This window comes from Nocardia sp. NPDC051981 (assembly GCF_040680715.1).
Lineage (GTDB): Bacteria > Actinomycetota > Actinomycetes > Mycobacteriales > Mycobacteriaceae > Nocardia.
Genome location: NZ_JBFAXK010000018.1, coordinates 1 through 56452 on the forward strand (window position 1 = coordinate 1; position 56452 = coordinate 56452).

A 56452-nucleotide genomic window follows, 5' to 3' on the forward strand; every position below is an offset into this window, starting at 1 on the left:
CGTCGCTGCATCAGGCTTGCGCCCATTGTGCAATATTCCCCACTGCTGCCTCCCGTAGGAGTCTGGGCCGTGTCTCAGTCCCAGTGTGGCCGGTCACCCTCTCAGGTCGGCTACCCGTCGTCGCCTTGGTGAGCCGTTACCTCACCAACAAGCTGATAGGCCGCGGGCCCATCTCGCACCAGTAAACCTTTCCAACCCAGACCATGCAGTCCAGGCTCATATCCGGTATTAGACCCAGTTTCCCAGGCTTATCCCAGAGTGCAAGGCAGATCACCCACGTGTTACTCACCCGTTCGCCGCTCGTGTACCCCGAAGGGCCTTACCGCTCGACTTGCATGTGTTAAGCACGCCGCTAGCGTTCGTCCTGAGCCAGGATCAAACTCTCCGTTGAAGACTCTCGATCAACCCCGAAGGGCGAATCAGAAGAATGTTCGCAGAGTCCGAAAACCTAGCGATAAAAACGCCAGCCGGAAATTAGCTGACTTAAATGTCCGACCCCAGCACACGGGGGGTGTGAGGCCGGAACCAAATTAAATATTTGGCACTGACATTCATCGACACACTATTGAGTTCTCAAAGAACACACGCACAAGCAATCGATCCAAAGTTGATTGGATGTCCTGCGAGGCAACTTTTCCAGCCTAGCCGCGAGCCTCCGCAGAGTCAAGGGCCAATATTTTGGCTGGTGTGTTCGTGTCCGGCGCTCCTCGTCCAACCTCGTATCCGCTTCCGATGATTTCCAGCCTCTGAGCTGGGCGTTTCGGTCCCGGTCGGTGTCCGTGTCGCTCTGACCTGGACTAAGTTACGCGGCGGATAACGCGAGGTCAAATCCGCTGGTCGCGGAGTCGTTTGCGCAGGTAAACGGGCCGCTGACCGGGGCGATCGGCGACCTGGGCCACTGGTTTGTGACCCAGGTCATTTCGATCTTGTTTCGGTATCGGCGAACCGGTCAGTCGGCCACGCGGCGTACGCCGGCGAAGTTCTTCTTGCCGCGACGCAGCACCAGCCAGCGTCCGTGCAGGTAGTCGGCGTCGGACGGGGCCCACTCCGGATCGGACACCTTCTCGTTGTTCACCGCGGCGCCGCCCTCGTTGACCGCGCGACGGGCCGCACTGCGGCCTTCGCACAGACCCGAGTCGACCAGCAGATCCACGATGGTGGAGGTTCCGGTCGCCTCGGCGACCTTGCCGTCGACCGCGGATTCGGCCAGGGCCGCCGACAGCGTCGACTCGTCGAGCTCGCGCAGATCGCCCCGGCCGAAGAGGGCCTGGCTGGCCAGCTGCACCGCATGGGTGTTCGCCTCGCCGTGCACGAGCGTGGTCATCTCGGCGGCCAGTCGCTTCTGGGCCTCACGGGCGAAGGGGCGCTCGGCGGTCGCCTTCTCGAGCTCGTCGAGTTCCTCGCGGGAGAGGAAGGTGAACCAGCGCAGGTAGCGGACCACGTCGGCGTCAGCGGTGTTCACGAAGTACTGGTACCAGGCGTAGGGGCTGGTCATCTCCGGGTCCAGCCAGAGGCTGCCGCCGCCGGTGGACTTGCCGAACTTCTTGCCGTCGGCCGAGGTCACCAGCGGGACGGTGAGGGCGTGCACGTGCTCGCCGTCGACCCGGCGGTTGAGCTCCACGCCCGCGATGATGTTGCCCCACTGGTCGGAACCGCCGACCTGCAGCGTGCAGCCGTATTCGCGGCGCAGCTGCAGGAAGTCGTTGGCCTGCAACAGCATGTAGCTGAACTCGGTGTAGGACATGCCGTCCGACTCCAGCCGGCGCTTGACGGTGTCGCGGGCCAGCATGACGTTCACCGAGAAGTGCTTACCGATGTCCCGCAGGAACGAGACCGCGCTCAGCGACCCGGTCCAGTCCATATTGTTGGCGATGATCGCCGCGTTCGGGCCGTCCAGATCCACGAAGCGCTCGAGCTGGGAGCGGATGCGGCCGGCCCATTCGGCGACGGTGTCGGTGGAGTTCATGGTGCGCTCGCCGACGTCGCGGGGGTCACCGATGAGGCCGGTCGCGCCACCGGCCAGCACGATCGGGCGGTGGCCGGCGCGCTGGAAGCGCTTGAGTGCCAGCAGGGGAACCAGGTGTCCGGCGTGCAGACTGGCCGCGGTCGGATCGAACCCGGCATAGAGGGTGATCGGGCCCTTGGCCGCGGCCGCACGCATGGCGTCCAGGTCGGTGGACTGCGCGATCAGCCCGCGCCAGGTCAGTTCATCGATGATGTCGCCGCTCACGCTCTCCATCTTTCCGCACGTCGATATCGAGGTTGCAGAGGGTTGAGCGTCGGGGCGGATCGGCACAAGCCCGGGCCGATCCGCTGATCAGCGAGTCGAACCGCCGGAGACGCCCGTAGGCCCGTCGCCGAGTGTGATCGGCGACGGGCTGCGGGTCGAGCGATTATCCGGGGTCACTTCACCAGGTTGGTGAAGGTGGAGAAGGAGGCGCGGCGCTCGTAGGCGATCCAGGCGAAGACGCCGACCAGGATGAGCGGGAAGACCGCCAGGGCCGGGGAGCCGAGGACGAAGGCCTGGGTGGCGGCGGCGCACACCATGGTGATGGACAGGCCCGCGGCGGCGGGGCCGTTCAGGCGGGCGACCAGCAGACCGATGCCGCCGGACACCTCGACCAGGCCGGTGAAGTAGCGGAACCAGTCGCCCCAGCCGATCTGGTGGAAGACGCGGACGGCGTCGGCCTGGCCCGCGAACTTCGGCAGGCCGGAGGCGACGATGAAGAACAGGCCGAGCACGATCTGCAGGGTCCACAGCACGCGGTTGCGGAGCTTGCCCGGGGTGGCGGTGATGGCGACGGTCGGGGTGGTGGCGATGGCGGTCATGTCGAATGTCCTTCCGGGGCTTGTCGGTTCGGTGTCGAACTCGCTTGCTCACTAGGACGGGGGCTGTCGCGGAAACTCATCGCCGCTCGGGAGAATTTTTTTCTCTATGACTCGAAGGCGGCTTTGAGCGCCGTCAGGTGGACGCGGCTGGCGGTCGCGGCGGCCTCGGCATCGCGGGCGCGGATGGCGTCGTAGAGGTGCTCGTGCGCGTCGTGGTCGGTGGCCGGATCGCGCATGGGACGGATGCGGAGCATGTCGATCATGGCGTGGCGCGAACGCGGGACGAAGGCATTGAAGAGCTCGAGCAGGATGTCGTTGTGGGCGGCGGCCACGACCGTGCGGTGGAAGGCGGTGTCGGCGTCGACCAATCCCTGGACGGAATCGCCGCTTTCGGCGCGGGCGGCCAGGGCGCGGAGCATGGCGCGCAGGTCGGCGGGGGTGCGGCGGCGGGCGGCCAGGGCGGCGCCCTCGGCCTCGATGGCGATGCGGGCCTCGATGACGGTGACGATGTCCGAGCGGCGCAGCACCGTGTCCCAGTCCTCGGCGATATCCAGGGCGGTGACGAAAACTCCAGCGCCCTGGCGGCTTTCGAGCACGCCCTTACCCGCGAGTTCGCGAATGGCCTCGCGGAGCGTCGAGCGGCCGACGCCGAGCTGGGCGGCGAGCGTGGTCTCGCCGGGGAGGCGATGGCCCAGCTGCCACTCCTCCGCACGAATTCGCGAGAGCAGGACCTCGGCGGCCTGGGCGGCGAGCGGATGCCTCTGTACCTGCGCCACTATTGCTCGGCCTCTCTACTTGTCTGAGGAGTGAACGCCCTCTAGTCTAGTCCACATGCTTCTGGGTGCCCTGCTTCTCCTTCACCGCCGCGGCGGGGTCTGACCGACCGGCACCCCGCTAGCGGGCTCGCTGTGCTGCGCCGGTCACCTCCTCCGACGCGAAAGCGAATCTCCCGTGAGCACTCCCCCGAGCTGGAATCGTCAGCAGCCGTCCGTCATGCCCTCGCATCGGTATCGCGATGTGTACCAACGGGTTTCGGTGCCACTGACCGAACGTTCCTGGCCCGCCAACCGGATCACGACCGCACCGCTGTGGGTGCCGGTGGATCTGCGCGATGGCAATCAGGCCCTGGCCGAGCCGATGGATCCCGACCGCAAGCGGCGGTTCTTCGAACTGCTGGTGGCCATGGGCTACAAGGAGATCGAGGTCGGCTATCCCAGCGCCTCGCAGACCGACTTCGATTTCGTGCGATTGATCGGGGCCGAGCGGCTGGCTCCCGAGGACGTCACCATCGTCGTCTTCACCCCCGCGCGCCGGGATCTGATCGAGCGGACCGTGGAATCGGTGCACGGCATTCCCAACGATGTAGTCATCCACATGTACACCGCCACCGCGCCGACCTGGCGGAATGTGGTGCTGGGCAAGACCCGTGACGAGCTGGCCGAGCTGATCACGGCCGGCGGGCGCGAGGTGCTGGAACTGGCCGGGGACATGCCGAATGTCCGGTTCCAGTTCTCGCCCGAGGTGTTCATGCTGACCGAACCGGATTTCGTGCTGGAGGTCTGCGACCGCATGACGACCCTGTGGGACGCCACGCCCGAGCGGCCGGTGACGCTGAACCTGCCCGCGACGGTCGAGGTGGCGACGCCGAATGTGTACGCCGATCAGATCGAGTACATGCACCGGAACCTGGCGCGCCGCGACAGCGTGATCCTGTCGGTGCATCCGCACAATGACCGCGGCACCGGGATCGCATGCGCGGAGTTGGCGGTGCTGGCCGGGGCGCAGCGGGTCGAGGGGTGCGTGTTCGGCAACGGGGAGCGCACGGGCAATGTGGATCTGGCGACGCTGGCGTTGAATCTGCATGCGCAGGGCGTGGATCCGATGATCGACTTCTCCGATATCGACCAGGTGCGGCGGACCGTCGAGTACTGCACGCGGCTGCCGGTGCACGAACGCCATCCCTACGCCGGTGATCTGGTGTACACGGCCTATTCGGGGACGCATCAGGACGCGATCAAGAAGGGGTTCACCGAGCATCGCGAGCGGGCGGCCCGGCTGGGGCAGCCCGAACGTGAAATCGCCTGGGAGGTACCGTATCTGCCCATCGATCCGGCCGACGTCGGCCGGTCCTACGACGCGGTGATCCGGGTCAATTCGCAGTCCGGCAAGGGCGGGATCGCGTACCTGCTGGAGACCGAATACGGCCTGGAGTTGCCGCGCCGCCTGCAGATCGACTTCGCCCGCCACGTGCAGCGCCACACCGACCGGACCGGGACCGAGGTGTCGGCGCGGACGTTGTGGGAGCTGTTCACCGCGACCTACGCGGGGAGCCCGGCCGATTCGGGCATCCCCGCCGACGCGACGGCCGAGGACGCCATCGGTCTGCTGGGCCGGCGTGGGTTCTCGGTCGAGGTGTTGTCGGTGGCGCATCAGAGCGTGGACCGCGCCGGAGTCGATCCGGCCGTCGCCTACCTGGAGTACCGGACGGACGGCAGCGTGGCCTGGGCCTTCGGCACCGGTGAAACCTCCGCCCGCGCCACGGTTTCCGCAGTGCTGGCGGCCGGGGAGCGAGCCGCCCGGGCGGTGCCGCTGAACGTGTAGCGCGAGCTACCCGATGATGTCGCCGAGGACGGTCCCAGTGCCGGGACCGTCCAGGCGACGCTCGAGTTCGGCCACTCGGTGTTCGAGTTCGGTGATGCGCTGGCGGAGTGCGGCTTCGGCCGAGGGCACGCCGGTCGGGCCGGGGCTCGCGGCCATGCGAGCGTCGATCCGGTCACGGAGGTCGTCGGTCGTGGCGCCCTCGCTGATGAGGACCTGCGAGGCCACGCCGGAGCCCTCGGCGACCAGGGCCAGCAGCAGGTGTTCGGGGCCGATGTAGTTGTGCTGCAGGCGCATTGCCTCGCGCAGCGACATCTCCAGCACCTTCTTCGAGCGGGGTGTGAAGGGAATGTGCCCGGCGGGGACACCGTTCTCCTGCACGCCGACCGCCTGGTTCACCCGTTCGCGGAGGCCGGAGAGGTCCAGGCCCACGTCCGCGAGGGCCTGCCCCGCGATCGGATCGCCGCCGTGCAGGAGGCCGAGCAGCAGGTGTTCGGTTCCTATCCAGTCGTGCCCGAGCAGACGGGCCTCCTCCTGGGCCAGCACGATGGCGCGGCGGGCAGTGTCGGTGAACCGTTCGAACATGGGCTATTCCACCTAGGGTGAGCGGTCGATTCATCCACCGTAGTCCTCCGGTCCGCCCGCCGATACGGACTCCGGTGCGCCGCGTACCGCCCGGCGCGCGGACCGATCCGGACTAGGCGGAACGATCCAGCTTGGGAGCGCGCGGGCTGCGGCGGTAGGTCGACACCGCCGGGGAATCCGGCAGCCACAGGCGCCACGGACGGTCGGCGGCCAGGCTCACTCCGACCCGGGGACCGGCGGATACGGCAGCGGGATCGGTGATCTCGGGGCCGAGCTCCAAGCGAATCGGCGCGTCCGGGTCGAAGAGGTGAGTTCCGTAGTCGTCCAGGCGAATTCCGAGGGCGCTGCCGACATTGCCGGGGCCACGGGCCAGGTCGGCGTCGGATTTGGCAGCGACGCGGCGGGTGCGGGCGAGATCGTGGCCCGCGATGATCTCCCCGGCCCGGACGAGGACCGCGCTGGCGACGCCGTCGGGACCGCTGGTGACGTTCACGCAGGTGTGCATGCCGTAGCTGAAGTAGACGTACAGCACACCGGGCGGGCCGAACATGACCGCGTTGCGCGGGGTGCGGCCGCGGCCGGAGTGGGCGGCCGGGTCGGGCCAGGGGCCGGCGGGGTCGCTCCCATAGGCCTCGGCCTCGACGATGCGCAGGCCCACCGGACCGGACCAGAGCGTGCTGCCGAGCAGGCGCCGCGCGGCGCACAGTGGTTCGACGGCAAGCTCTTCGGCACTCACGCCGACCTATTGTTCCGCACGGCCGTCCCGCCCGGAGTGCCGGGACGGCCGTGCGGGGCCGGTTACCGCGTGGCCGGAGCCGAAGCGGTGATCAGAGCCAGGTTGCGACGCCACCGTGGTGCGAGCAGGTGCCGCTGCGGTGCTGGCTGAAGCTGTAGGTGCCGTCCTTGCAGCGGGCGGTAGCCCCGTCCGGGACGGTGGGAGACTGCTCCGGGCGCGGCACGCAGGCGCCGCTCACGTTCTCGTATTCGCTGGCAGCGCAGGCGGTGTGGAGCACCGGCGCGGCGACCGCGGGACCGGCGAGCGCGCTGCTCGCACCGATGAAGACCGCGGTGGCCCAGGGCAGAATGTGTCGCGCCGCATGGCGCTTGGTATAGCCGATCACTACGAAACCCCTTGCAGAATGGCGGTGTCGAAACGGGAGCGGATGCCCCCGACGAGCGCCGAATCGTACGGGACCGCTATCGCCGCGCCACCGGATTCCTGTCGACCGACCGATTCGGCGACCTATTCACTGCCACCCTGTTGCTGAATACCGGCCAGTTTGTCCGGATTCACCTGGAAGCGAATGTTTTCGATGTGACCATCGCGAATGTCGTAGGTCAGAGCACCCACACGGTAGTCACCGATCATGGCCAGCACGCCGAGTTCGCCATTGATGTAGGCGGATTCGAGGCGGATGCCCGCGCTGATCGGTTTGGCCATGGCGCCGAGCATCCAGCGAGCCACATGGTCGGGACCGTAGAGCGGGCGGCGGGCGGCGGTGACCTTGCCGCCACCGTCGTTCCACAGCGTCACGTCGGGGGCCAGTAGTTCCATGAGCGCGTTGACATCTCCGCCCTGGGCCGCGGCCATGAACTTCTCGGTGATCTCCGAGCGGATCGAGACATCGGTGTCGAAGCGCGGGCGGCGCGAGTGCACATGGGAGCGGGCTCGGTGCGAGATCTGGCGGACGGTGGCCTCGGGGCGGTCCAGGAAACCGGCGATCTCGGCATGCGAATAGCCGAAGACCTCGCGCAGCACGAAGACCGCGCGCTCGACCGGGCTCAGGGTTTCGAGGACGACCAGCATGGCGGTCGACACGGTGTCGGCCATCTCGGTCTCCTCTGCGGCGTCGGCCGTGCTGGTGAGCAGGGGTTCGGGCAGCCACGGCCCGACATAGGTCTCGCGGGTGGCGCGCGCCGAGGTGAGGCGGTTGAGCGCCAGATTGGTGACCGTGCGGACCAGATAGGACTTGGGGTGGGTGACCGTGTCCCGGTCCACCTCGTGCCATTTGATCCAGGCGTCCTGCAGGACGTCCTCGGCGTCGGTGACAGTGCCGAGCATCTGGTACGCGGTGCCGAACAGCAGCCGGCGGTGTGCCACGAAGGGATCGATCGAATCGTCCTGCCGGGCAGCGGGTACGGGCTGGTCGGGCGTGTGATCCTGCATGGGACTCATACCTACCGGGTCTTGCGAAATGAATCCATCGGCGGGCCGGGATATCGCATCGATATCCCGGCTACCTGGGCTGACGCGAACCGGAGAGACATTCGGGTCGTTTCGATGATCTCAGCATGCGATCGCGCGGGTGGCGCGGCCGCCGTTGGCGAACTGCACCTGCATGTTCATGTGCTTGCTCATCTTGTACACCGGCACCGGGCTACCGCTGACCTGCTCCTTGTAGGCGACGGCGGCGCGGCCCTTCAGGTACCAGCGGCGCGGGGTGTCGTCGGCCTCGGTGAACTGGATGACCGCGTCCTTGCGGCCCAGGCTCACCGGCTGGTGGATGTAGCCGAAACGGAAGGGCTTCACGGTCTTTCCGCGCAGTCGGCGGGCCAGGCTGTCGGCGGCGTATGCGGCGGTGGGCATGCCGCTCTGGCAGGTGCCGTGCAGGACGCCGAAGGGCATGCGCACCGCGGCGGCGTCGCCGATGGGCAGGATCTCCGGGTGCGAGACCGAGCGCAGGGTGGTGTCGGTGACGATCAATCCGCGCTCGTCCACGGCGATTCCGGCCTGGGCGGCCAGCGGCGACACCTTCACGCCCGCGGTCCACAGGGTCAGGTCCGAGGCGATCAGGTCGCCGGTGGTCAGGCGCACGGCATCGGGCAGCACCTTGGCGACCTGTACACCGACCTTGCGGACGATACCGAGCCGGTCCAGGGCGCGGTTGAGGTGCGCGCGGGCCTTGTCGCCCATCATGTGTCCGGGTTGCTGAGCGCTGATCAGAGTGACGGTCAGGCCCGGGTGCGATTCGGCGATCTCGGTGGCCGCCTCGATACCGGTCAGCCCGCCGCCGACCACGGTGACAGTGCCTGCGGCAGCGGCGATTTCGGTGAGCCGGTGCGAGAAGCGCCGGGCCTGGCGCGGATCGTTGAGGGTCCAGGCGTGGTGGTCGGCTCCGGGCACGGTCGAGGTGTCGGTGGTACTGCCGAGGGCGTAGATCAGGGTGTCGTAGGGCAGGTCGGTGGCGTCGTCGAGGGTGACGACGCGGGCGTCGGCGTCGATGGCGACGGCGGCCGCGCGGTGGAAGACCACGCCCGAACCGGCCAGCAGCTCGGGGATGCGGTGGTCGGCCAGTTCCTGCCCGGCGGCGATCTGGTGCATGCGCAGCCGCTCGGTGAAGCGCTCCGAGGGGTTCACCAGTGTGATGTGGGCATCCAGCTTGCGGGTGCGGCGGGCCAGGCGGATGGCGGCCAGCATGCCGGTGTAGCCGGCGCCGAGGACGACGATTCGGTGAGTGTTGGTGGTGGCGTTCATGGTCGGCTCCGTGGGGCTCGTTCCTGCTGGGTCGGGCATGAGACAGGACAGCCCCGCGGAACGTGACAATCCGCCATTGTGAGCTGGGTCACAGCGGAACATTCGGGCCCGGCCGCCGGTTGGCAGAGGGGTGGCCGGACCCTCCGGCCTGCGGAAACAGCGTCGGAGTGTGAGGTGTGATGGCCGTACAGGTCGAGATCTGGACCGATATCAACTGCCCGTTCTGTTATCTGGGCAAGCGGCGTTTCGAGGAGGCGCTGGAGGCGTTCCCGCATCGGGATGCCGTGTCGGTGGTGCACCGGTCCTTCGAGCTGGACCCGACGCTGCCCCGGGATCACAGCGACGCGGTGGTGCCGCACATCGCGGAGAAGTACGGCATCAGCGAGGCGCAGGCCGCCGCCAATGAGCGCGGCATCGGGGCGCAGGCCGAGGCGGTCGGGCTGCCCTATCTGACCTCGGGACGGGACTTCGGGAACAGCTTCGACATGCATCGGCTGCTGCACTTCGCGCTCGAGCAGGGCAAGCAGGAGCAGTTGCTGGATGCCTTGTACGCGGCCAACTTCGCCGAGGAGGAGCCGCTTTTCGGAGATAGCGAACGACTGGTTCGGGTCGCGGTGTCGGCCGGATTCGACGAGGCCGCCGTCCGCGAGGTGCTCGCGGACCCCGAGGCCTACGCCGACGCGGTGCGTGCAGACGAGGCCGAGGCCGCCCGGCTGGGCGCGCGTGGCGTGCCGTTCTTCGTGCTCGACCGCAAGTACGGGGTGTCGGGCGCGCAGCCGTCGGAGGTGTTCGCGCAGGCACTGGAACGGGCCTGGAGCGATCACGCGCCGGAGGTCGAGATCGTCGCGGACGGCGAGGCCTGCGGTCCCGACGGTTGCGCGCTGCCGCAACGGGATTGAGCGCGGCTAGCGATCGCCGTCGCGAATGATCCGGTGCCCGAAGCCTGAGATGTCCTGCAGGTACGCGCTGCGCTCCCCGGATCGGACTCGGAGCAGGTCGTCGGCGATCACGAAGCCGTAGGCGACCAGCATCAGGACCACGAGCTGTCCCCAGGCCACCCAGGCGATGCCGATCGGCGCGGTGGCCAGGACGGCGATCGCGGCGATGAATCGCAGACCCGGGCGGGGAATGCCCAGAGCCAGCCGGAACAGGCACTGGCCCAGCAGGAACAGGGCCACGCCGCCCGAAAGCGCCAGTGCCGCGGCCTTACTCGCGGGCTGATTGCCGTGCCCGATGGTCATGGAGATGCCGGCCGCGGTCAGGATGATGCCGAGCACCAGCACGAACAGTGAATAGCCGTAGGCGAGTACCGCGGTGCGGATCTGCGCCGGGCCCCGCAGTGCCCGCAGCCGGTGCTCGCCGCGCTCGTCGTCGAAGCCGAAATAGGCCCACCACAGCACATATCCGAGGGTGAGGCCGAGGCCGGCGGTCGCGACCAGGCCGACGGTGAGGTCCATACCGGTCAGGTTCGCGCCGATGGCCACCACCGATTCGCCCAGCGCGATGATCACGACCAGACCGTGGCGTTCGCAGAAATGGCTGGGGCGGATGACGAATCCCTCGGTGCGGGCCAGGTACGGCGAGACCACCTGCACCGCGACCGCGATCATCCACAGCACCGCGCGCACCCAGCCCTCGGCGATGCCGCCCGCCAGCACCAGCACCGCGGACACGGCATTGAGCGGCGCGAGACGCAGGATCGCGGAGCTCGCCCCCCGGCTGCCCGACCTCGCGAACATGACGCTGTGCACCGTGTTGATCGCGAAGTACCCGAGTCCGAAGGCCAGCCCGGAACCCTGGAACGCACTCGGAATCGCGAGGGCGATGACGAAGAAGCCGAACATGCCGATGAGCAGGAATGTGCGGCGCGACGAATTGCTCGGGGCGACCTCATTGGTGAGGAAGACGTACCCGCTGTACATCCACCAGATGATTGCGAACATGAGCGCCACGTGTCCCAGCTCGGACCAGCCGGGATGGTGGGTGAAGGCGTGGGTGAGCTGGGTGATGGTGAAGACGAAGACGAGGTCGAAGAACAGTTCCAGGGTCGAGGCCCGGACCTGTCCGCCTTCCGCTTCGACCTCGCCGGCCGGGCCGGACATGTCGCTGGTCACGTCCAGAGCGTAGAGCCGCCCGGCGCTCCCGCGCTCGGTGCGCTCAGCACCGCGCGGGCCAGGCGATCGGCCGCCCCGATACCGTGACCGCGGCGACCACGTGGAGCTCGGCGGGTGCGGGGTCCATGGTTCGACGGTAGGTCCGCAGGGTCGTTGGAGCCGGTCACCGGTGGTGACGAAACTGTGACGGCGACTTCGGAAATGGCTCGGACCAGGTGATTCGCGGTTCGACGCCGCCTAGGGTGGGGAGATGCGGATTCTGGTGGCGGATGACGATCCCGTGGTGCGCGAGGTGGTGCGGCGGTATCTGGAGCGGGACGGGCTCGAGGTGGTCGAGACCGCGGACGGGGCTGCGACCGCAGCCGTGCTGGCCCGGAACGAGATCGATCTGGCGGTGCTGGATGTGATGATGCCGCCGCCGGACGGGATCGATCTGACGCGGGCCGTGCGGGCGGGGGCGCATCCGGAGACGCCGATCATTCTGCTGACCGCGCTCGGCGAGGAGGACGATCGGGTGGTCGGGTTGCAGGCGGGGGCGGACGACTACGTGACCAAGCCGTTCAGTCCGCGCGAGCTGGCGCTACGGGTGGCCTCGGTGCTGCGGCGGACGCATCCACAGCCGGTGGCCGACGAGGTGCTGCGCGGGGACGGGGTGGAGTTGAACCGGGCGGCGCGGACCGTGGTGGCCGGTGGAACGCCGGTCGAATTGACCGCGCGCGAATTCGATCTGCTGGCCTTCCTGCTGGCGCATCAACGACGCGTTTTCAGCCGGCAGGAGTTGCTCGCCGAGGTGTGGGGCTGGAACTTCGGCGACCTGTCCACGGTCACCGTGCACGTGAAGCGGTTGCGCGCCAAACTGGGCGCCGCACATCGGATCGAGACGGTGTGGGGTCGCGGATATGCCTGGGGCCGTGCCGATCTCGGTACCGATCCCGGAACCGAGGAGGGGCCCGGTGCCGACTGATACACCCGGGCTGATCGGGTACGCGCTGGCGGGAACGCTGCCTGTGGTGGTGATCGGCGCACTGCTGCTGCGCTACACCCGCAATCGCGCGATGACCACGAGCATGGCCGTGCTGGTGCTGATTCCGACGCTGGCCACGCTGTGCGGGGTGGTGGCGGTGAGCGGGCTCATGTTCGGGGCCGAATTCGAGCGCACGGCAGTGGTATTGGCCGTCGTCACCGCTGTCACGGTGCCCGCGGCGATTCTGCTCGGCCGCGAGCAGGCCCGCGCCACGGTGTGGGAGCGCGAGATGCTGGAGCAGGAGCGCGCGGCGGAACGGTCGCGGCGCGAGCTGGTGGCCTGGGTCAGCCACGATCTGCGCACCCCGCTGGCGGGGATTCGCGCCATGGGCGAGGCGCTGCAGGACGGGGTGGTGTCGCGTCCCGAGGATGTGCAGCGGTACGCGGACCAGATCGTGCGCGAGACGAATCGGCTCTCCGCGATGGTGGACGACCTGTTCGAGATGTCGAAGATCAATTCGGGGGCGCTGCGGCTGCGGATGGAGCCGGTCGATCTGCGCGAGCTCATCGACGAGGTGCTGGCGGCCAACCGGCCGACGGCCGAACGCGCCCGGATCACCCTGGCCGCAACGCAACCCGAGGACAAGATCGTGGTGGCGGGCAGCGATCGGGCGCTGGGCCGGGTGCTGACCAACCTGGTCGCCAATGCCATCGCGCACACCCCGCCCGGCGGGCGCATCGACATCTCGGCGGGCGCCGACGCCGGGCACGCTTGGACCCGGGTCGACGATACCGGGCCCGGCATCTCCGAGGCCGATCTGCCGCGCATCTTCGAGGTCGCGTACCGCGGCAGCTCCGCCCGCTCCCCCGGGGCGGCCGAACTCGGCAGCAGCAGCGGCATGGGATTGGCGATTGCCGCCGGGCTGGTGGCGGCGCACCACGGAGATATCACCGCGCAGAATCGTTCCGACGGTGCGCGATTCGAGGTCCGGCTGCCACTGCTGACCACCGCCGGGCGGTGAACAGCAGGTAGGCGGCCACCCCCGCCCAGACCACGGCGAGCGCGACCAGCAGGCCGACCGTGTAGTCACGGTCGAGGATGGTGGCGTTGCCGGGGACCGCGCCCTCACGGCCGAACATCGGGACGGCGATGAGGATCAGGGCCAGGCTGATGAACGCGCCCACGGCGTAGGCGGGCCACCAGCGGGCGGGGAGCACGAGGCGGCCGAGCGCGCCCGCGAGGGCCGCGGCCGGGCCGAAGACCAGGTTCTCGGCGAGGATGACGCCGATGAACCAGGTCGCGACCGAGCGCAGGTCCGGGGTGCTCATCTTCAACAGCAGTTCGACGCCGTACGCGGCCAGGCCGATGCCCAGGGCGCCCAGCAGGATTCGGGTGGTCGTCATGACAGTTCCTCGATCGACTTCAGCCATTTGGTCTGCAGGACACCCGGGCGGCTGGGTGCGATGAGGCGGCAGGGGTAGCCGTGGTCGAGGGCCAGGTCTTCGCCATTGAGGCGCAGGGCGATCAGCGTGGCGGCATCCACCACGTGCGTGCGGGGCAGGACGGACGAACCGTAGATGCCGGTCGTCTCCAGGGACACGAAACGTACGTCGCCGCCCCCGTATTCGCCCACCCGGGCCAGCAGGTCGCGCAGGCGGACCCCGGACCAGTGGCCCTGCGCGCTCCAGCCCTCGACGCAGGCGATGGGCAGCGCGCTGTCGGTCTGCGGCAGGGCCTCCAGGTCGGCGCGGGAGAAATCGTGTTCGCAGCCACCGACTTTCACCGTCAGTTCGTACTGGGGTGAGCGGGCAGTCTCGGTGACTCCAGCGGCCGTGGCGGTCCGGTTGATCGGAACACCCTGCGGGCCTGCGCCACTGCGTGGCGCGAGCAGGGAGACCCAGCGCAGGAACGGGATCGACTGCCCCACCACCGCCAGGCCCGCCACGACCGTGCCGAGCCCGGCCGCGGCGAGTACCGCGCGCCGCGAAACACCGGGCTGCGCGCGTTCCGCTTCCCCGGTCTGGTCGGCATCCGGGACAGGATTGTCGATCGGCCGCGAAAGCGCCTGCCGCACAACTGGAAGCTTGACCGCCAGATGCACCAGGACCGCACCGAAGGCCACGTACGCCATGGCGTGATGTGTGGTGGTGAAGAAGAATTTCCACGGGTAGAACTGCGCGGTATTGAACAGCCCGGTCACGATCTCGAACAGCACCGCGCCGATCAGCACTGCCACCGACAGCCGCTCCAGCGCGTCCGGAAGTCCCCGGCGCAGCGACGGTTTGATGAAGAACCGCGGATACACCGACCAGAACTTGACCAGCAGCAGGGGGATCATCATGACCCCGACCGTCACATGCGCGCCCTGCGTGAGCCGGTACAGCCACACCGGATGCGCGGGCCACCAGAACCAGTCCGGCGGATGCTGGATCAGGTGGCTGATCAGGCCGGTCACGAACAGGATGGTGATGCCGACGCCGAGGGCCATGCCCGTCCGCGCGGCCACGGCCGTGGAGCGGGCAGGACTCAGCCGATCGGAAAGCGCGACCGGCAGCAACAGTTGGAGCGGCCCGGCCTCCTCGACCCGGCCGACCCCCTCGACCGGGTCACGATGAGCTGCCCCACCGGACTGGGCCGTACCACCGGGTTGAGCTGCCCCACCGGACTGGGCTGCCCTACCGGACTGAGCTGCCCCACCAGACTGGGCCGTCCCACCAGGTTGAGCTGCCCCACCGGACTGAGCTGCCCCGCCAAACTGGCCTACCCCGGCGGGTTGAGCTGTCCCGCCGGGCTGAGCTCTCCCGCTCGACTGGACTTTTCCGCCGGGTTGGATTGGCCCGCCGGGCGGTGCGGGAATATCGGGTGGTGCGGTGGGTTCTGACATGGCGTCCGCGGCGGGGCCGGTTCGGGCGGCCGCCGCGGGCTCCTTTCCAAGCTCGAATCTCAGAGTGGGGCGGGGGTTTTCGATGTCACCAGGTCGGCAACGGCGCATTTGAAGCGGCCGCGGGACACGGCCGCTACGGAGACGGCATCGGCGTAGGTGTCCACATCGGTGAGGGTGGGGAGGGAGTGCACCCGGAATCCGCTGTGGCGCAGGGCTGTTGCGGTCAGCTCGCCGGTGCGGGGGGTCGACATGGGGACGTCGGTGAGCAGGTGCGCCGGGCGCGGCTCGGGGAGACCGAGGGCCCACCAGCCGCCGTCCGCCGCGGGGCCGAGGACCGTGTCGCCGGTGGCCACCAGGCGCGCGGCCGAGCGGTGCAGCAGGTCGGCGTCGACCTGCGGGGTGTCCATGCCGATCTGCAGCACCGGGACACCGAACTCGGCGGCATCGACGTGGGCGTTGGCGAGGCGTTCGCCGAAGCTGTCGCCGCGCTGCGGCACCACGGTCACCTCGCGCAGGGCGGCGGCCAGTTCGACCGAACGCTCGGCGCGGTCGAGGTCGCCGGTCCAGGCGACGACGCTGTGCCGGATGCCGCTCTCGCGCACCGCGTCCAGCGTGTCGAGCAGGGCGCAGGCCGCCAGGTAGGCGGCGTCGACCGGCGAGAACGGCGGTGTGAGGCGGGTTTTGGCGAATCCGGGGATGGGCGATTTGGCCACCACGAGCATGGTGGCGGGGACATCGGTCGGGTTCATCGCACGCTCCAGAAGTCTCGGGCGGCACGCACGGTGCCGAGCCAGGAACCGGAGACCTTGGACTCGCCGTGAGTCCGCGGCCGATAGGTGATGTCGCGCTCCAGCACCAGCCAGCCCGCGCGGGCCGCACCGGTGAGCAGGGCGAGTGGGTAGCCGGAGCGGGCGTGCAGGTGGCCGAGCGCCTGCAGGCGGTCGCGGCGGGCCACCCGCATGGCGGCGATATCGTGCACCGGCAGTCCGTAGCGGCGTCGCAGCCGGAAGGCGAAGGCCCAGTTGCCGATTCGCGCATGCAGGGGTTGCACGCCGGGTACCGCCGCGCGGCGGCGACCGACCACCATGTCGATGCCCGGCCCGAATTCGGCCACCAGCCGCGGAAGTTCTCCAGGGTCGAGGGAGCCGTCGCCGTCCAGGACGGCGACCAGTTCGGTGCGGGCGGCGTCGACGCCGGCGTGCACGGCGCTGCCGTAGCCGGGGGTCGATTCGGTCACCACGGTCGCTCCGGCGGCACGCGCGACCTCGGCGGTGCCATCGGTGGAGCCGTTGTCCACCACGATCACCCGGTAGCCCACCGGAATTGCTGACAGTACGCCGGGAAGCGCTTCCGCTTCGTCCCGGCAGGGGATCACCACCGTGACCCCGGGTACGGAGTCCAACTCGGTCATGGCCTCGACCGTACGGGCAATCGAGGTCTTCCGACCCCGGGACACGCATGACGAAAGTATGACAAGAGCAGGAGAAATGGCGATCCGGACAGTTCCGGCGGGTTTCGGAGCCTAGGGTTTCCGGCATGGCGAACGCTTCCGCGACCCGGGTCGCGCGCTCCGTCTCCACCCGTGCCGACGGCTGTTGCGCGCTCGCGGCTCTCCTCTTGGTCTGTGCCGCCTTTGCGTTTCCGCGAATCGAGGGCAAACCCTGGCGGGATCGGCTCTACGCCGAGGCCGCGCCGATCTTCGGTGGCTGGCTGCCGCATGTGGGGTGGGGCACGGTGCCGGCCGTCGCCCTCGCCGCGGCCGTGGTGCGCTTCGGCCCCGATCTGGCACGGCGGCTGTCGTGGGGACGACTGCTGCTGGCGGCGTGGGCGACAGCGGCGGCGTGGGCGTTCGCGCTGGCCATGGTGGACGGCTGGCAGCGCGGCTTCGCCGGGCGGCTCACCACCCGCGACGAGTACCTGCACGAGGTCGGCGGAGTGCACGACATCGGGGCCATGCTGCGCGGATTCTCCGGGCGCATCCTGGATTTCCAGCCCGATTCGTGGACCACCCACGTGTCCGGGCATCCGCCGGGCGCGCTGCTGGTGTTCGTGCTGCTGGACCGGATCGGATTGGGCGGCGGAGCCTGGGCGGGACTGCTGTGCGTACTGGTCGGGACCAGTGCCGCGGCGGCGGTGCCGTTCGCCATCCAGGCGCTGGGGTCCGAGCATCGGGCCCGGGCCGCAACGCCTTTCCTCGCGCTCATGCCCGCGGTCGTCTGGATCGCGGTCTCCGCGGACGGGCTCTTCGCCGGGGTGGGCGCCTGGGCGGTGGCATTGCTGGCGTTGGCGACCCGGCTGGAGCGCGGCTGGCCCCTGCTCGCGCTGGCGTCCGGAGTGCTGTTCGGGTTCACCCTCTTCCTGAATTACGGCCTGGCGCTCATGGCGATTCCGGCCGCGGCGGTGCTGCTGGCCCGGTCACTGCGGCCCGCGCTGCCGGCGGTCGGGGGTGCGCTGGCGGTGGTGGGAGTCTTCGCGGCGGCGGGGTTCTGGTGGCCCACCGGCTATCACCTCGTGGTGCAGCGCTACTACCAGGGCATCGCCAGCGAGCGGCCCTATTCGTACTGGGTCTGGGGCAATCTCGCGGCGACGGTGTGCGCGGTGGGGCTGGCCACCGCCGCCGCGGGCAGCCGGGTGCTGGTCGAGCTGGAGATCCTGCCGGTGCAGCCGTGGCGGAACCGGCTCTCGCGCTGGCGCTCCCGCGTCGATCCGGCGGCGCTACTGGCCGCCGCCGGGATCACCGCCATCCTCATCGCGGACATCAGCGGGCTGAGCAAGGCCGAGACCGAACGGATCTGGCTGCCGTTCGATGTGTGGGCGCTGTCGGCGACCGCGTTGCTCCCCCGCCACAGCACGCGCTTCTGGCTTGCCGCGCAGGCGGCGGGGGCGCTGCTCGTCAACCACCTGATCCTGACGAATTGGTAGTCGCCGCAGCCGGATTCACCGCCAGGTGGGGGCCCCGTTCCCGGCGGCGGAGCGCAAGGGCGCGGTCGCGAATTCGGCGAGCCCCAGACTCGGGGTGACGGCGGCGACGAAACCCAGTGAGCGGCGGGCGCGTTCGGGACTCGCCACGATGTGGCGGACGTCGCCGGCGCGGTAGTCGCCGGTCACCACGGGTTGTTTGCCGCCGCAGGCGCGGGCCAGGATGGCGGCCACCTCACCGATGGTGATGGGGGTGCCCGAGGCGATATTGAGCGGGGTGAACGCGCCCAGCGGGTGTTCGAGGGCGGCGACATTGGCTTCCGCGATATCGCTGACATGAATGAAATCGCGGGCCTGCGTGCCGTCTTCGAACACGCGCGGGGACTCACCCGCCTCGAGTGCGGAGCGGAAGATGGCGGCGACCCCGGAATACGGTGTGTCCCTGGGCATATCGGGTCCGTACACATTGTGGTACCGCAGTGCGGTGACGGTTCCGCCGGTGGCCGCGGCCCAGGCGGTGGCGTAGTGCTCCTGGGCCACCTTGGAGGCGGCGTAGAGGCTGCGCGGACGCAGGGGCGCGTCCTCGTCGATGGGCGCCCAGGTGAGGGGACGGCCGTCGGGGCCGCGGTAGTCGAAGCGGCCGTTGTCGAGATCGGCGCGGGTGCGCGGGGCCGGCTCGGCGGGCGCGCCCGCGGAATCGACGTAGCGGCCCTCGCCGTAGACCACCATCGAGGAGGCCAGCACCAGGTGGCGGCAGTGGGCGCGGTGCATGGCCGCGAGCAGTACGGCGGTGCCGAGGTCGTTGTGGCTGGCGTAGGCCGGGGCGTCCTGGGCGCTGACGCCCGCGCCGACCACGGCGGCCTGATGGCAGACGACGTCGATGCCGTGCAGGAGATCGCCGAGGGCGTCCGGGTCGCGCACGTCCACCCGGGCGATGCCGGGCGGGGGCACGGCGGCGGATCCGTGGGCAGCGGCGAGCATGAAGTCGGCCGCGACGACCTCGTGTCCGGCGGCCAGTGCCGCGCGGTGAATGTGCGAGCCGATGAATCCGGCTGCGCCGGTCAGAAGTACACGCATGCGGCGATTCTGGATGGACCGCCGCCGGAATGCGCCCGGACTGGCCGACCTCGCGTGATTCGTCACGATTTGGTCAGCGGAATCGGTCAGATACGACCAGATCGCCACGTCGGCATGACCGGATCGCCACGCCGGAAAACGACACGCAGCGGGGTCTTGCCCTGAGCCCCGGGTGAGCGCACAATTCATCACGTAGTGAATTCAACACTCGATGAATTGAGGGTGACCTGTGACGGCACCAGCGACGACAACCGACGCCATCGCCATCGAGCACCTGGAAGTGCGGCGCGGCGGGCATCAGGTTCTGCAGAACATCTCCCTGACCGTTCCGCGGGGCAGCATCACCGGGCTGCTCGGGCCGTCGGGGTGCGGGAAGACGACGCTCATGCGCAGCATCGTCGGGACACAGATCATCGAATCCGGGTCGGTGTCCGTACTCGGTGAGGAGGCCGGATCGCGCGGGCTGCGGCGGCGGGTCGGATACGTGACCCAGGATCCGAGCATCTACGACGACCTCACCGTGGCCAGCAATGTCGCGTATTTCGGTGCGCTGTACGGTGCTTCGTCGGCCGACGTCGAAACGGCGCTGGCCGCCGTGGGTTTGAGCAGTCATGCCGGGTATCGCGGCAACGAGCTGTCCGGCGGGCAGCGCACCCGTGTGTCCCTGGCCTGTGCACTGGTGGCCGATCCGGAGCTGCTGGTGCTCGACGAGCCGACGGTCGGTCTCGACCCGGTGCTGCGCGCCGATCTGTGGGAGCAGTTCCAGGCGCTGGCGAAACAGGGCCGGACACTGCTGGTTTCGAGCCACGTCATGGACGAGGCCGAGCACTGCGACCGGCTGCTGCTCATGCGGGAAGGCCGGCTGCTGGCGCAGCTCACGCCCGCCGAATTGCGGTCCGACACCGGCGAATCCAGTCTGGAGAACGCCTTCCTCAAGCTGATCCGGATGGGAGAAGAGCTGTGACCGCGACACTTTCACGCCCCGCGGGCCCACGTCCACTGGGCTGCTACACCGCCACCACCGTGCGCATCCTGCGCCAGCTGCGCGCCGACCGGCGCACGGTCGCCATGATCGTGCTGGTGCCCGCGCTGCTCATGACGCTGCTGTATTTCGTGTACAAGAACTATCCGACCATGCCGGGCGCGCCGCGGCTGTTCGACCGGGTCGGCATCACCATGCTCGGCATCCTGCCGTTCGTGGTCATGTTCCTCATCACCGCCATCGCCATGCAGCGCGAACGGGTTTCGGGCACGCTGGAACGGTTGATGACCACGCCGCTGTCCAAGTTGGACCTGCTGGCCGGGTACGGGACGGCGTTCTCCATCGCGGCCGCGGTGCAGGCGGCGGTGGCCTGTCTGGTGGCGTTCTGGCTGCTCGGGTTGAACGCGGCGGGCAGCCCGGGGCTGGTGGTGCTGATCGCGGTGGTCGACGCGGTGCTCGGGGTCGCGCTGGGCCTGCTGGCAAGCGCGTTCGCGCGCACCGAGTTTCAGGCCGTACAGTTCATGCCCGTGATCGTGCTGCCGCAATTCTTCCTGTGCGGCCTGCTGGTGCCGCGCGGTCAGCTGCCGAGCTGGCTGGAGGCGATCAGCAATGTACTGCCGCTCAGCTACGCCGTCGACGCGCTGGAGCAGGTGTCCACGCATACCGGGGCCACCGGGCAGATGTGGCGGGATGTGCTGATCGTGGCCGTCTTCGCAGCCGTCGCACTGGGATTGGGCGCGGCCACCCTACGCCGGCGCACCGCATGACCCGGAGACACGCGGCGTGAGCGGAGGCAACGGGACCCGCAGCGGACGGCGTCCGGGCAATTCCGGCACCCGGGAGGCGATTCTGGACGCCGCCCGGGTGCGCTTCGCCGAAGTCGGCTTCGACCGCGCCTCCATCCGCTCCATCGCCACCGCGGCCGGAGTGGATCCCGCACTGGTACACCACTACTTCGGCACCAAACACCAATTGTTCGCCGCCGCCCTGCAACTCCCCGTCGACCCCCAGACCATCCTCGCCGGCTTCGCCGCCGTCCCCGTGGAAAACCTGGGCGCCCACATCATTCGCACCGTCGTCGGCATCTGGGACTCCCCCGTCGGCATGCCCGCCGTAGCCGCCTTCCGCAGTCTCCTCGCCAGCGACGACCCCACCCTGGCGCGCACGTTCATCCTGGAAATAGTCCTGAAAGAGATTCGGCCCCTGGTCGATTCACCCCCCGGCACCGGTGCCCAACGCGCCGCCCTCGCCGCCTCCCAGCTGGCCGGCCTCCTGGTAACCCGCAAAATCCTCCGCCTGGAGCCCATCGCCTCCATGCCCATCGAAGACCTCGCCACCATCATCGGCCCCACCCTGCAACGCTATTTCACCGGCGATCTCCCCCAGCAGGGCTGATCTCGCCCGAGACATGCACCGGCAGAATCGAACCCGCTCCTACCAGCCAGCGGCCCCTGCGCGCGAGGTGTTCCCTTCTTGCTGCGGCGGCGTCCCCTGCGGCGGCACCGCTACCCAACCCTGCGGCTGCGGTACCCAACCCTGGGACCGAGCGACCCAACCTTGCGGCTGCCCCGCCATGACATGCGACTGCGGCGCCCCACGGCCACAATCGCCGCAGCGGTGAAAATCCAGAAACCCAGCACCCAGCACCACGCTGCGCGAGCCTCGCGCATACATCGGCTTGGAGCCGATACAGACCAGTAGGGTCGCCGCCGATCCGGTCCCCGGACTTGCGGCCGCCACCGCGACCGCGCGAGCCGGCCGTCGGCGGGACACAAGCCAGATCAGCGGGCGCTCATGGATGGAGCGGCGGGGGGATCAGGATTGGGTGAGGAAGAGGGTGTGTTCGTCGTCGGAGACGTCGCGGGCCTCGTCGACGAGCAGGACCGGGATTCCGTTGTCGACCGGGTAGGCGCGGCGCAGGCGGGGGTTGTAGAGCACGGTGTCACCGGTGGCGGTGTGGACCAGCTGCAGGGGGCCCTTGTCCTGGGGGCAGGCGAGCAGGCTCAGCAGGGTGGGGTCCAGGGTTTCCTCCGACATGTCCGACAACCTACCGGTCGGCGGGGGCGGGAGGGGAATCGGCGGGGCGGCGGAAGCTGATGTGGCGGTGGCCGAAGTAGCTGGCCACCGCGACCAGCCCCATGACCACCACGGCGGCCGGCTTGGCGGGGGCGTGCAGCAGGGAGACGGCCAGCTGCAGCAGCACCATGTTCAGCACCATGCCGACGGCGTTCACGCCGACGAAGGCCACGAAGTCGCGCAGCAGGTGGCCCCGCACCCGGAACACCAGGGTGCGATGCAGGACGAAGGCCACCACCATGCTGACCGCGTAGGCCAGCGCCACCGACAGCGCGGCCGCCACGTCCTTGGACACCACGCCGCCGAGGACGGTCAGCCACACGATGGTGAGCACCATGCCCAGCAGCGTGTTGAAGCCGCCGACCAGGGCGAAGGCGATCTCCTGCCGGCGCACCAGCCGCAGCAGCGGCCCGGCCGGGGCAGGCTCGGTGCCGGTGAGCGAGGGGCCCGTCTCGGTCACTTGGCGGTGCCCACCAGTTCGCGGTCCGGATCGTCGTCGAGCTGTTCGGCGGCGGGCACGTCCTGTCCGCGCCGACGCGAGCGAACGTACAACCATTGGAGCAGCCCGAGGCCGACGAGTCCGCCCGCGGCACTGCCGATTCCGATCTTCCAGCCCGGCGGCCGCCAGCTCACCTCCAGCACGGCCTTGTCGGTGCCGGCCGGAATGTCCACGGCCACGAAGACTTTCGCGACGGTGTGGAACGGGACGGCCTTGCCGTTGAGAGTGACGCGGTAGCCGGGCCAGCCCAGGCGCGCGAAGGTGACGCGGCCGCCGGTCTCCGAGGAGACCTGCACACGGCTGGTGGTGTCGGTCTCGTCGAGCGAGGTGGCGGTGACGTCGTGGGCGTCGCCGACGCGGCCGTTGACCGGGGAGATCGGGCCGTTGTCGCGCTCGAGCACCCAGATGTACTTCTCGTGCCCGGGCACGTCGGCGAAGTGCCAGCCCTCCGGGGCGGGTTGGTCACCGGCGTCGGGGAACATGGCCTTCTGCAGCACGACACGGTCGATCAGCATGAGGTCGGCGAGAGTGCGGCCGGTGGTCGGCTCGGCGCTGAACAGCCGGCGGTACGCGTCGGGGCAGACGCTGGAGTCCCAGCGCATGCAGAGCATTTCGCCGAAGTAGAAGTGCCCGTTGGGCGTATAGCCGTTGACGTAGTCCTGCTGCAGGTCCTTGGCGTAGTTGCCCCACACCAGCGACCCGTAGGCGCCCTGCAGGTTCTTGTCGGCGGGTTGCAGCAGGCCGCGGTCGGAGAGCTGAAGGGTGGTGCCGGCCGCGAACCTCGGGAAGGCGGCCATGGCCTCGTTGCGATCAGCGGGCAGGTTCCACGACATGGGCGTGGGCTGCACCCACCACACCTGGAACCAGGCGATCGGCACCATGGCGGCGATGACCAGCGCGGTGGCTCCGGTGGTGCCGCGGGTGCGGCCCAGCCACACCGCGCCGAACCCGAGGGCGATCACCACGGCGGCCGAGCCCAGGTGCCACAGCACCTGGTGCGGGTCGGCGGAGAAGGTGCGCACCCACAGCGCCAGGACCAGCACCAATCCCGAGATGATCCGCGTGTTGCGGTCCCGCAGCGTGGCGAAGCGGCCCAGCAGCACGCACACCAGCACGAGCAGACCCAGCGCCAGCATGGGCAGCACGCGGGCGGGCCAGCGCAGCGGGCCGACGGTGCCGGGCCCGGCGGTCCACATGAGCGCCATCAGTGCGAACAGGGCAATCGCGACGAACTGCTTCCAATGTTTCTGCGCCGCTTTCCAATCCACGAACGCCAGCGCCGGGATCAGGAACCAGGCGATGTAGGTCATGGGCAGCGGCTGGACGTAGCCCCACCACGAGGTGAACGCGGGCATGGTGGTCGGCAGGCTGGCGTTCAGCGATTCGGACCACGGCACGGTCAGGAACTGGTCGTTATTGATCTGCGAATTGCCGCGCCAGCTCACCTGCGCCGACAGCATCGAGGGCAGGAAGGTCAGCAGGCCCGCCGCGCCCGCGCAGGCCGCGGCGGCGGCCAGGCGCAGCAGCGGGCCGAACGCGTCGCGCCACTGCGGCCAGGTCCGCGGCCCCCGGCACACCAGGTAGCCGACGGCCACCGCGATCAGCATGAGCACGGCCTCGACCGCGGGGAACACGTACTGCACCGAGATCGCCAGGTACAGGTACACGAAGACCGGGATCGGACCGCCCTGGCCGCGCAGGTAACGCTCCGCGGACGCCCAGGCGTGGATCATCCAGGCGGTGCCGGCCATGGCGGTGAACCAGCTGGCCGAGTCGAAGAACAGGAAGAAGCCGGTGAACGGCATGGCCACCCCGGCCACCGCGGCCCACTGCGGGCGGGCGCCGTACACCAGGCACACCCGATACACGCCGAGCCCGGTGATGATCGCGAAGACCAGCTTCACGATTGTCGCGTACACGGCCAGGTTGGGCACCGAGGGCGCGATCAGATCGATCAGCAGCTGCGGCGGGTTGAACAGTCCCGCTTCCTCATTGGTGTAGTTGCCCGTCATCCACTGGTCCGGAATCAGCAGCGGGAAATGGCCGTCACGGAAGGCCCGGCCGAAGAACACCCACAGGCCCGTGTACTGGGATTCGGTGTCGTCGGTGAAGAAGTGGCGGGAGTTGGCCAGGATGACAGCCAGATAGCCGAGGGTCACCCCGATCGAAGTGACGATGCCCCAGCGGTACACCTCGCGCCGAGCCGCCTTGTCGTCCTGCCCGGATTCGGCGGCCCCAACCACCTTGGAAACTGAGCTTTCCACCACGAGTTCCAGACCCTACAGGGCGGCGATGTCGATGGCACTTACGCCGGTCCGTTGCGGGGGATGGACGTGGGGAATGATGCCGGGTGTCAACACTTCGCCCCGAATGCCGCGCCGAGCAGCGTGTTAGAGTTCAGCGCGGCTCGGGCTCCGGTTTCCGGGCTGGAGTTCCGGCGCACACCGTCATCGAAAGTACATTCAGCTGATGCCGATTCCGTCCGCCCGCACCTACGCGAGCGACCCCAGCGTGACCTCCGGCAGCGAGCGCCCGGCGCGGGTGCACGCGGTCTCCGTCGTGGTGCCCGTGTACCGCGGCGAGGAGACGATCGCCGCACTGGTCAGTGAGCTGGACAAGCTCGGGGAGCCGGTCACCACGCCCCAGGGCGCCACCTTCCGGGTCGAGGAGATCGTGCTGGTGCACGATCACGGGCCCGACCGCTCCGACGTGGTGCTGCAGGAGCTCGCCGAGACCTACTCGCAGGTGCGGGTGGTGTGGTTGAGCCGCAACTACGGCCAGGATGCCGCCACCATCGCCGGTATGGCCGCCGCGCAGGGCGACTGGACCGTCACCATGGACGAGGACGGCCAGCACGATCCGGCCTTCATCGCCGACTTCCTGGACACAGCGCTCGAGCAGCGCGCCGATCTGGTCTATTCCAAGCCGGCCAACACCCGCCCGCACGGCTTCCTGCGCAATGTCACCTCGCGCGGCGCGAAGATCGTGCTCGCGACGGTGTTCGCGTTCCCGGACTCCACCCGCTTCGAGAGCTACCGGCTGATCCGCGGCGATATCGCGCGGCAGCTGGCGCAGGTCGCCTCCAATGGCGTGTACCTGGATGTGGCGCTCACCTGGGTGGTGGGCGAGGCGGCGCAGGTGCCGGTGCAGTTGCGCGCCGAGGGCCGCGAGGAGTCCGGTTACAACTACCGGCGGCTGTTCTCGCTGTTCTGGAAGATGGTGCTGTGCAGCGGAACTCGCGGCCTGCGGCTGGTGAGCATGCTGGGTGTGACGCTGGCGCTGGGCGGGCTGGCCATGGCGGGGTGGGTGGTGTACCACCGGCTGACCGACAGCGGCACCGACCCCGAGGGCTGGGCCTCGCTCATGACGGTGCTGCTGCTGTGCTCGGGCGCGGTGCTGTTCTCGCTGGGCCTGATCGCCGAATACCTCGGTGTGGCATTGCATGTGCTGGTCGGCAAGCCGCTGTATCTGACGGTGGATTCGCCGACACCGCGGCCGCAGCAGTTGCGCGGCGGAATCCGCTATGACGGTGGAAATCACCACAACGGCACGACGAATCGGCACGACGAAGACATCGAGGGGGAGCTCCGCGCGTGAGCAGTGACCGCATCATCTTCAGCCGCCCGTTCCGCGCCGCGCGCGAACTGCCGAATGTGGAGGCCGTGCTGTCCTCGGACCACAGCCACGGCGACGGTCCCTTCACCGCGACTGCCACCACGAAACTGCGTGACATCACCGGCGCGCCGCACGCGCTGCTCACCACCTCGTGCACGCACGCGCTCGAAATGGCCGGGCTGCTGCTGGAACTCGGGCCCGAGGACGAGGTGATCGTGCCGAGTTTCGCGTTCACCTCCAGCGCGACGGCCATGGCGCTGCGCGGCGCGACCGTGGTGTTCGCCGATATCGACGCCGCCACCGGCAATCTGGATCCGGAGTCGGTGGCCGCGGCGGTCACCCCGCGCACCAAGGCTGTCATGGTCATCCACTACGGCGGTGTGGCCGCCGACATGGAGGGCCTGCAGCGGCTGGCCGACGCGCACGGCTTCGCCATCATCGAGGACAACGCGCACGGCCTGGGCGGCTATTACCGGGGCCGCCCGCTGGGCACCATCGGCACCGTGGGCGCGTTGTCCTTCCATGACACCAAGAACGTGCACTGCGGTGAGGGCGGCGCGGTGCTGCTCACCGACGAAATCCTCATGGCACGTGCGGAAATCATTCGCGAGAAGGGCACCGACCGGGCCCGCTTCCTGCGCGGCGCGGTGGACAAGTACTCCTGGCAGGACATCGGATCCTCCTACCTGCCCAGCGAATTGAACGCCGCCGTCCTCGACGCCCAGCTCGCCGAGTTCGACACCATCCAGCGCAACCGCCACCGCGTGTGGGACACCTACGCCGCCGCGCTCCCGGACTGGGCCGCCCGCAACGACATTCGCCTCATGACGGTGCCGTCGGATCGCGAGCACACCGCGCACCTGTACTACCTGCGCGTTCCCACCGAGCACCGCCGCGACGACCTCATCGCGCACCTGTCCCAGCGCGGCATCGTGGCCCCCTTCCACTATGTCCCCCTGGACTCCTCCCCCGCCGGGCTCAAGCTCGGCCGCACGCCGTTCCCGTGCGCGCGCAGCGCCGAGTTCTCGGCCACCCTGGTGCGGCTCCCCCTGTGGCCGGGCCTGACCGAGGAGCAGCTGACCCGCGTCGTCGACGGCGTCACCAGCTTCACCGTCTAGTAGCCGCGGGCCCGGCGGCATCACGGATGCCGTTGCCACACAAGAGGTCCGCGTCAGGGGCGCGCGGAAATACGGTTTCGGTAGCGGTCGATGTCGGCGTTCAGGCGAGCGAGGGAGTCGGCGAGGGCGGTGATCTCCGCGTCGGTCCAGTCGGCGACGATCTCGTCGAGATGGCGGATGCTCTGTGCGCGTTCACCGTTCAGACGGGACGCGCCTTCCGGGGTGAGGCGGAACTTGCGGGCGATGCCGCCGTCGGGGTCGGGGATGCGGTCGGCGAGGCCGGCGCGGAGCAGCGCCGCGGTCTGCCGGTTCAGGGTGGAGACGTCGAGGCCGAGGATTTCGCTGAGCCGGCCGATGGACATCGGGCCGTCGGCTTCGAGCAGGCTCAACAGCAGGTAGGCGCTGCGATCGAGGCTGGTGTCGGTCGCCTTGCGCGCGATGAGGCTGAAACGGCCCATCAGCATGGTCTGGAATTCCAGCAATTCGGTGGGCTTGGGCACGTCCCGTCCTTCCACGCGCATTGACCTGCGGGTTCAACCCCCTGTCCACCCACACCCTAGCGTTGTGCATCCGCCACTGCATGTGCATCTTGCACTTTATGTGTACAGTACACATGATTACGCATCGTGAGGAGATCCCATGACCCAACCCGATTCCGCTACGGCGTCCGGCTCGACGCCGGCGCGCACGGGCGCGGGCCGCACCCTCGCGGTGCTCGCCTACGCCGGTGTCATCGCGTCGCTCATGCAGACGCTGGTGGTGCCGCTGCTGGGTGAGCTACCCCGCATCTTGAATACGTCGGCCTCGAACACCAGCTGGGTCGTCACCATCACGCTGCTCGTCGCGGCCGTCGCCACGCCCGTCGCGGGCCGGCTCGGCGACATGTACGGCAAGCGGCGCATGATGATCGCCTCCACCATTCCGCTCATCGTCGGGTCGATCGTGTGTGCGGTGTCCGGCTCGCTGGTGCCGATGATCATCGGGCGCGGCCTGCAGGGGCTCGGCGTCGGCATCATCCCGCTCGCCATCGCCCTGCTGCGCGATGTGATGCCCGCCGAACGGCTCGGCTCGTCGATCGCGCTGATCAGCTCGTCGCTGGGCATCGGCGGCGCACTGGGCCTGCCGATCGCCTCGGCCGTCACCCAGTACAGCAGCTGGCGTGTGATGTTCTGGGTCGCGGCGGGTCTGGTGGGCATCGCCACCGCGTTGATCGTGACCCTGGTGCCCGAGGGCAGCTCGGAAGGACCGTCGGGACGTTTCGACCTTCCCGGCGCGGTGCTGCTCGGCGCCGGTCTGGTGTCGTTTCTGCTGCCCGTGTCGAAGGGCGCGACCTGGGGCTGGACCAGCGGCACCACGCTGGGCTTGTTCGCGGCGGCGGTCGTCGTCCTGCTCGCCTGGGGCTGGTGGGAGCTGAGGTCGCCCGAGCCGCTGGTGGACCTGCGCACCACCGCGCGTCCGCAGGTGCTGGTCACCAACCTCGCGAGTATCGCGATCGGTGTCGGCATGTACGCACTGCAGTTGAGCATGCCGCAGCTGTTGCAGCTGCCGACGTCGCTCGGCTACGGCTTGGGCCAGTCGATGATCATGATGGGTCTGTGGATGGCCCCGGGCGGCATCATGATGATGCTCGTCTCACCGGTGGGCGCCCGCCTGTCCGCCGCGCGCGGCCCGAAGATCACCCTGTTCACCGGCGCGTTGACCATGGCGGCCGGGTACGGGGTGGCACAGCTGACGATGGGCTCCACCTGGGGTCTGGAGCTGGTGAACATCATCTGCAGCACGGGTGTGGCGCTCGCGTACGGCGCGATGCCGGCGCTGATCATGAGCGGCGTGCCGCTGTCGGAGACGGCCGCCGCCAACAGCTTCAACACCCTGATGCGCTCGATCGGCACCTCCGTCTCCTCGGCGGTCGTGGGCGCGGTGCTGGCGCAGCTGACCATCTCGGTTGGCGGCCATGCCATTCCGACCGAGAACGGCTTCCGCACGGTGTTCCTGATCGGCAGCGCAGCCTGCCTGGTGTCCGCGATGATCGCGCTCGCGATCCCGGTCCGCAAGGCGGCCGCGGCCCGCACCACCGCAGCGGCCGAGCCACAGAAGGTACTGGCGGAGAACTGAACCGGAGCGCGAGGAGCACGGCCGTTTTTCGAAAGCCCGGTCTACGACCGGGCTTTCGTGCGGTGCGAGCTCAGGCGGGCTGGTCGCGCGGTTGCGGGGGCTGCCAGCCGGGCGGGGCGAAGATGTAGCCGAGTTTGCTGCGGTAGCCGTCGGCGGCGCGGACGTCGCGAATGATGTTGCCGTACTCGTGGTATTGCAGCTTCAGGAGGTTGTAGGTGCCGACCGGTTTGGTGAGACCGTAGGTGGGGCGGTGCATTTCGGGCTGGAAGGTGCCGAACATGCGGTCCCAGATGATGAGGATGCCGGCGTAGTTCTTGTCGAGGTATTCGGGATCCCTGCCGTGGTGGACACGGTGGTGCGACGGGGTGTTGAAAACGAATTCGATGGGAGCCCAGAGCTTTCCGATGGTCTCGGTGTGGGTGAAGAACTGATAGATCTGGTTGAGGATGAAGGCGATGTAGATCGTCCAGGGAGCGAAGCCGAGCAGCGGCAGGGGCGCCCAGAAGATGACCTCGGACCACGGATTCCACTTCTGCCGCAGGGCGGTTCCGAAGTTGAAGTACTCGCTCGAGTGATGGGCCTGGTGGGCCGCCCAGCCGATACGGACGCGGTGCGAGAAGCGGTGGTTGAGGTAGTAGAGCAGGTCGAGGACCACCATCAGCAGCACCCAGGTCCACCAGGCGCCGGTCGGAAGGTGCCAGGGCGCGAGATAGGTCCACACCAGGACGAACACCACCAGGCTGGCCGTCTTGAACACGAACGACGACACGATCGAGCCCAACCCCATGCTCAGGCTGGTGCGGGTGTCGCGTGCCAGATACCCGCTCGCATGCTCGCGATCGGCGTCCCGCAACGACGCCATCTCCACTGCGATACACAATAGAAAGACCGGGATCGCATAGAGCAGCGGCGTATTGATCTCATGCCAGACCTGCGAAAGCATCGAACCTCCACGAATTGACCAATTCGTAAGTTACCAATTGGTCAATTCAATGGCAAGAGTCCGCGACCGTTCCCGGTCGAATCAGGTGAGGGCTGCGAACAGGCGGGCGCTGCGCGCGATCATGGCCTCGGCCGTCTCGTCCGGATGGCTCAGCCACCAGTCGACGAGCGCGGCGACCAGTCCGGTCCACACGGCGATCAGCGCGGACAGATCCCGTGGATCGGTCAGCCCGTGCCCCGCCACGAACGCGCCCACGCCCCGGTCGGTTTGTGCATCGATGCGGGCGCGCGCGGCCAGCGCTGCCTCCGCCGCGGGCCCCTCGGCAGGGTGGGATCGGTCGTGCACGACCTTCCAGTCGTGTGGCCGCGGTTCGAGCGCGGTGAAGATCGCGGCCAGCGTGCGCTCAGCCATCTCCAGCGACGCCGTCCCCGACATGGCCTCGTCGATCGCATCTCCGAGCACCCCGGCGGCCCGCTCCACGCAGGCCACGTACAACCCGTCCTTGGACCCGAAATACCCGTACACCAACGGTTTCGACACCCCGGCCCCCGCCGCCACCACGGCCGGTGACAACCCCGCGTACCCGACCCGCGCGATCTCCGCGGCCGCCACATCGAGGATCTGCGCCTCCCGCTCGGCTCGCGGCACCCCCTTGGTCCCCGCCGTGCCGACCCGCTTCACGGCTCCGCTCCCACCTCCGACATCCGATCGCATGCTCGAAAATTACCATTCGGTCAATTCGATCGATCGCAGGCGAAATGCGAACGCGCCCCGGCCCTGCCGTGTCTTCTCCGGTACGACACGGTGGCGGGGGCGCGTTGGCGATCAGCCGAACAGTCGCGCGGCGAGGTCGGGGGTGAGGACCTCGTAAGCCTCGGTGGTGCGGTTGTACCACCACGTGCGGTCGTCGGGTGCGGCGCGGCCGGCGGCCTGCACCGCCCGCGTCGAGGGACGGTAGGTGGAGCTGCGGGGGATGTCGTCCACGACGTAGACGATGTCCGGGCGCTGATCGGGGGCGAGGGCCCGGACCGCCTCGGTCACATCCTTGGGAGCCAGGCTGAAGCCCGCACGGACGCTCACCGCGGCGACCGCGAGGATGCGGTCCCCGGCGGGGAGGCCGAAGGCCACCTCCATGTCGACGGCGGTGATGTCGTTCAGCGCGTCGACGATCGGCTGGGTGTAGACCGGGCCGCGCGGCGTCGGGATGACGGTGTCGCGGCGGTCCATGAGCCAGTAGTCGCCGTCGCTGTCGCGGCGGAAGAGGTTCTCGGTGGGCATCCAGGCGTCGCCGGGGGCGAAGACGCCGCGGAGTCCGCCCGCGGAGAGGTCGACGAGGTCGGAGACGGTGCCGATGAGCAGCCCCACCTCGTTGTCGGCGCAGCGCCGCGCGAAACCGCTGTCGTCGACCAGGATTTCGTCGGTCAGCGGGTCGTAGGCGATGAGTTCGACCTTGGCGGTGCCCGGCACCGGACGGCCCTTGGAGCCGATCTTGGCGCCGGAGACGTTGGCCAGCACCACGTCTCCCTCGATGGAGGCGTAGAACTCGAGCACCTTGGCGGGCGCGAAGCGCTCCTCGGTGCGCCGCCACAGGCCCCTGGGCATTCCGGACCCGATGAACAGGCGGATCGGATGCGCGTGCCCGTCGGCGAAGGTGTCGGCGTCGAGGATGTCGCGCAGCATGGTCCAGGTGTAGGTGACCACGGTGACGCCGTAGCGGTGCACCTCCTCGGCGAACCGCGCCGGTTCCAGCGAGCGGGCCAGCGCGATGCGGCTGCCGCCGGCCACCGCGCCACCCAGACTCACCAGTAATCCGGACGAATGGTACAGCGGCGCAAGGCAGTACACGGTGTCGTGGCGGCCCAGGTCCGCCGCCGACGCGGTGCCGAAGGCCGACAGCGCCCAGCGGTGATTGGTGACCTGCTTGACGTCGAACTTGTCGCCGGTGCCGGTCACCAGGATGAAGGCCAGCTCGCGCGCCAGGCCCGGGTCCGGCCGGTACCAGGCGGGCAGCTCCACCTGCGCCGGGTCGATCTGTTCCAGGTCGACCACATCGGCACCCGGCGGAATGTCGAGGACACGGGTATTGCCGCCGCCGAGCACCAGCACCCGGTGACCGGTGGCGGCCGCGCTGGCGAGGTTCTCCGGATCGGCGATGAGCAGCCTGGTCCCGGTCAGGTCCGCGACCTTGGAGAGTTCGCTCCCCGGCGCCAGCAGCACCGCGACCGCGCCCAGCCGCGACAGCGCGGCGATGGAGGCCAGCGCGCTCGGCCGGGTCTCCATGACCACGCCGACCCGGGTGGCCGGCCGCACGCCGACGGAGATCAGCCCGCGCACCACATTGTCGATGCGCTCGTTGACCGCCTCCTGGGTGTGCACGCGGTCGTCGAACACGAACAGATCGCGCTGCGGCGCGCGCCGCGCCTGCTCGGCGACCAAGCGGCCCAGCGAGATTCGAGTGTGCGGCTGGATCATGCCGAGCCGGGTCAGCCGGGGCAGCGCGCGGGCGGCCTCGCTGGTGAGTTCGACCGTACCGCGCAGCGTCTGCCCGGCCACGCCCTCGATGGTCTTGCCGACGCTGGTTCCGGCCTCGGCCAGCGTGCCGAGAGCGTGCACGACCCGGGTGAGCCCGGTGCGCGGGCCATTGCGGACCACCTCGGTGCTCATGCGCTCGACCTGCTCGGGCAGTTCGCCGCGGCCGCTGAGGTAGTTGACCCAGTCGCGCACCACGGGCCAGGTGTGCTTGGTGGCGGTGGAGCCCGACACCAGTCCGAAATGCCCGGCCACAATGCAGGTCTCGTATACGTCGGCATTGGGCGCGGCGTGCACGATGCCGCGCACGGCGGCGGGCTGGCCGATGTCGTCGACCTCGCCGACGAAGGCCAGGATCGGGCACTTGATCTCCGCCAGTGAGATGAGCTGATCGCGGATCACGAAGCCGCCCAGCATCATTCGATTGTGCTTGACGAACTGCTGGAGTAGGTCGGTGAGCGCGGGACCGGGGTAGCCGAGCCAGCCGTCGACCTCGAGGAAGCGGCGCTGACGCTCCTTGGGCAGCAGCGCCTCACGGTTGTGCAGCTGGCGCAGGAAGTCGATGCGGGCGCGGGCGGTCTTGACCGGGTCCAGGGCCTGGAAGCCCAGGCGCACCATGGAATCGGTGATGGGCAGCCGGTTCAGCACGTGATCGGTGAGGAAGTCGGCGGCGTCGGAAACCAGCCCGTGCGGTAGGCCGAAGGGCATGCCCGCCACAGCGTCGACCGGGCTCCCGAAGGTCACGATCGACTCGACGCCCTTGCCGTAGCGGTAGGCCGCGGTCTGGTAGGCGAACATGCCGCCCTGCGAGTACCCCATGAGATGCACGGCGCGGCCGGTGATTTCGGTGACGGTGTCGATGGCGCTCGAGACCGCCAGCACGTGGTCGGCCAGATCCCGGTCCCAGCCGCCCTCTTCGGTGGCCGGTGAGCCGAAATCGACCACCCAGCAATCTATTCCGCCCTGGTGCAGGATGCCGACCGCACCGTCGGCGGCATTCACGTCCCAGATCTCGGCGGTCACCATGATGGGCGGCACCAGCACTACCACCGGACGCTCCGCCCCGGTGTCGTCCGGGAAGTAGTGGCGCAGGCGGTACATCCGCTTCCGCTCCACCACCTCGTACGGCGACGATTCGATGTCGTGAACCAGTCCCCCGAACCGGATCACCTCGAGCCCGTTCTGTGCGGTCGCGACGAGTCGCTCGATCGGACCCACCACGGACCTCGTATTGAATTTCACGGCTTCTCTCCCAGACATTTCCTGGCCTTGACCAGCGTCACCCGCCCCGACGCGTCGCGATGAGCTTGCCATACGTCCACCCTACTGCGCTGGCGCTGTGACCAGCACCATGTCGGCTACGCGTGGCGGAGCGATCCGGGCCCGCGCCGAAGCAAACCGGCCGCTCGGGGTTTGCCGGATACAGCAACATTCCAGGCATCATGTTTTGGCATTTCGGCACGTCGCGGGACCCGGCGCTCTATCATCGGAATCGCTGGAATCGCACTGTCGCGCTTGTCATTTCACTCACTTGACTAATTCACGCAGGCCCCGCTCGGGTCTGCTGTTTCGCCGTGGACTCCACCGCATTCCGTCGCGGTGGCCCTTCGAGGTGAGGACCGCAGCATGACCATCGAAATGCCCCTTCAGACCGAAAACGGCCAGCGCAAGTCCCTCAGTACCGCTGCCGCCCACCAGCTGGCACACACCACCAAATCCGAACCGCAGATGCAGGGCATCAGCTCCCGCTGGCTGACCCGTTCGCTGCCGTGGAGCCAGGTGAAGGGCGGTATCTACCGCGTCAACCGGCGCCTCACGCACACCGTCGGCAACGGCGAGGTGGAGTACGTGATCAACGGCCCGCACGCCCGGGTCATCCCGCTCGAACTGCAGGAGCTGCCGCAGCTGCGCGGCTTCGCGGACGAGGAGATCCTGGCCACCGTGGCCGGCCGCTTCGAACAGCGGGATCTGCCCGCCGGCACCGTGGTCGCCGAGTTCGGCAACCCCATGGACCAGGTGCTGCTGATCGTGCACGGCAAGCTCTCGAAGATCGGCGCGGGCGAGTACGGCGAGACCACCAAGCTGGGCATGCTGGGTGGCGGCGACTACTTCGGCGATCAGACCCTCACCGATCCGGACGCCATCTGGCCGGTCACCATCAAGACGGTCACGCCCACCACCATGCTGGTGCTCGCCCGCTCCACCGTGAACCAGCTGACCGAGAACATTCCGGCACTGGCGGAACACCTTTCCGCCGTGGCGCAGGCCCCGGCGCTGCCGCAGAACAAGTACGGCGAGGCCGAGATCGTGATCTCCTCCGGCCACTCCGGGGAGCCGATGCTCGAGGGCACCTACGTCGACTACGACGATCAGCCCCGCGAGTACGAACTCAGCCTGGCCCAGTCGGTGCTGCGCGTGCACACCCGCGTCGCGGACCTGTTCAACGACCCGATGGATCAGATCGAGCAGCAGCTGCGCCTGACCATCGAGGCACTCTACGAGCGCCGCGAGTACGACCTGGTCAACAATCCGGACTTCGGTCTGCTCAACAACTGCGACCTGAAACAGCGCATCTACACCGAGTCCGGCGCGCCCACTCCGGACGATATGGACGAGCTGCTCTCCATGCGCCGCAGCACCAAACTGTTCCTGGCGCACCCCAAGGCAATTGCCGCGTTCGGGCGCGAATGCTCCAAGCGCGGAATCTATCCCGACCCGGTGGAGGTGGACGGTCACCGCGTGCCCGCCTGGCGCGGGGTGCCGATCTTCCCGTGCGGCAAGATCCCGGTCAGCGATACCCAGACCACGTCGATTCTCGCCATGCGCACCGGCGAGAAGGACCAGGGCGTGATCGGCTTGCACCAGACCGGAATTCCGGACGAGTACGAGCCCAGCCTGAACGTCCGGTTCAAGGGCATCGACGATCAGTCGATCATCTCCTACCTGGTCAGCTGCTACTACTCGGCCGCCGTCCTGGTCCCCGACGCGCTCGGCATTCTCGACAATGTGCTGGTCGCCCGTCAGTCCGACTGAGCGAGGTGTCCTGTCATGTCGGTGCTCTCACGCGCCGCGGCCCCGCCTGCCACCCATGAGGTGGCGGCGGCCGTCGCTGCCCTGCTGACCAACCTCGACACCACCGCACCCCAAACCCTGCTCGCGGCAACCGAAGCCCGCTCTGCCCTGGAAGCCATTGCGGCTCTCGGTGATGATCCCCGCCTCGGCGCCTCCGACGCCTCCGACGCCGCCGAGGCGCACTCCCCCCGACGGCTGCTCGGCCCCTCCGGCCTCGGGGCCCCGAGCCTCCGCGTGAACCTACCCAACCCCCAGGTGATCACGGAGCTCGCGGGACAGGCATCGCGTCCGCCGTCGCCCGCCGGCGGCGCGGTGCCGACCCCCAGACCCCCGACCTCTCCACTCGCCCAACCCCTCCGTCCCATCCCCCGCACCCTGGGCTCCGGCCGCCTGCCCTCCCCACCGGCCGAAACCCATGCAGCGGAACAGATCTCGCCCGCCCCGACGGCGCGGCGGGTTGCGAACGGCCCCACCGGAATCGGGACGACCCCGGCATTTCGCCGAGGCGGGGTGTCCGGTGGCTCCACACCGGTCGCGCCGACTTCGCCTGCGGCACGGTCGGACACCGTGGTCCGGGCCGATGCGGTGGCTCCGGCCGTCGCCACCTCGATAGCCGCCGCTCCGGACGGTGTCGGTCCCGCCGATGCGGCGACGATCATGCCGGCGCCCGAACGGTCCGCCGGGCAGATCGCGGATGCCGTTCGGGCGGTTCCGACTTCGGTGGCGGCTCGGCCCGGCGCTCCCGAGGTAGATCCCGGGCAGACCCTCGATCCGGTGTGGGACCTCGGGTCGATCACCGAGCTGGCCCGTGGGATCCCGGGCTCAACGGCGGTCGAGCCGGGTACCACCATGTCGGCCGGGGTATCGGAGGCCGCGAGTTCCACTCGGAACAAGCGGGTTTCGCATGGCCCGAGTGGCATCGGGACCGGATCGGTGCGGCGGGCGCAGGGGGCGGCGGCTATTCCGGCGCTCTACTGTCCGCCGCCGGTGCGGGACAATCCGGCGCTGGCGGAGGCGGTGAATTTCGGGATCATCACCTGGGCCGAGGAGATCGGGCTGTACGAGGGGCGGCTGGATGATCTGCGGAAGGCCGACTTCGGGCGGCTGATCATGCTGGCGCATCCGGATTGCGATGATGCGGATCGCTTGCTGGCGGCGGCCAAGTGCGCGGTGTCGGAGTGGTCGGTGGACGACTACTACTGCGAGGAGGACGCCAGCGATATCGCGCCGGACGGCAGCAGGTCCACCGCGGAGGCCGAACTCGGGCCGCGGCTCGAATTGGCCGCCGCCGCCATGGATCCCGTGCACCTGCCAGCGCGGTACCAGGTCAAGGTGGAGGAGGCCATGCAGAGCGATCCGATTCTGCGGGCATTCCGGACCTCCTTCGAGCACCTGTCGCGATTCGCCACCCAGACCCAGGTGGCGCGGCTGCGCACGGAGATCGCGGGCTGGTTCATCGCGCTGGGCGCCGAGGCGGGGTGGCGCGCGGCGGGCCGCATGCCGCCGGTCTGGGAATACCTGCTCAACCGGCAACCGCACAGCTTCCTGCCCTGCATGGCCCCGATCGACGCGGTCGGCGGCTACGAGGTGCCGGCCGCGGAGTACACCGATCCGCGGGTGCGGCGGGTGGTCACCACCGCCGCGCTGGCCAGCCAGATGGTCAACGACCTCTACTCCATGGCGCGCGAAGACCTCTCCGGCGGACGGGAATTCAATCTCCCCACCGTGCTCGCCGCCGAGGAGCAGTGCTCGCGCCGCCAGGCTGTCCAGCGCACCGCGGAGGTCCACGACGAACTGGTGCACCGCTTCGAGGCCGAGGCGGGCGCCCTCGCCGCCGCCGGTTCCCCGGAGCTGCGCCGCTTCCTGACCGGTCTGTGGGCCTGGATGGGCGGCAACCGGGCCTGGCACGCGGACAGCCGCCGCTACAACGAAACCCCGTGATTCACCTCACCCTTCGACGCGCGCAGTACTTCCAGCGTCATATCACCCATTCGAGAGGATGACCTGCCATGACCGCGCTCCACCCCCGGCCGGATGCCGTGCTGAAGACCGAGTACCAGAAGTCGGTCGCGTCCTACTGGAACAACAATCCCAATGACGATCGCGTCAACACCAAGCTCGGCGAGGTGGACGGGCTCTATCACCATCACTACGGCATCGGCGAGCCGGACCTGTCGGTCCTGGAAGGCCCCGAGGAGACCCGGCAGGAACGGATCGTCAAGGAACTGCACCGCCTGGAGACCGCGCAGGCCGACGTCCTGCTCGACCAACTCGGCGACGTCCGCCCCGGCGACCGGCTCATGGACGGCGGGTCCGGCCGCGGCGGCACCAGCTTCATGGCGAACCAACGCTTCGGCTGCGAAGTGGACGGCGTCACGATCTCCGAGTACCAGGTGGGTTTCGCCAATGAGCAGGCCCGCGAGCGCGGCGTCGCCGACAAGGTGCGCTTCCACTTCAAGAACATGCTCGACACCGGTTTCGACTCCGGCTCCCGGCGCGGCATCTGGACCAATGAAACCACCATGTACGTGGACCTTTTCGAGCTGTTCGCGGAGTTCTCCCGCCTGCTCGAGCCGGGCGGCCGCTACGTCTGCATCACCGGGTGCTCCAATGACGTGTTCGGCGCCCGCTCGGCCTCGGTGAGCTGGATCGATGCCCACTACGGCTGCAATATCCATCCGCGCAGCCGCTACTTCCAGGCGCTGGCCGCCAACGGCCTGGTCCCCATCGCGGTCACCGACCTCACCCCCGCGACCATCCCGTACTGGGAGCTGCGCACCCGGTCCGAACTCGCGACCGGCGTCGAGAAACCCTTCCTGACCTCGTACAAGGAGGGCAGCTTCCAGTACCTGATGATCACCGCCGATAAGGTGGTTAGGTGACCGGCACCCTCGACGCATCCGACACCACCCCGGTGGTGGACCGTGAGACCCTGCTCGTCGAACTGGTCGACGAGCAGGGCCGGGCGCAGGGTTCGCTGTCGGTGGCAGCCGCCCACACCGCGCCCGGGCGGCTGCATCGGGCCTTCTCGGTGCTGCTGTTCGACGCCGCCGGGCGGGTGCTGCTGCAGCAGCGGGCGAGCGTGAAGACGCGCTTCCCGCTGCTGTGGACCAACACCTGCTGCGGGCATCCGGCGCCGGGACAGGCGGTGGTGGAGGCGGCCGCCAAGCGGCTGCAGGAGGAACTCGGCATCACCGCCGAGCTGTCCGAGGCCGGCACCTTCACCTACCAGGCCACCGATCCGAATACCGGCCGCGTCGAGTTCGAATTCGATCACGTCCTGATCGGACGGCTGGAAGACACCGCGCCGCACCCGAATCCGGACGAGGTCGCCGATACCGCGTGGATCCGGCCGGACACCCTCGCCGAGAACGTGGCGGCGGAACCCGCGCGCTACACCCCGTGGCTGAGCGGAGTGCTGCGGATCATCGCGGCGACCGGCTAGCCGGTCGATCGCGGCCAGGGGGTCGATCGCCGCCCGCGGTCAGGCGAGGGCGGGCTGCTGATCGGCGTCGAGCAACCAGTCGTTCGGCGCGAAGAGCTCGAAATGGACTCGGTCCGAGGGGATTCCGGCGGACATGAGCTGGGCGCGGACATACTGCAGAAAGCCGGTGCCACCACACAGGTAGTAGTCCGCGTCCTCGGGCAGATCGATCTGGGTCACGTCCAGCAGCCCGTGGCCGTCGGCCTCGTACCAGGCGCGGAAGTACACGTCCGCCAGCCGGTGGGCGAGCTCGTCGACCGTCTCGCGCAGAGGGTGCGCGGTGGTGGAGCGGTCGGCGTGCAGGATGACTGTCCGGCGCGTGGGGGTTTCGGCCGCCAGGTATTCCAGGATTCCCGCCATCGGGGTGACGCCGATGCCCGCGGAGATGAGCACCACCGGCGTGGTGGCCTCGGTGTCGATGGTGAGATCGCCGAAGGGCAGCGTGATTTCGAGGGTGTCGCCCGCGCCGACGGTGTCGTGCAGCCAGTTCGAGACCTCACCGGCCGGCGTGTCCGCGTCGGCGAGCACCCTCCGCACGGTGAAGGCGAGCCGGCCGTCGCCGCCGCGATTGATCAGGCTGTACTGACGCAGCTGGCGGGCGCCGTCGGGCAGCCGCGCGCCGACCGAGATGTACTGTCCCGGAATGAATCCCGGCAGCGGTTCGGACGGATCGGCGGACTCGACCACGAAGGTGGACACGCCCGACGGGTCGTCGATGCGCTGCACCACCCGGGTCTCGCGGAACACGTCGCCGGGCGCGACGCCCGCGGCGTCGTAGAGCTCCCGCTCGAAATCGATGAGCGTGGTGGCCATCAGCCAGTACACGCGATCCCAGGCCCCGGCGATCTCCGGGGTCACCACGTCCGCGCCCAGCACCTCGACGATGGCGGCGAACAGATGCTCGTGGACGATGCGGTATTCGGGCTCGGTGACGCCCAGCGAGGCGTGCTTGTGGCCGATACGGGCCAGCAGTTCCCGCGGGTGCGGCAGGCCGGGGTCGACGAGGTGGGTGGCGAACACGGCGATGGAGGCGGCGAGCGCCTTCTGCTGTGCGCCCTGATGCTGGTTGCCGCGGTTGAAGCGGTCGCGCAGCAGCTCGGGGTGAGCGGTGAACATCTTGGTGTAGAACAGCGGGGTGATCTGGTCGATGTGCGCGGCCACCAGGGGCAGGGTCGCGCGAATCACCTCGGCGTGCTCGGCCCCAAGACCTTGGATAGTGGATTCAGCCAGCTCGGGGACGGTCTGCAGCGTGGAATCCGGCGCGAGCCTCATGAGGTCTCCTAGGTGTCGATGAGTGAAGCCGCCGGGAATACCGGCATATACAGCAGCTCCACGGTGCGCTGATCCACCAGATCGGACAGGACGTACCGATCGAGCTCGGCGTAGAAGGCGTTCTGCGCGGTGGCGAGGACGCCCCGCAAACGGCACGCATTCGCCAATGGGCACGGATTGTCGCCGCTGCACTCGATGACTTCGCTATCACATTCGAGTTGCCGAACAATAGTGCCGATGGTGGTTTTTTTACCCGCCTCGGTCAGGAAGATACCGCCGGTGCGTCCGCGCTGGGACTCGACATAGCCCAGTTCGGCGAGCCGGGAGACGGCTTTGGCAACGTAGTTTTCGGAAGCATTCACCTGTCGCGCAATGAGTTTGACGGTGACCCTTTCCTCGGCATCACTGCTGACCGCCAGGCGCATGAGCGACCGCAGGCCGAGATCGGTGAACCGGGAGAGCTGCATGAGCCCAACGGTACTTATTCCGATTGAGAAAAGTAGGTTTTCCTGCTGTGCGCTTTAATACGCTAATCCGTGCGGAATATGTTACGCCGGACACACTTTCAGGAGACGGTCTATAACTTGTCCAGCAAATCCCTGGCAGCGACCCGCATCGCTGCCAGGGATATCCCCTCAGGCTTCGGCCATGAGCGTCGTGCGTGTGGCCAGCGCGTAGTAGATGACCAGCGCCAGACCGCATCCGATGAACCAGCTGTACTGGGCCGCGGTGTGCATGCCGTAGACGTCCTTGGCCAGCACCGGGAACACCGCCGCGATGGCGCCGATCACGGTGGCGATCACCGCGACCGGATTGAACCCGTTGCGGTACCAGTACTTTCCGCGCTCGGCCATGGTGAACAGGTCGTCCACCACGATGGTCCGCTTGCGCACCAGGTAGTAGTCGGCGATGAGCACCCCGAACAGCGGGCCGATGAACGCACCCAGCACCTCGAGGGTGTAGTGGATGACGTCCGGGTTGTTGTACAGGTTCCACGGCGTGATCAGCACCGAACCGACCGCGGCGATCATCCCGCCCATGCGCCAGCTGATCTTCTGCGGGCTCACGTGCGAGAAGTCGAAGGCCGGGGAGATGAAGTTGGCGACGATATTGATGCCGACGGTGGCGATGGTGAAGGTCAGCGCGCCCAGCACGATGGCGAAGGTGGAGTCGATGCGCGAAACGGTCTCGACCGGATCGGTGATGAGTTCGCCGTACACCGGGATGGTCAGCGACGCGGTGATCACCACCAGCAGCGAGAACGCCAGGAAGTTGACCGGCAGCCCGAGCAGGTTGCCGCGCTTCACCGCCGCCATGGACTTGCTGTAACGGGAGAAGTCACCGAAGTTCAGCATCGGCCCGCAGAAGTAGGACACCACCAGCGCGATCGCGCCCAGGACCACGGGCAACGCGTCCCAGCCGTGGTACTTCACCGCGCCCGGCTGCAGGTCGATGGCGCTCCAGCCGGCCTTGTAGATCAGGTACCCGCACAGGAGGAACATGACGACATACACGGCGGGACCGCAGAAGTCGATGAACTTGCGGATGGACTCCATGCCCTGCCAGAACACGGCCGCCTGCACCACCCACAGCACCAGGTAGGCGCACCAGCCCAGCAGCGACAGGCCGAGGAAACCGTAGTCACCGGACTTCGCGTACGGCGCGAGGCTCGGGAAGAGCTTGACCGCCACCACGATCAGCGCCGCCGAGGCCAGGTAGGTCTGAATCCCGTACCAGGCCACCGCGATCAGGCCGCGGATGATGGCCGGGATGTTCGCGCCCTTCACGCCGAAGGCGCTGCGGCACATGACCGGATACGGCACGCCCGCCCGCTGGCTGGGCGCGGCCACCAGATTGCACAGGAAATATACGATCGTGATACCGATGAGCAGGGCGGCCAGCACCTGCCAGCCGGCCAGGCCGAGGGCGAAAAGGCTGCCCGCCGTGACGTATCCGCCGACGCTGTGCACATCCGACATCCAGAAGGCGAAGATGTGGTACGAGCCCCAGGTCTGTTTCTTCAGGGGGGCGAGATCGTCATTGGTGAGCCTGGGGTCGTAATCTGGAGCGGGTGTCGCCGCGGCGGGCTCCGCGCCCGCCGACGCGGGGGTGACGATGTCGGTCATGGGGTGTATCCGATCCGAAAGCCGATGATGGTGGGCTCAAGGTAGGAACGAGCCGTTCCCCGTGGATTGCTTTTCGGTTTCCGGGTTATTGCGTGATCCATATATCTTTCGCGAACGACAGGCACGTGAATACCTGGCAACATGGCCCGCATGGAGCTCATGGCGCGGATCGAAGCGGCGGCGACCCTGCTGACACCGGTAATCCGGCGGACTCCCGTGGTGGCCTCACGGGTGCTGTCGGAGCGCATCGGGCACGACGTCTGGCTGAAGTGCGAGAACCTGCAGCGCACCGGATCGTTCAAGCCGCGCGGCGCCTACAACCGGATCGCCAATCTGTCCGCGGCCGAGCGGGCGCACGGGGTGGTGGCGGCCAGCGCGGGCAATCACGCGCAGGGGGTCGCGTGGGCGGCGACCTCGCTCGGGATCGATGCCACGGTATTCATGCCGGTGGGTGCGGCGCTGCCGAAACTGGTGGCCACCAGGGCCTACGGCGCGACCGTGCACCAGGTGGGTGACACCATCGACCAATCGCTCTCCGCCGCACGGGATTTCGCGGAGCGCACCGGAGCGACGCTGGTGCACCCGTTCGATCACATCGACATCGTGGCCGGGCAGGCGACGGTCGGGCTCGAAATCCTCGATCAGCTGCCGGATGTCGGCACGGTGCTGGTGCCGACGGGGGGTGGCGGCCTGCTCGCGGGGGTGGCCGCGGCGGCGCAGCGGCTGCGGCCGCAGGTCCGGGTGATCGGTGTGCAGGCCGCCGAGGCCGCCGCCTGGCCCGCCTCGCTCGCGGCCGGGAAGCCGGTGGCGTTGGAACAGATGTCCACCATGGCCGACGGCATCGCGGTGGGCCGGCCCGGTGAGGTGCCGTTCGAGCACATCGTGAACAGCGCGCCCACCATCGTCACCGTCGACGAGGACGCGCTGTCCAAGGCGCTGCTGCTGTGCATGGAGCGGGCCAAGCTGATCGTCGAGCCCGCGGGCGCGGCGGGCGTCGCGGCGCTGATGGCCTGCAGCCCAGCCGAACTCACGCTGGAGGGCCCGGTCTGCGCCATCCTCTCCGGCGGCAATATCGACCCGCTGCTGCTGACCCGCGTGATCGGCCACGGCCTCAGCGCCGCCGGCCGCTACCTCGCCGCCCGCGTCACCATCTCGGACCGTCCCGGCAGCCTGTCCCGCCTGCTCGCCGAGCTCGGCCGCACTGGCGCCAGCGTCCTGGACGTGGTCCACTCCCGCACCGGCGCCTGGCTCGCCATCGACGAGGTCGAGGTGCTGCTCACCCTCGAAACCCGCGGCCCCGCCCACCGCGACGAGATGCTCACCGCCCTCGCGGACGCCGGATACCTTGTGCGCGTGCAGGATTGACGACAGCGGGGGCCGCACCACCCACGGTCAGTGCGCCCCACCGAGTTCCAGCGCCAGCACCCCCGCGATCACCAGCGCGATCCCCCCGATCTGCACCGCCGTGATCCCCTCGTTCAGGAACAACGCCCCGATGGTCGCCACCGCCACCACCCCCACCGCAGACCAGATCCCATACGCCACCCCGATGGCCATCCCCCGCTTCAAAGCCTGCGACAGGAAATAGAACGCCGCCCCGTACCCGATCACCACGATGATCGAAGGAACCAGCCTGCTGAACCCCTCCGAGATCTTCAGCGAAACAGTCGCCGTCACCTCACACACAATCGCCAACGCCAGCAACAACAAAGTCATACCCGCACAGTAACCACCCTTCACTCCGCGCCCGGCAACCGATGAAACTCGACGCTCAGCCGCAACTCCAGCGCCTCGGCAAACCGCTCGAGCATCGGAATCGTCGGCATGGTACCCCCGGCCTCGAACCTCGCCACCGCAGATTGCTTCAGCCCGGCCCGATCCGCGAGTTCGGGCTGAGACCGATGCCCGTCTGTTTACCGGGTGGGTTTCCGCGCCTCCACGCTCAGCTGGCGAGGTGCCAGACTACGTCGTGGTCCGGGGCGGCGGAGCAGAGTACGCGCGGCTGAACCGTTAGAGGTGCACGAGTGCGGTCATCGGGGCCACGCCCAGGGTGGTGAGCATGGCGGCGCCCTCGGCGGCCTCTGCGCCACCGGCCAGAATCCGGGTTCGGGCCGACTGGTAGACGCAGCCTGCGGCCTCGAAAGTGGTTGCGGTGGAAAGCAATTGGTCGCGGTCCTTGGCCAGCAGGGCTTCGGCCCGGTCGATGATGGCCGTGGCCACCGGGTTTCCGGTGACCTCGGTCCGCGCTGGTGCGAGATCGCCTGATGTGGTGGTGTTCCCGGTCAGGGCGGCGGCTTCGGCATGCAGGGCTAGGTACCAGGGCAGCCACGCGCCGGTCACCCGGGTGCGAGCCTCGGCCGGGGTCAGTTCGGTGCGTTCCAGCGCGTCCTCCGGCTGGCCGTGGTGCAGCATGAGCAATGCGTCGAAAACGGCCTGGTAGCCATCGGCATCCGTGGCCGGGGTGCCGAGTTGCTGAAGCACGCCGGTCCATTCGCGTTCGGCGTCGTAGTCGTCGCGCAGGCCGTGGATCATGCGTACGCCGGCTACGGCCGCGCCGAGCGCCGCGCGGGCCGGGCGCTCCTCGCGATGCCAGGCTTCGAGGAAGCGCGCGCTATGTGCGAGGACGTCATCGACATTGCCCGCCAACGCATCCGCCACCAGCAGGCGGCTGGTCGCGGTGTGCCCTACCTCGGCCAGCATCGGGTGCTCGGCAAGCTGCCGTCCCCAGCGGCGCGCTCCGGCCAGATCGCCCGCCCCGAGACCGAATTCGGTGGCCTGACCGAGCGCGTCGATCAGTTCGTGGGTACCGGCCGGGTTGTCCGGCGTGGTCGAGAGCAACCGGAGGCGCCGCCGTGCGGTGGCCGCGGCGGCGCGCAATTCCCCGGCGCGGCTCTGAGCGGCGGCGAGAGCATCGAGGGCAGCGGATTCGGCGAACGGGTCCCGGGTGCCGTGCATGAGCTCGACAGCTCGCTCCGCACTCGAAACCACCTCCGGCGCAGGAACATCGGTAACGCACTGCGGCGCACCGAAGGGATTGGCGAGAACGACGGTCTCGGCCAGGGCGATGGCAGCCCGAGCAGCCTCCGCCCGAGCCGGATCAACCGTGACACCCCCGGCCCGAGCGATATCGGTCGGAGTAGCGGAAGCCGGCGCGGTATCCGCACCCGCCGCAACGTCCGACGTTATGTCGGGCGGAGCGGCGGACGTTGGTGCGGTGGCGAGGCGGCGCGCCTCGGCGATGAGTGCGACCAGGTCTTCGCGGGCCGGGATGCGCTCGAACTTGCCCCAGAATCGATAGGCGGATGCCGCGGTCGCCAGGTCGATGGACGCGGCGGCGGAATCCCCGGCGCGCTGGGCGAATTCGGCGGCGGCGTTATGCAGGCGGTACATGTCGTCGCCATTGCCCTGGCAGCCGGCTACGGCCGCGGCGTGCCGCAGCAGTTCCGCGGCGGCGGCCGGGTCGTCGGCGAGGTGGGCGGCCTGCTCGTAGCGCCATTGGGATTCGCCGGTGAGGTGCCGGGTGAACATCAGGGGAGCCAGTAGCCGCGCCAGGCCGTAGGCGTCGCTTCGATGGTCGGGTTGTTCGCAGGCCCAGCCGAGCGCCGCGCGGAAATCGTCTGCGGCGGCATCGAATCGGGCCCGCCAGTCGGCACGCACCACCGAGAGGTCGCCCGCCTCGGCCAGGCACCAGCGCAGATGCCCGGCGCGGGCGTCCGTCACCTCGCCGGCCGCCTCGAGCTGTTCGAGCCCGTACTGCCGGATGGTCTCCAGCGCGCGAAATTGGGTACCGGCCGGCGTATCGGTCACCACAAGCAGGCTCTGTTCGGCCAGTCGCGCCAATCCGGCTGCCACCGCACCCTTGTCGAGGCCCGCCGCGTCGGCCGCCGCCTCGACGGGGAACGAGGTCATGAACACGGAGATCCGCCGCAGCAGCATCCGGTCCTCGGATTCGAGCAAGGCGTGGCTCCAGTCCAGGGCCGCGCGCACCGAGCGATGCCGATCGTCGGCGCGGGCGCCGCCGGCGAGCATGCGCAGCTGATCGTCCAAACCGGCTGCGAGACCGTCCAATCCGAGTGTGGTCCAGCGGGCGGCCGCCAGCTCGATGGCCAGCGCCACGCCGTCGAGGCGTTCGCAGAAGGTAGCGACCTGGTCGCGCATGGCGTGGTTGGGCGGCCAGCCGCCCGCCGCCGCGCGATCCATGAACAGGGCGACCGCGTCCGAATCACCGTCCCCAGCAAGCGACATCGGCGGGACGGTGTACACGCGCTCGAACGGCACCATCAGCCGGGCGCGGCTGGTGGCCAGCACGCTCATCCCCGGGCACGCCGCCAGCAACTGCTCCGCGAAGGGGGCGACGCCGTCCCGCACATGTTCGCAATTGTCCAGCACCAGCAGCGCGTTCCGGTCGGCGAGCGCGGCCAGCACGGCCCGGTCGAAGCCGCGGCCGGGCTGCTCCCCGATGCCGAGCGCCATGGCGACGGTGCCCGCGACCACACACATGTCCGGGCTGGTGATCGGCACCAGGTCGACGAACCACACGCCGTCGGCGAAGTCGGCGGCCACGTCCGCCACCACCGCCAGGGCGAGCCGGGTCTTGCCGACGCCGCCGGGTCCGACCGCGGTCACCTGCCGCTGCGTCTTGATCAGTTCGGCGAGCTCGGCCCGCTCCCCCGTGCGACCGATGAACGAGGTCAACGGTTTCGGCAGCGCCGGCGCGGATCGCGGGCTCGCGGCGCGGGTAGCGGCGGCGCGCAGGGCCAGGGCCCGCCGGTCGGGCATGTCCAGTTTCCGCAGCAGCGAGGACACGTGGCTCTCCACCGTGCGCACCGAGATGAACAGTCGCGCACCGATCTCGGCATTACTGAGGTACTCGCCCACCAGGGTCAGCACTTCCGCCTCGCGAGTGGAGATTTCCGACGTCACAGCCATGAATTCAGTCTGCCGCATCCGCCGCCCGACGACGGCACCGATGGGTTCGGTGTGGCTCTCCGTGGTGGATTCCGTGGTCACCACGGATGTGACCGAGGGGCCCCGGGAGCGAAGCTGAATGCACACCGGGTTCGCAGGAACCAATCGGACCGCAAGGTCGCTTCGGACCCGCACTCACCAGGAGAAATCATGACCACGCTGGGCATCAGGACCGTGCTGCACCCCGTCTCCGACCTCGCCGCCGCGAAGACCGTCTACACCGCGCTGCTGGGCATCGAGCCCCAGACCGACTCGCCCTACTACATCGGTTTCGAGTCCGAGGGCCAGCACATCGGCCTCGTCCCCGCGGGCAGCCCGCAGAGCCCAGCCGCCCCAGTCTCCTACTGGCACGTCGGCGATATCGAGGCCAAGGTCGCCGAGCTCACCGCCGCCGGCGCGACCGTCCAGCAACCCGCACGCGAGGTGGGCAGCGGACGCCTGGTCGCCACCCTCACCGATGGCGACGGCAATGTCCTGGGCCTCATCCAGGACCGTTAACCACTCCCGCACCCAGTCCTCTCCCCCACTCCCGCAAAGGAATCCAGCCATGGCCGCCGAAACCACCACCAAGAAGACCGCCGCCAAGAAGATCACCGTCGGCTTCAGCGCCGAAGAGCGTGCCGCCATGAAAGCCCATGCCGCGGAACTGAAGACCGCCGCCCGCCGGGGCTCCCGCTCCGCCAAGGCCGACGGCGAACAGGACGTCCTGGCCAAGATCGCCGAAATGACCGGCACCGACCGCGAGATCGCCGAACGCCTCCACGCCCTCATCAAATCCGTGGCCCCCGAACTCACCTGCAAGACCTGGTACGGCATGCCCTCCTACATGCGTGACGGCAAGATCGTCTGCTTCTTCCAGACCGCCGCCAAGTTCAAGACCCGCTACGCCGTCCTCGGCTTCAACGACATCGCCAACCTCGACGACGGCGACCTGTGGGCCGTCAACTACGCACTGAAGGCCATGACCCCCGAGACCGAATCCCGCATCACCGACCTCCTGAAGCAGGCCCTGAGTTAGTGCGGCCGAGTCCGGCGTCAACGCCGCCCCGCCCGGCATCTCCCCCGCCGAACTCGCCATCAACACCGGCAAGCATGTGCGCCGCCCACCACGTCACCGACTGGGCCGTCGGCGGACCCACCGACCTGAACAACCTGACGTTGGCATGCGATCACTGCCACGCACTCGTCAACAACAGTCGGGACGGGTGGAAAACAATTGTGATGGGCCAGGATTCACCACACCCCGGACGGTGCGGATGGATCGCACCCAAGCACATCGACCCCACCCAAACCCCACAGATCAGCGAGCGTCATCACGTGGCGGAGCAGCTGGCCGCCAGAATCGAATCCAGTTGCCGGGAGTGGGGTTCACGGGTGGCGTGAGCGCCGAGGCCGGTGTCCCACATGTGTGCGCAGTGACGGGAGATGTAGTTGCCTCGCCCGCCCTGCCGCGCTGGAGCCGACACCCAACCGGGAGCCACACCTCAGCTCCCCGCCCACCAAGTGCACGCACCACCTTTACCGACAACTCCAGACCGCCAACGTCCCCAGCACATGGTTCTTTGACAACTACACAGAGACGATGAACGGCCGAGCCGTAATGGGGCTGGTCGGTGAGGGGGCCTCGCAAGCTCGGCCACCCTCTCTCCCTCCTCCAGGCATCTTTTATCTTTTGTCTCTTCAGCCTTTTGGCTCTATCGTCTTACTGTGATCTTCTTCAATGGAAAGGGCGCCAAGCGCCCCTGCCGGTGATCCCCGGCCAGTGGTCGGCTCCCGAGTTCCCGGATGACCGGACCACTTTTCTCGCTCACGCTCTCAGCCTCACCGCATTACATGGCCCCGGCCCGTGGCCGGACGGTGGCGGTCCGCTCCCAGACGAGCAATCCACCGGCTCGCGATTGCTGAGTTCGACCGTCCTCGACGGAATTCGAACCCATCATCTAGCGGCGTCCGACGAATCTCCACCCATCACCACGCTGATCGACGCGGTCGCGGCCGCGCTCTCGGCACCCGACGCCGAAACCTTGACTGCCCTGCATGATCGGCTCGCGGAGTACCGTGCCCTTGACGTTGCCGATGATCTGATCAAAGAGCTGCGCGCACTCGATCACCCCGCCGAGGATCTGCGCGCCTTGGCACGGTGGCTGGCCGAACATGGCACTCGCCGCAATGCCGTGGCGCTCGGCATCGTCATGCTGGGCGTGGCAGGTGACGCACGCGATCAGGAATTACTGCTACTACTCGGCGCGTTGGAAGACCTGACCCTGTATGCCATTGTCGCCCTGGCCAACTCCCAACCCGAACGAGAGCAGGCAATCCATCGCCTTGCCCAGCGTGTCGACGGCTGGGGTCGCATCCACGCCGTCGAGCGCTTGCGGGGAACCCAGGACCCCGGAATCAAGTCCTGGCTGCTGCGCGGCGGCTTCCGCAATCAGATCCTGAACGAGTACCTCGCCCATCTCGCCGCTACCACAGGTGATCTCTACACCGCGCTGCTCGCACCGGAGGTCGACGACGAACTCCTTCACGGAGCCGCGGGAATCCTCGACGCCCTCGTCGCTTTGCCCGGACCGTGCTCGGACATCCGGCACTACGCGGACGCGCTCCCCTGCCTCGCTCGATTCGGCGAGCTGATCGCCTCCGCACCCCTGAATCTCACCCTCATCGATACCGCCGGGCGGTTGAAGAATCTGCTGAAAGAGCCTCCGCCCGACCACGATTGGCCAGAGGCGGACATCTCACGCCTGCTCGGTCAATACTCCGCCTTGCTGGCCCGCCCCGACTGGTCACGACAGGTCCGGTCGGCACTGGATCAACCCACTGGCGAATCCAACTTCCGCTTGGCGCTCATGTGCTCTGAGGCGGTCGGAATCGACGCGTATCCGCATGCCGTGTCCCGTCTCCGACAACCGCCGCACGATCAGTATGTCTGGTACTGGGCAGCCACCCACACCCCCGAACCCGAATACACCGCCCTCGTGCGACTGGCCGGCCAGGTGCTGCCATTGGACGAGATTGCGGTGGGCCCGGATCCCGAGCGGATTATCGGGAGCTCCGACGGGGAAGGTGCCCTTGACCTCGTCCTGAGCTATATCGGTGATGCCAGCGTGGCAGAGGCCGACGTCCTGCCATTGATTCGGACCGCGCTGCGCGGACAAGGTACGCGACTGCGCCGCATCGGTTTACACGTGTTGAACAGGCTGTACGGTCAGGATCTTCCCACCGGCCCCCGCGCGTGGGTAAGCGAGGCCGCCGCGATCGAACCCTACGACGAGCTGCGCGCGAACTTCACTGACCTGCTGGAACGAACCAAGTCTGCTGACGAGAAATAAATGGGATGCGGCGGATGCGCGCTTGTGGTTACAGTGCCCGGCATGTGGCTGTTCCTGTTCTCCTGAGCGCGCTTCGCCCTTGATGCCCGGCGGTCTGCCGATTCGACCGCGCCTGTGGCATTTCCGATTCCGACCGGCGATCGAACCCGGTCCGTCGGTCACGCATACCTATAGGAGGACTCATGCCCGAGCGCTTTCCGCTGCCCGAAATCCCTGCCGAGGACCCCGCCGAACGCCCGTTGTCGCGGCGCGAACGGCGCGGGAAGGGCGACAAGAAGCAGCAGACCACCGCGAACGGCAAGGTGCACGACGCCGGTCGTGCCGCGGTGCCCGCCGCGAAGCACATGAATTACCGACGCGGATGACGAAGGCGGCCCGTTGGGTTTCCAGGTCGGAAACCCAACGGGCCGTTACCGTTTCGGGTATCAGCTGAGCCAGGCGCGCTGGGTGGCGGCGGTGCCGCGCACCTCCTCGAGCTGCTTGGCGACCTGGGTGCCGGCCGTGCCGCCGCGGGCATTGCGGGAGGCGATGGAGCCTTCGACGGTGAGGACCTCACGAACACCGGGGGTCAGGGCCGGGTCGACGGCGGCGAACTCCGCGTCGGTGAGCTCGTCCAGGCCGACGCCGCGGGACTCGGCGGCGCGGACACAACCGCCCGCGGCCTCGTGCGCGACGCGGAACGGAACACCCTGGCGGACAAGCCATTCGGCGATATCGGTGGCCAGTGTAAAGCCGGCGGGGGCGAGCTCGGCCATGCGGTCGGTGTGGAAGGTCAGGGTGGAGACCAGGCCCGCGATGGCCGGCAGCAGCAGTTCGAGCTGGGCGACCGAGTCGAAGACCGGCTCCTTGTCCTCCTGCAGGTCACGGTTGTAGGCCAGCGGCTGAGCCTTCAGGGTCGCGAGCAGGCCGGTGACATTGCCGATGAGGCGGCCCGCCTTGCCGCGGGTGAGCTCGGAGACGTCCGGGTTCTTCTTCTGCGGCATGATCGAGGAGCCGGTGGACCAGGCGTCGGCCAGGGTGATGTAGCCGAATTCCGGTGTGCTCCAGATGATCACCTCTTCGGCCATCCGACTCAGGTCGACGGCGATCATGGCCAGCACGAACGCGGCCTCGGCGGCGAAGTCGCGCGAGGAGGTGGCGTCGATGGAGTTCGCGGCGGAGGAGTCGAAATTCAGTTCGGCGGCAATGGCTTCCGGATCCAGGCCCAGCGAGGAGCCCGCCAGCGCGCCGGAACCGTACGGCGACACCGCGGCCCGCTTGTCGAAGTCGCGGATCCGGTCGATGTCGCGCAGCAGCGGGTGGGCGTGCGCGAGCAGGTGGTGGGCCAGCAGCACCGGCTGGGCGGCCTGCAGGTGGGTCTTGCCCGGCATCACCGCGTCCGGGTGCGCCGCGGCCTGCTCGACCAGGGCGTCCACCACGTCCAGCACGCCGGAGGCGATCCGCCGCACCGCATCCCGCAGCCACATGCGGAACAGCGTGGCCACCTGGTCGTTGCGGGAGCGGCCCGCGCGCAGCCGGCCACCCAGCTCGGTGCCGACCCGGTCGATGAGCCCGCGCTCCAGCGCGCCGTGCACGTCCTCATCGGATTCGAGGGGCCCGAACGCGCCCGATTCCACATCCGCCGCAAGCTGATCCAGGCCCGCGAGCATGCCCGCCAGGTCGGTCTCCGACAGCAGCCCGGCCTTGTGCAGCACGCGCGCGTGAGCCTTGGAGGCGCGAATGTCGTACGGCGCGAGCGCCCAGTCGAAGTGGGTCGACTTGCTCAGCGCCGCCATCGCCGCGGCCGGGCCGGACGCGAAGCGTCCACCCCACAGCGCGCCTTCATTGGTGCTGCCGCCCTGGGTCATAGCGTGTCGTCTCCTCGCGGTTTCGTCGCGGTCATCAGAATGTGTTGGGTCATGGCGGCCCGGACCGCCTCGGGAACGGCCCGGCCGTGGTCCTCGAGCAGGGCGACCGGGTCGCCCTCGGTGACCAGCCAGCGGTGCATGGCGAACCAGCTGCGGGGGTCCTCGCGGCCCTCCCACGGGTAGAACAGATCTTCCAGGTCCAGCTTCAGCCCGGCATCCGCCATCACCTTGCGGCGCCGCTCCCGGAACTCGTCGTCCAGATCACCGGACCCGGTGCCGAGGTTGATCGCCATCCGGCTGCCCGGCGCGCTGAGTTCCACCACGCGCTCGAGCAGTTGAGTCTGGGCGTGCCCGGGCAGGTAGCGCAGCAGCCCCTCGGCCAGCCAGGCGGTCGGCTGATCCGGTTCGAACCCCTTGTCCAGCAGGGCTTTCGGCCAGTCCTGCCGCAGATCGACCGGCACCTCACGGCGATCGGCCACCGGCTCGTCATCGGCGAGCGCCCGGGCCTTGAACGCCAGCACCTTCGGCTGATCGAGCTCGAAAATCCGGGTGTCCGAGGGCCATTCGAGCCGGTAGGCCCGCGCGTCCAGGCCGGCGGCCAGGATCACGATCTGCCGGATCCCGGCTCGCACGGCCGCGGCGAAATACTCGTCGAAGTAGACGGTGCGGGCCACCAGGACATTGCCCAACGACCAGGCCTGGTAGTCGCCGTCGCTGATGCTCCGGCGGCTCAGCGCCCCGGACATCATGGCGTTCCAGCCCTCGGACCCGACCGCGGTCACCAGCTTCGCCGCGTACGGGTCGTGGAACAGGGCGTCCTCGCGGCTGGTCTCGTAGGCGCGAATGGCCGACACGCCGATGGCGGTCGCGCCCACGCTCTCCGTGATGTCCCAACTGTCGTCATCGGTTCGCATGGGCGCGTCTCCTTAGGCCGGCGCTCGAGTCAAATCGGCTCCGGTCGCAGGCTACTACTTGCTGTTGAGATCCCGCCGCGCCGCGACCTTGGAGGACAGGCCGTGGATCTGGACGAAGCCCTTGGCCAGCGACTGGTCGAAGGTGTCGCCCTCGTCGTAGGTGGCGAGGTTGAAGTCGTAGAGCGACTCGTCGGAGCGACGGCCGTTGACCACGACGCTGCCGCCGTGCAGGACCATCCGGACATCACCGGACACGTGCTGCTGGGTCTCGGCGACGAAGGCGTCCAGCGCGCGCTTCAGCGGCGAGTACCACAGGCCGTCGTACACCAGCTCGCCCCAGCGCTGCTCGACCTGCCGCTTGTAGCGGCCCAGCTCGCGCTCGATGGTGACCGCTTCCATCTCCTGGTGCGCGGTGATCAGCGCGATGGCGCCGGGGGCCTCGTAGATCTCGCGGCTCTTGATGCCGACAAGCCGGTCCTCGACCATGTCGAGGCGGCCCACACCCTGGCGGCCGGCCCGCTTGTTCAGCTCGGTGATGGCCTGGAGCATGGTGACCGGGCGGCCGTCGATGGCGACCGGCACACCCTTGTCGAAGGTGACGATGAGTTCGTCGGGCGCCTCGAAGTTGACGGTCGGGTCGACGGTGTAGTCGTAGACGTCCTTGGTCGGGGCGTTCCACAGGTCCTCGAGGAAGCCGGTCTCGACCGCGCGGCCCCACAGGTTCTGGTCGATGGAGAACGGCGACTTCTTGGACACGTTGATCGGCAGCTTGTTCTCGCCGGCGAACTCGATGGCCTTCTCACGGGTCCAGGCGTAGTCGCGGACCGGGGCGATGACCTTCAGGTCGGGCGCGAGCGCGCCGATGCCGACCTCGAAGCGGACCTGGTCGTTGCCCTTGCCGGTGCAGCCGTGCGAGACGGTGTCGGCGCCGTGGTACTCGGCGGCCTCGACCAGGTGCTTGACGATCAGCGGCCGGGAGATGGCCGAGACCAGCGGGTAGCGGCCCATGTAGAGGGCGTTGGCCTGGATGGTCGGCAGGCAGTACTCGTTGGCGAACTCATCGCGGGCGTCCACGACGATGGACTCGACAGCACCGCAGTCCAGCGCGCGCTGGCGCACGTCGTTCATGTCCTCGCCACCCTGGCCGAGGTCGATGGCGACGGCGACGACCTCCGCGCCGGTCTCCTTACCGATCCAGCTGATGGCGACTGAGGTGTCCAGCCCGCCGGAGTAGGCGAGTACGACGCGCTTGGTCATAGTCCGTGTGCTCCTCGATTGTTCGTATAGGCCCTCGACCGGTGTGCTGCCCCGCGGTCCCGTCCCGGTCCCTCTGGCGCGCTCCGTCGTCCTGCAAATGATTATGCATGACGATGCAATCCCATTCATAACCGGGGTCCTCGCCTGCGTGGATCCGGCCGCCGGTGACCGTCACATCCTTGCACCGGAACCTGGCCAGGAATACAGTACGAACGTACGGTTTGGGAAATTCGACGTTCATACGGAGGGGCCCATGTGGGATCCGGACAAGTACCTCGCCTTCGACGACCTGCGCGCGCGGCCGTTCTTCGACCTGGTCGGGCGGGTCGGCGCGGACAAACCCCGGCGGGTGGCCGATGTCGGCTGCGGGCCGGGCAATCTCACCGCGGCACTCGCGACCAGGTGGCCGGAAGCGGCCCTCGAGGCATTCGACTCCTCACCCGACATGGTCGCCGCGGCAAGGCAACACGGCATCGACGCGACTGTCGCCGATGTCCGCGACTGGCGGCCCGCACCGGACACCGACGTGGTGGTGACCAATGCGGTATTGCAGTGGGTACCGGATCATCTTGCGCTGCTGCCGGATTGGGTGGCAGCCCTGCCGGACGGCGCCTGGCTGGCGATTCAGGTGCCCGGGAACTTCGATGCGCCTTCGCATCTCGCGATCCGAGAGCTCGCGTCGTCGCCGCGGTGGCGGGAGCGACTGGGGACGGCGGGGCTTCTGGATCGGCAGGCGGTGCCCGATCCCGCCGGATACGCCGGGGTGCTGACCGCGGCCGGATGCCGGGTGGACGCCTGGGAGACCACCTATCTGCAGCCGCTGACCGGGGATGATCCGGTACTGGAATGGGTGACCGG

Annotated in this window: 51 protein-coding genes, 1 rRNA gene and 1 pseudogene (1 of these 53 cut by a window edge); 22 read left to right on the plus strand and 31 right to left on the minus strand. The window is 68.7% G+C overall.

The features are described from left to right. The 4 genes from AB0L60_RS27345 to AB0L60_RS27360 form a co-directional block, all read right to left on the minus strand. Positions 1–391, minus strand: a 16S ribosomal RNA gene (locus tag AB0L60_RS27345); the annotation flags it as partial. A 558-nt stretch (positions 392–949) separates the two neighbouring features. Then, positions 950–2230, minus strand: a complete 1281-nt coding sequence (tyrS, locus tag AB0L60_RS27350) for a tyrosine--tRNA ligase (RefSeq protein WP_364619211.1) — start codon at positions 2228–2230, stop codon at positions 950–952. Positions 2231–2403: 173 nt separating this feature from the next. Continuing rightward, positions 2404–2829, minus strand: a complete 426-nt coding sequence (locus AB0L60_RS27355; protein WP_364619214.1) for a DoxX family protein — start codon at positions 2827–2829, stop codon at positions 2404–2406. Positions 2830–2933: 104 nt separating this feature from the next. Then, entirely contained in the window at positions 2934–3608 is a 675-nt protein-coding gene (locus AB0L60_RS27360) for an FCD domain-containing protein (protein WP_364619616.1), read from the minus strand. 214 nt (positions 3609–3822) lie between these two features. Between AB0L60_RS27360 and AB0L60_RS27365 the strand changes: the two genes are divergently transcribed. Beyond that, positions 3823–5430: a 2-isopropylmalate synthase gene (locus tag AB0L60_RS27365; RefSeq protein WP_364619618.1), complete on the plus strand. Its 1608-nt coding sequence runs from the start codon at positions 3823–3825 to the stop codon at positions 5428–5430. Between the two features lie 6 nt (positions 5431–5436). Here the strand turns inward: AB0L60_RS27365 and AB0L60_RS27370 are convergent, their stop codons facing one another. From AB0L60_RS27370 to AB0L60_RS27390, 5 genes are all read right to left on the minus strand, one after another. After that, positions 5437–6012, minus strand: a complete 576-nt coding sequence (locus tag AB0L60_RS27370) for a Clp protease N-terminal domain-containing protein (RefSeq protein ID WP_364619217.1) — start codon at positions 6010–6012, stop codon at positions 5437–5439. A gap of 112 nt (positions 6013–6124) precedes the next feature. Next, the gene (locus tag AB0L60_RS27375; protein ID WP_364619220.1) at positions 6125–6748 is read right to left on the minus strand and encodes a DNA-3-methyladenine glycosylase; all 624 of its coding nucleotides are present in this window, start codon (positions 6746–6748) and stop codon (positions 6125–6127) included. A 91-nt stretch (positions 6749–6839) separates the two neighbouring features. Continuing rightward, complete coding sequence (locus AB0L60_RS27380; protein WP_364619223.1) at positions 6840–7133, minus strand: DUF3761 domain-containing protein; 294 nt, start codon at positions 7131–7133, stop codon at positions 6840–6842. Between the two features lie 122 nt (positions 7134–7255). Beyond that, the gene (locus tag AB0L60_RS27385; RefSeq protein WP_364619225.1) at positions 7256–8179 is read right to left on the minus strand and encodes an RNA polymerase sigma-70 factor; all 924 of its coding nucleotides are present in this window, start codon (positions 8177–8179) and stop codon (positions 7256–7258) included. A 120-nt stretch (positions 8180–8299) separates the two neighbouring features. Continuing rightward, entirely contained in the window at positions 8300–9487 is a 1188-nt protein-coding gene (locus tag AB0L60_RS27390; protein ID WP_364619228.1) for an FAD-dependent oxidoreductase, read from the minus strand. 179 nt (positions 9488–9666) lie between these two features. Here AB0L60_RS27390 and AB0L60_RS27395 point away from each other — a divergent pair, with 179 nt between their 5' ends. Then, entirely contained in the window at positions 9667–10386 is a 720-nt protein-coding gene (locus AB0L60_RS27395) for a DsbA family oxidoreductase (protein WP_364619231.1), read from the plus strand. 6 nt (positions 10387–10392) lie between these two features. Here AB0L60_RS27395 and AB0L60_RS27400 read toward each other — a convergent pair whose 3' ends face one another. Then, on the minus strand, positions 10393–11601 hold the full coding sequence (locus AB0L60_RS27400; RefSeq protein ID WP_364619233.1) for a low temperature requirement protein A: 1209 nt from the start codon (positions 11599–11601) through the stop codon (positions 10393–10395). Positions 11602–11851: 250 nt separating this feature from the next. Here AB0L60_RS27400 and AB0L60_RS27405 point away from each other — a divergent pair, with 250 nt between their 5' ends. Continuing rightward, complete coding sequence (locus AB0L60_RS27405) at positions 11852–12565, plus strand: response regulator transcription factor (protein ID WP_364619236.1); 714 nt, start codon at positions 11852–11854, stop codon at positions 12563–12565. Further along, the gene (locus tag AB0L60_RS27410) at positions 12555–13586 is read left to right on the plus strand and encodes a HAMP domain-containing sensor histidine kinase (RefSeq protein WP_364619239.1); all 1032 of its coding nucleotides are present in this window, start codon (positions 12555–12557) and stop codon (positions 13584–13586) included. The genes AB0L60_RS27405 and AB0L60_RS27410 overlap by 11 nt, the downstream gene beginning before the upstream one ends. Here AB0L60_RS27410 and AB0L60_RS27415 read toward each other — a convergent pair. The 4 genes from AB0L60_RS27415 to AB0L60_RS27430 all read right to left on the minus strand — a co-directional run bounded on the left by AB0L60_RS27415 (position 13513) and on the right by AB0L60_RS27430 (position 16860). Next, a complete protein-coding gene (locus AB0L60_RS27415; RefSeq protein WP_364619241.1) occupies positions 13513–13968 on the minus strand; it encodes a hypothetical protein in 456 nt (151 codons plus the stop codon). The genes AB0L60_RS27410 and AB0L60_RS27415 overlap by 74 nt on opposite strands. Then, positions 13965–15053, minus strand: coding sequence for a molybdopterin-dependent oxidoreductase (locus AB0L60_RS27420; protein ID WP_364619621.1), 1089 nt, complete (start codon positions 15051–15053; stop codon positions 13965–13967). The genes AB0L60_RS27415 and AB0L60_RS27420 overlap by 4 nt, the downstream gene beginning before the upstream one ends. Before the next feature lie 455 nt (positions 15054–15508). Then, positions 15509–16198 (minus strand): DUF2064 domain-containing protein, encoded by a 690-nt coding sequence (locus tag AB0L60_RS27425; protein ID WP_364619244.1) that lies wholly within the window; start codon positions 16196–16198, stop codon positions 15509–15511. After that, complete coding sequence (locus tag AB0L60_RS27430) at positions 16195–16860, minus strand: glycosyltransferase family 2 protein (RefSeq protein WP_364619247.1); 666 nt, start codon at positions 16858–16860, stop codon at positions 16195–16197. Before AB0L60_RS27430 ends, AB0L60_RS27425 begins: the two co-directional genes overlap by 4 nt. Before the next feature lie 125 nt (positions 16861–16985). Between AB0L60_RS27430 and AB0L60_RS27435 the strand changes: the two genes are divergently transcribed. Then, positions 16986–18371, plus strand: coding sequence for a hypothetical protein (locus AB0L60_RS27435; protein WP_364619249.1), 1386 nt, complete (start codon positions 16986–16988; stop codon positions 18369–18371). A 15-nt stretch (positions 18372–18386) separates the two neighbouring features. On the opposite strand, the gene AB0L60_RS27440 is transcribed toward AB0L60_RS27435, so the two are convergent. Further along, a complete protein-coding gene (locus AB0L60_RS27440; RefSeq protein ID WP_364619252.1) occupies positions 18387–19445 on the minus strand; it encodes an NAD-dependent epimerase/dehydratase family protein in 1059 nt (352 codons plus the stop codon). 229 nt (positions 19446–19674) lie between these two features. Here AB0L60_RS27440 and AB0L60_RS27445 point away from each other — a divergent pair, with 229 nt between their 5' ends. Genes AB0L60_RS27445 through AB0L60_RS27455 form a run of 3 tightly spaced genes read left to right on the plus strand, consistent with a single transcriptional unit; the run spans position 19675 to position 21822 of the window. Beyond that, positions 19675–20409, plus strand: a complete 735-nt coding sequence (locus tag AB0L60_RS27445) for an ABC transporter ATP-binding protein (protein ID WP_364619255.1) — start codon at positions 19675–19677, stop codon at positions 20407–20409. Then, on the plus strand, positions 20406–21194 hold the full coding sequence (locus tag AB0L60_RS27450) for an ABC transporter permease (protein WP_364619258.1): 789 nt from the start codon (positions 20406–20408) through the stop codon (positions 21192–21194). Before AB0L60_RS27445 ends, AB0L60_RS27450 begins: the two co-directional genes overlap by 4 nt. A 16-nt stretch (positions 21195–21210) precedes the next feature. Beyond that, positions 21211–21822, plus strand: a complete 612-nt coding sequence (locus AB0L60_RS27455; RefSeq protein WP_364619261.1) for a TetR family transcriptional regulator — start codon at positions 21211–21213, stop codon at positions 21820–21822. A 420-nt stretch (positions 21823–22242) separates the two neighbouring features. Here the strand turns inward: AB0L60_RS27455 and AB0L60_RS27460 are convergent, their stop codons facing one another. Genes AB0L60_RS27460 through AB0L60_RS27470 form a run of 3 tightly spaced genes read right to left on the minus strand, consistent with a single transcriptional unit; the run spans position 22243 to position 25194 of the window. Beyond that, positions 22243–22464: a Trm112 family protein gene (locus AB0L60_RS27460; RefSeq protein ID WP_354848426.1), complete on the minus strand. Its 222-nt coding sequence runs from the start codon at positions 22462–22464 to the stop codon at positions 22243–22245. Between the two features lie 10 nt (positions 22465–22474). Beyond that, positions 22475–22963 (minus strand): GtrA family protein, encoded by a 489-nt coding sequence (locus AB0L60_RS27465; protein ID WP_364619265.1) that lies wholly within the window; start codon positions 22961–22963, stop codon positions 22475–22477. Continuing rightward, positions 22960–25194 carry a hypothetical protein gene (locus tag AB0L60_RS27470; RefSeq protein WP_364619624.1) on the minus strand — a complete coding sequence of 745 codons (2235 nt, stop codon included), beginning with the start codon at positions 25192–25194 and terminating at the stop codon, positions 22960–22962. Before AB0L60_RS27470 ends, AB0L60_RS27465 begins: the two co-directional genes overlap by 4 nt. Positions 25195–25543: 349 nt before the next feature. Between AB0L60_RS27470 and AB0L60_RS27475 the strand changes: the two genes are divergently transcribed. After that, a complete protein-coding gene (locus AB0L60_RS27475) occupies positions 25544–26599 on the plus strand; it encodes a glycosyltransferase (protein ID WP_364619626.1) in 1056 nt (351 codons plus the stop codon). Beyond that, positions 26596–27735 carry a dTDP-4-amino-4,6-dideoxygalactose transaminase gene (gene rffA / locus AB0L60_RS27480; RefSeq protein ID WP_364619268.1) on the plus strand — a complete coding sequence of 380 codons (1140 nt, stop codon included), beginning with the start codon at positions 26596–26598 and terminating at the stop codon, positions 27733–27735. The genes AB0L60_RS27475 and rffA overlap by 4 nt, the downstream gene beginning before the upstream one ends. A gap of 53 nt (positions 27736–27788) precedes the next feature. Here the strand turns inward: rffA and AB0L60_RS27485 are convergent, their stop codons facing one another. Beyond that, entirely contained in the window at positions 27789–28235 is a 447-nt protein-coding gene (locus AB0L60_RS27485) for a MarR family transcriptional regulator (RefSeq protein WP_364619271.1), read from the minus strand. 139 nt (positions 28236–28374) lie between these two features. Here AB0L60_RS27485 and AB0L60_RS27490 point away from each other — a divergent pair, with 139 nt between their 5' ends. Next, the gene (locus tag AB0L60_RS27490) at positions 28375–29850 is read left to right on the plus strand and encodes an MFS transporter (RefSeq protein WP_364619274.1); all 1476 of its coding nucleotides are present in this window, start codon (positions 28375–28377) and stop codon (positions 29848–29850) included. A gap of 70 nt (positions 29851–29920) precedes the next feature. On the opposite strand, the gene AB0L60_RS27495 is transcribed toward AB0L60_RS27490, so the two are convergent. The 3 genes from AB0L60_RS27495 to AB0L60_RS27505 all read right to left on the minus strand — a co-directional run bounded on the left by AB0L60_RS27495 (position 29921) and on the right by AB0L60_RS27505 (position 34582). After that, positions 29921–30793 (minus strand): sterol desaturase family protein, encoded by an 873-nt coding sequence (locus tag AB0L60_RS27495; RefSeq protein WP_364619277.1) that lies wholly within the window; start codon positions 30791–30793, stop codon positions 29921–29923. Between the two features lie 81 nt (positions 30794–30874). Further along, entirely contained in the window at positions 30875–31474 is a 600-nt protein-coding gene (locus AB0L60_RS27500; protein ID WP_364619279.1) for a TetR/AcrR family transcriptional regulator, read from the minus strand. 144 nt (positions 31475–31618) lie between these two features. Continuing rightward, a complete protein-coding gene (locus AB0L60_RS27505) occupies positions 31619–34582 on the minus strand; it encodes an AMP-binding protein (protein WP_364619282.1) in 2964 nt (987 codons plus the stop codon). 366 nt (positions 34583–34948) lie between these two features. Between AB0L60_RS27505 and AB0L60_RS27510 the strand changes: the two genes are divergently transcribed. The 4 genes from AB0L60_RS27510 (at position 34949) to idi (ending at position 39839) form a co-directional block, all read left to right on the plus strand. Next, positions 34949–36355: a family 2B encapsulin nanocompartment shell protein gene (locus AB0L60_RS27510; RefSeq protein WP_364619285.1), complete on the plus strand. Its 1407-nt coding sequence runs from the start codon at positions 34949–34951 to the stop codon at positions 36353–36355. 15 nt (positions 36356–36370) lie between these two features. Further along, on the plus strand, positions 36371–38335 hold the full coding sequence (locus AB0L60_RS27515; RefSeq protein WP_364619288.1) for a family 2 encapsulin nanocompartment cargo protein terpene cyclase: 1965 nt from the start codon (positions 36371–36373) through the stop codon (positions 38333–38335). Between the two features lie 68 nt (positions 38336–38403). Continuing rightward, positions 38404–39276: a geranyl diphosphate 2-C-methyltransferase gene (locus AB0L60_RS27520; protein ID WP_364619291.1), complete on the plus strand. Its 873-nt coding sequence runs from the start codon at positions 38404–38406 to the stop codon at positions 39274–39276. Next, a complete protein-coding gene (idi, locus tag AB0L60_RS27525) occupies positions 39273–39839 on the plus strand; it encodes an isopentenyl-diphosphate Delta-isomerase (RefSeq protein ID WP_364619294.1) in 567 nt (188 codons plus the stop codon). The genes AB0L60_RS27520 and idi overlap by 4 nt, the downstream gene beginning before the upstream one ends. 39 nt (positions 39840–39878) lie before the next feature. Here the strand turns inward: idi and AB0L60_RS27530 are convergent, their stop codons facing one another. From AB0L60_RS27530 to AB0L60_RS27540, 3 genes are all read right to left on the minus strand, one after another. Continuing rightward, complete coding sequence (locus AB0L60_RS27530; RefSeq protein ID WP_364619296.1) at positions 39879–41150, minus strand: globin domain-containing protein; 1272 nt, start codon at positions 41148–41150, stop codon at positions 39879–39881. A gap of 8 nt (positions 41151–41158) precedes the next feature. Beyond that, a complete protein-coding gene (locus tag AB0L60_RS27535) occupies positions 41159–41617 on the minus strand; it encodes an Rrf2 family transcriptional regulator (RefSeq protein ID WP_364619300.1) in 459 nt (152 codons plus the stop codon). 168 nt (positions 41618–41785) lie between these two features. Continuing rightward, positions 41786–43276 (minus strand): NCS1 family nucleobase:cation symporter-1, encoded by a 1491-nt coding sequence (locus AB0L60_RS27540; RefSeq protein WP_364619303.1) that lies wholly within the window; start codon positions 43274–43276, stop codon positions 41786–41788. Between the two features lie 141 nt (positions 43277–43417). On the opposite strand from AB0L60_RS27540, the gene ilvA reads away from it, so the two are divergent. After that, positions 43418–44641, plus strand: coding sequence for a threonine ammonia-lyase (gene ilvA, locus AB0L60_RS27545; RefSeq protein ID WP_364619306.1), 1224 nt, complete (start codon positions 43418–43420; stop codon positions 44639–44641). A 27-nt stretch (positions 44642–44668) separates the two neighbouring features. Here ilvA and AB0L60_RS27550 read toward each other — a convergent pair whose 3' ends face one another. From AB0L60_RS27550 to AB0L60_RS27560, 3 genes and pseudogenes are all read right to left on the minus strand, one after another. Continuing rightward, on the minus strand, positions 44669–44992 hold the full coding sequence (locus AB0L60_RS27550; protein WP_364619309.1) for a multidrug efflux SMR transporter: 324 nt from the start codon (positions 44990–44992) through the stop codon (positions 44669–44671). Positions 44993–45012: 20 nt separating this feature from the next. Continuing rightward, positions 45013–45162: pseudogene (locus tag AB0L60_RS27555) on the minus strand (helix-turn-helix transcriptional regulator); the annotation flags it as partial. Between the two features lie 124 nt (positions 45163–45286). Further along, complete coding sequence (locus AB0L60_RS27560) at positions 45287–48205, minus strand: LuxR C-terminal-related transcriptional regulator (protein ID WP_364619312.1); 2919 nt, start codon at positions 48203–48205, stop codon at positions 45287–45289. A 189-nt stretch (positions 48206–48394) separates the two neighbouring features. Here AB0L60_RS27560 and AB0L60_RS27565 point away from each other — a divergent pair, with 189 nt between their 5' ends. The 5 genes from AB0L60_RS27565 to AB0L60_RS27585 all read left to right on the plus strand — a co-directional run bounded on the left by AB0L60_RS27565 (position 48395) and on the right by AB0L60_RS27585 (position 51941). Then, entirely contained in the window at positions 48395–48742 is a 348-nt protein-coding gene (locus AB0L60_RS27565) for a VOC family protein (protein WP_364619314.1), read from the plus strand. Between the two features lie 49 nt (positions 48743–48791). Beyond that, on the plus strand, positions 48792–49262 hold the full coding sequence (locus tag AB0L60_RS27570; RefSeq protein WP_364619317.1) for a DUF1801 domain-containing protein: 471 nt from the start codon (positions 48792–48794) through the stop codon (positions 49260–49262). A gap of 74 nt (positions 49263–49336) precedes the next feature. Beyond that, complete coding sequence (locus tag AB0L60_RS27575) at positions 49337–49627, plus strand: HNH endonuclease signature motif containing protein (RefSeq protein WP_364619320.1); 291 nt, start codon at positions 49337–49339, stop codon at positions 49625–49627. Between the two features lie 230 nt (positions 49628–49857). Then, positions 49858–51576: a hypothetical protein gene (locus AB0L60_RS27580; RefSeq protein ID WP_364619323.1), complete on the plus strand. Its 1719-nt coding sequence runs from the start codon at positions 49858–49860 to the stop codon at positions 51574–51576. Between the two features lie 182 nt (positions 51577–51758). Next, entirely contained in the window at positions 51759–51941 is a 183-nt protein-coding gene (locus AB0L60_RS27585; RefSeq protein ID WP_354848491.1) for a hypothetical protein, read from the plus strand. Positions 51942–52001: 60 nt separating this feature from the next. Here AB0L60_RS27585 and argH read toward each other — a convergent pair whose 3' ends face one another. From argH to AB0L60_RS27600, 3 genes are read right to left on the minus strand one after another with little or no spacing between them, the layout of a single operon-like run. Further along, on the minus strand, positions 52002–53423 hold the full coding sequence (gene argH, locus AB0L60_RS27590; protein WP_364619327.1) for an argininosuccinate lyase: 1422 nt from the start codon (positions 53421–53423) through the stop codon (positions 52002–52004). Next, entirely contained in the window at positions 53420–54337 is a 918-nt protein-coding gene (locus AB0L60_RS27595; protein WP_364619330.1) for a class I SAM-dependent methyltransferase, read from the minus strand. Before AB0L60_RS27595 ends, argH begins: the two co-directional genes overlap by 4 nt. Positions 54338–54391: 54 nt before the next feature. Then, positions 54392–55594: an argininosuccinate synthase gene (locus AB0L60_RS27600; RefSeq protein ID WP_364619333.1), complete on the minus strand. Its 1203-nt coding sequence runs from the start codon at positions 55592–55594 to the stop codon at positions 54392–54394. 253 nt (positions 55595–55847) lie between these two features. On the opposite strand from AB0L60_RS27600, the gene AB0L60_RS27605 reads away from it, so the two are divergent. After that, positions 55848–56452 carry the 5' portion of a trans-aconitate 2-methyltransferase gene (locus tag AB0L60_RS27605; protein ID WP_364619336.1) on the plus strand. 163 nt of this gene lie beyond the right edge of the window, so 605 of the gene's 768 nt are visible here — the first part of the coding sequence; the start codon lies at positions 55848–55850; the stop codon falls past the right edge of the window.

Bases quoted from the DNA above. Each gene is read 5' to 3' on its own strand.
- AB0L60_RS27355 (WP_364619214.1), bottom strand. From the start codon at position 2,829: ATGACCGCCATCGCCACCACCCCGACCGTCGCCATCACCGCCACCCCG.
- AB0L60_RS27365 (WP_364619618.1), top strand. From the start codon at position 3,823: ATGCCCTCGCATCGGTATCGCGATGTGTACCAACGGGTTTCGGTGCCA.
- AB0L60_RS27370 (WP_364619217.1), bottom strand. From the start codon at position 6,012: ATGTTCGAACGGTTCACCGACACTGCCCGCCGCGCCATCGTGCTGGCC.
- AB0L60_RS27385 (WP_364619225.1), bottom strand. From the start codon at position 8,179: ATGCAGGATCACACGCCCGACCAGCCCGTACCCGCTGCCCGGCAGGAC.
- AB0L60_RS27390 (WP_364619228.1), bottom strand. From the start codon at position 9,487: ATGAACGCCACCACCAACACTCACCGAATCGTCGTCCTCGGCGCCGGC.
- AB0L60_RS27395 (WP_364619231.1), top strand. From the start codon at position 9,667: ATGGCCGTACAGGTCGAGATCTGGACCGATATCAACTGCCCGTTCTGT.
- AB0L60_RS27405 (WP_364619236.1), top strand. From the start codon at position 11,852: ATGCGGATTCTGGTGGCGGATGACGATCCCGTGGTGCGCGAGGTGGTG.
- AB0L60_RS27415 (WP_364619241.1), bottom strand. From the start codon at position 13,968: ATGACGACCACCCGAATCCTGCTGGGCGCCCTGGGCATCGGCCTGGCC.
- AB0L60_RS27420 (WP_364619621.1), bottom strand. From the start codon at position 15,053: ATGGCCCTCGGCGTCGGCATCACCATCCTGTTCGTGACCGGCCTGATC.
- AB0L60_RS27425 (WP_364619244.1), bottom strand. From the start codon at position 16,198: ATGAACCCGACCGATGTCCCCGCCACCATGCTCGTGGTGGCCAAATCG.
- AB0L60_RS27430 (WP_364619247.1), bottom strand. From the start codon at position 16,860: ATGACCGAGTTGGACTCCGTACCCGGGGTCACGGTGGTGATCCCCTGC.
- AB0L60_RS27435 (WP_364619249.1), top strand. From the start codon at position 16,986: ATGGCGAACGCTTCCGCGACCCGGGTCGCGCGCTCCGTCTCCACCCGT.
- AB0L60_RS27440 (WP_364619252.1), bottom strand. From the start codon at position 19,445: ATGCGTGTACTTCTGACCGGCGCAGCCGGATTCATCGGCTCGCACATT.
- AB0L60_RS27460 (WP_354848426.1), bottom strand. From the start codon at position 22,464: ATGTCGGAGGAAACCCTGGACCCCACCCTGCTGAGCCTGCTCGCCTGC.
- AB0L60_RS27490 (WP_364619274.1), top strand. From the start codon at position 28,375: ATGACCCAACCCGATTCCGCTACGGCGTCCGGCTCGACGCCGGCGCGC.
- AB0L60_RS27495 (WP_364619277.1), bottom strand. From the start codon at position 30,793: ATGCTTTCGCAGGTCTGGCATGAGATCAATACGCCGCTGCTCTATGCG.
- AB0L60_RS27505 (WP_364619282.1), bottom strand. From the start codon at position 34,582: ATGTCTGGGAGAGAAGCCGTGAAATTCAATACGAGGTCCGTGGTGGGT.
- AB0L60_RS27510 (WP_364619285.1), top strand. From the start codon at position 34,949: ATGACCATCGAAATGCCCCTTCAGACCGAAAACGGCCAGCGCAAGTCC.
- AB0L60_RS27515 (WP_364619288.1), top strand. From the start codon at position 36,371: ATGTCGGTGCTCTCACGCGCCGCGGCCCCGCCTGCCACCCATGAGGTG.
- AB0L60_RS27520 (WP_364619291.1), top strand. From the start codon at position 38,404: ATGACCGCGCTCCACCCCCGGCCGGATGCCGTGCTGAAGACCGAGTAC.
- AB0L60_RS27530 (WP_364619296.1), bottom strand. From the start codon at position 41,150: ATGAGGCTCGCGCCGGATTCCACGCTGCAGACCGTCCCCGAGCTGGCT.
- AB0L60_RS27535 (WP_364619300.1), bottom strand. From the start codon at position 41,617: ATGCAGCTCTCCCGGTTCACCGATCTCGGCCTGCGGTCGCTCATGCGC.
- AB0L60_RS27540 (WP_364619303.1), bottom strand. From the start codon at position 43,276: ATGACCGACATCGTCACCCCCGCGTCGGCGGGCGCGGAGCCCGCCGCG.
- ilvA (WP_364619306.1), top strand. From the start codon at position 43,418: ATGGCCCGCATGGAGCTCATGGCGCGGATCGAAGCGGCGGCGACCCTG.
- AB0L60_RS27550 (WP_364619309.1), bottom strand. From the start codon at position 44,992: ATGACTTTGTTGTTGCTGGCGTTGGCGATTGTGTGTGAGGTGACGGCG.
- AB0L60_RS27560 (WP_364619312.1), bottom strand. From the start codon at position 48,205: ATGGCTGTGACGTCGGAAATCTCCACTCGCGAGGCGGAAGTGCTGACC.
- AB0L60_RS27565 (WP_364619314.1), top strand. From the start codon at position 48,395: ATGACCACGCTGGGCATCAGGACCGTGCTGCACCCCGTCTCCGACCTC.
- AB0L60_RS27570 (WP_364619317.1), top strand. From the start codon at position 48,792: ATGGCCGCCGAAACCACCACCAAGAAGACCGCCGCCAAGAAGATCACC.
- AB0L60_RS27575 (WP_364619320.1), top strand. From the start codon at position 49,337: ATGTGCGCCGCCCACCACGTCACCGACTGGGCCGTCGGCGGACCCACC.
- AB0L60_RS27585 (WP_354848491.1), top strand. From the start codon at position 51,759: ATGCCCGAGCGCTTTCCGCTGCCCGAAATCCCTGCCGAGGACCCCGCC.
- argH (WP_364619327.1), bottom strand. From the start codon at position 53,423: ATGACCCAGGGCGGCAGCACCAATGAAGGCGCGCTGTGGGGTGGACGC.
- AB0L60_RS27595 (WP_364619330.1), bottom strand. From the start codon at position 54,337: ATGCGAACCGATGACGACAGTTGGGACATCACGGAGAGCGTGGGCGCG.
- AB0L60_RS27600 (WP_364619333.1), bottom strand. From the start codon at position 55,594: ATGACCAAGCGCGTCGTACTCGCCTACTCCGGCGGGCTGGACACCTCA.